General features: G+C 27.4%; 54 protein-coding genes (1 of these 54 running past the window's edge). 44 read left to right on the top strand and 10 right to left on the bottom strand.

Translation table 11 applies throughout. From position 1 onward, the window contains the following. The 15 genes from MBBAR_RS06080 to MBBAR_RS06010 form a co-directional block, all read left to right on the top strand. Nucleotides 1-187, top strand: partial view of a phage portal protein family protein gene (locus tag MBBAR_RS06080; protein ID WP_080460412.1) — the 3' portion only. It extends 1,139 nt beyond the left edge of the window; only the last 187 of its 1,326 coding nucleotides appear in the window; its start codon lies beyond the left edge, outside the window; it ends in the stop codon at nucleotides 185-187. A 13-nt stretch (nucleotides 188-200) separates the two neighbouring features. Continuing rightward, nucleotides 201-1,460, top strand: coding sequence for a minor capsid protein (locus MBBAR_RS06075; RefSeq protein ID WP_080460411.1), 1,260 nt, complete (start codon nucleotides 201-203; stop codon nucleotides 1,458-1,460). A 6-nt stretch (nucleotides 1,461-1,466) separates the two neighbouring features. After that, entirely contained in the window at nucleotides 1,467-1,661 is a 195-nt protein-coding gene (locus tag MBBAR_RS06070) for a hypothetical protein (protein ID WP_080460410.1), read from the top strand. A 317-nt stretch (nucleotides 1,662-1,978) separates the two neighbouring features. Continuing rightward, a complete protein-coding gene (locus MBBAR_RS06065; RefSeq protein WP_080460409.1) occupies nucleotides 1,979-3,025 on the top strand; it encodes a phage protease in 1,047 nt (348 codons plus the stop codon). Between the two features lie 13 nt (nucleotides 3,026-3,038). Further along, complete coding sequence (locus MBBAR_RS06060) at nucleotides 3,039-3,566, top strand: hypothetical protein (RefSeq protein ID WP_080460408.1); 528 nt, start codon at nucleotides 3,039-3,041, stop codon at nucleotides 3,564-3,566. A gap of 13 nt (nucleotides 3,567-3,579) precedes the next feature. Beyond that, nucleotides 3,580-4,458: a hypothetical protein gene (locus MBBAR_RS06055; RefSeq protein WP_080460407.1), complete on the top strand. Its 879-nt coding sequence runs from the start codon at nucleotides 3,580-3,582 to the stop codon at nucleotides 4,456-4,458. Between the two features lie 47 nt (nucleotides 4,459-4,505). Beyond that, entirely contained in the window at nucleotides 4,506-4,817 is a 312-nt protein-coding gene (locus MBBAR_RS06050; RefSeq protein WP_080460406.1) for a hypothetical protein, read from the top strand. Between the two features lie 8 nt (nucleotides 4,818-4,825). Continuing rightward, nucleotides 4,826-5,221: a hypothetical protein gene (locus MBBAR_RS06045; RefSeq protein ID WP_080460405.1), complete on the top strand. Its 396-nt coding sequence runs from the start codon at nucleotides 4,826-4,828 to the stop codon at nucleotides 5,219-5,221. A gap of 23 nt (nucleotides 5,222-5,244) precedes the next feature. Then, the gene (locus tag MBBAR_RS06040; RefSeq protein ID WP_080460404.1) at nucleotides 5,245-5,712 is read left to right on the top strand and encodes a hypothetical protein; all 468 of its coding nucleotides are present in this window, start codon (nucleotides 5,245-5,247) and stop codon (nucleotides 5,710-5,712) included. Nucleotides 5,713-5,730: 18 nt separating this feature from the next. Then, a complete protein-coding gene (locus MBBAR_RS06035) occupies nucleotides 5,731-6,222 on the top strand; it encodes a hypothetical protein (protein ID WP_080460403.1) in 492 nt (163 codons plus the stop codon). Between the two features lie 48 nt (nucleotides 6,223-6,270). After that, nucleotides 6,271-6,639, top strand: coding sequence for a helix-hairpin-helix domain-containing protein (locus MBBAR_RS06030; RefSeq protein WP_080460402.1), 369 nt, complete (start codon nucleotides 6,271-6,273; stop codon nucleotides 6,637-6,639). A 10-nt stretch (nucleotides 6,640-6,649) separates the two neighbouring features. Next, complete coding sequence (locus tag MBBAR_RS06025) at nucleotides 6,650-8,035, top strand: phage tail sheath subtilisin-like domain-containing protein (protein ID WP_080460401.1); 1,386 nt, start codon at nucleotides 6,650-6,652, stop codon at nucleotides 8,033-8,035. Nucleotides 8,036-8,040: 5 nt separating this feature from the next. Continuing rightward, nucleotides 8,041-8,406, top strand: coding sequence for a hypothetical protein (locus MBBAR_RS06020; RefSeq protein WP_080460400.1), 366 nt, complete (start codon nucleotides 8,041-8,043; stop codon nucleotides 8,404-8,406). Nucleotides 8,407-8,510: 104 nt separating this feature from the next. Continuing rightward, complete coding sequence (locus MBBAR_RS06015) at nucleotides 8,511-8,963, top strand: hypothetical protein (protein WP_080460399.1); 453 nt, start codon at nucleotides 8,511-8,513, stop codon at nucleotides 8,961-8,963. Between the two features lie 175 nt (nucleotides 8,964-9,138). Continuing rightward, on the top strand, nucleotides 9,139-12,042 hold the full coding sequence (locus MBBAR_RS06010; protein WP_080460398.1) for a hypothetical protein: 2,904 nt from the start codon (nucleotides 9,139-9,141) through the stop codon (nucleotides 12,040-12,042). 35 nt (nucleotides 12,043-12,077) lie between these two features. Here MBBAR_RS06010 and MBBAR_RS06005 read toward each other — a convergent pair whose 3' ends face one another. Beyond that, entirely contained in the window at nucleotides 12,078-12,737 is a 660-nt protein-coding gene (locus MBBAR_RS06005; protein ID WP_080460397.1) for a hypothetical protein, read from the bottom strand. Nucleotides 12,738-12,746: 9 nt separating this feature from the next. Further along, on the bottom strand, nucleotides 12,747-13,118 hold the full coding sequence (locus tag MBBAR_RS06000; protein ID WP_158082545.1) for a hypothetical protein: 372 nt from the start codon (nucleotides 13,116-13,118) through the stop codon (nucleotides 12,747-12,749). Between the two features lie 153 nt (nucleotides 13,119-13,271). On the opposite strand from MBBAR_RS06000, the gene MBBAR_RS05995 reads away from it, so the two are divergent. From MBBAR_RS05995 to MBBAR_RS05925, 16 genes are all read left to right on the top strand, one after another. Then, a complete protein-coding gene (locus MBBAR_RS05995; protein WP_080460395.1) occupies nucleotides 13,272-14,015 on the top strand; it encodes a peptidoglycan-binding domain-containing protein in 744 nt (247 codons plus the stop codon). Further along, nucleotides 14,012-15,616 (top strand): transglutaminase domain-containing protein, encoded by a 1,605-nt coding sequence (locus tag MBBAR_RS05990; RefSeq protein ID WP_080460394.1) that lies wholly within the window; start codon nucleotides 14,012-14,014, stop codon nucleotides 15,614-15,616. Before MBBAR_RS05995 ends, MBBAR_RS05990 begins: the two co-directional genes overlap by 4 nt. Before the next feature lie 6 nt (nucleotides 15,617-15,622). Beyond that, nucleotides 15,623-15,952 (top strand): hypothetical protein, encoded by a 330-nt coding sequence (locus MBBAR_RS05985; protein WP_080460393.1) that lies wholly within the window; start codon nucleotides 15,623-15,625, stop codon nucleotides 15,950-15,952. Next, nucleotides 15,952-16,338, top strand: a complete 387-nt coding sequence (locus MBBAR_RS05980) for a hypothetical protein (RefSeq protein ID WP_080460392.1) — start codon at nucleotides 15,952-15,954, stop codon at nucleotides 16,336-16,338. The genes MBBAR_RS05985 and MBBAR_RS05980 overlap by 1 nt, the downstream gene beginning before the upstream one ends. Beyond that, nucleotides 16,338-17,498, top strand: coding sequence for a baseplate J/gp47 family protein (locus MBBAR_RS05975; RefSeq protein ID WP_080460391.1), 1,161 nt, complete (start codon nucleotides 16,338-16,340; stop codon nucleotides 17,496-17,498). Before MBBAR_RS05980 ends, MBBAR_RS05975 begins: the two co-directional genes overlap by 1 nt. A gap of 14 nt (nucleotides 17,499-17,512) precedes the next feature. Continuing rightward, nucleotides 17,513-19,027, top strand: coding sequence for a LamG-like jellyroll fold domain-containing protein (locus MBBAR_RS05970; protein ID WP_080460390.1), 1,515 nt, complete (start codon nucleotides 17,513-17,515; stop codon nucleotides 19,025-19,027). Continuing rightward, complete coding sequence (locus tag MBBAR_RS05965; RefSeq protein WP_080460389.1) at nucleotides 19,020-19,223, top strand: hypothetical protein; 204 nt, start codon at nucleotides 19,020-19,022, stop codon at nucleotides 19,221-19,223. The genes MBBAR_RS05970 and MBBAR_RS05965 overlap by 8 nt, the downstream gene beginning before the upstream one ends. Continuing rightward, a complete protein-coding gene (locus tag MBBAR_RS05960; RefSeq protein WP_080460388.1) occupies nucleotides 19,224-20,402 on the top strand; it encodes a hypothetical protein in 1,179 nt (392 codons plus the stop codon). It begins immediately after the preceding gene. After that, complete coding sequence (locus MBBAR_RS05955; RefSeq protein WP_080460387.1) at nucleotides 20,392-20,745, top strand: hypothetical protein; 354 nt, start codon at nucleotides 20,392-20,394, stop codon at nucleotides 20,743-20,745. The genes MBBAR_RS05960 and MBBAR_RS05955 overlap by 11 nt, the downstream gene beginning before the upstream one ends. Before the next feature lie 375 nt (nucleotides 20,746-21,120). Further along, nucleotides 21,121-22,539, top strand: coding sequence for a B12-binding domain-containing radical SAM protein (locus MBBAR_RS05950; protein WP_080460386.1), 1,419 nt, complete (start codon nucleotides 21,121-21,123; stop codon nucleotides 22,537-22,539). Nucleotides 22,540-22,725: 186 nt separating this feature from the next. Beyond that, nucleotides 22,726-22,899: a hypothetical protein gene (locus MBBAR_RS10265; protein ID WP_158082544.1), complete on the top strand. Its 174-nt coding sequence runs from the start codon at nucleotides 22,726-22,728 to the stop codon at nucleotides 22,897-22,899. After that, nucleotides 22,884-23,591, top strand: a complete 708-nt coding sequence (locus MBBAR_RS05945) for a hypothetical protein (RefSeq protein WP_080460385.1) — start codon at nucleotides 22,884-22,886, stop codon at nucleotides 23,589-23,591. Before MBBAR_RS10265 ends, MBBAR_RS05945 begins: the two co-directional genes overlap by 16 nt. A gap of 524 nt (nucleotides 23,592-24,115) precedes the next feature. Beyond that, a complete protein-coding gene (locus MBBAR_RS05940) occupies nucleotides 24,116-24,412 on the top strand; it encodes a hypothetical protein (protein ID WP_080460384.1) in 297 nt (98 codons plus the stop codon). A gap of 15 nt (nucleotides 24,413-24,427) precedes the next feature. After that, nucleotides 24,428-24,829 (top strand): hypothetical protein, encoded by a 402-nt coding sequence (locus MBBAR_RS05935; protein ID WP_080460383.1) that lies wholly within the window; start codon nucleotides 24,428-24,430, stop codon nucleotides 24,827-24,829. Between the two features lie 12 nt (nucleotides 24,830-24,841). Continuing rightward, nucleotides 24,842-25,282 carry a hypothetical protein gene (locus MBBAR_RS05930; RefSeq protein WP_080460382.1) on the top strand — a complete coding sequence of 147 codons (441 nt, stop codon included), beginning with the start codon at nucleotides 24,842-24,844 and terminating at the stop codon, nucleotides 25,280-25,282. Between the two features lie 1,392 nt (nucleotides 25,283-26,674). Then, nucleotides 26,675-27,193, top strand: a complete 519-nt coding sequence (locus MBBAR_RS05925; protein ID WP_080460381.1) for a hypothetical protein — start codon at nucleotides 26,675-26,677, stop codon at nucleotides 27,191-27,193. A gap of 692 nt (nucleotides 27,194-27,885) precedes the next feature. Here MBBAR_RS05925 and MBBAR_RS05920 read toward each other — a convergent pair. The 6 genes from MBBAR_RS05920 to hypD form a co-directional block, all read right to left on the bottom strand. Beyond that, on the bottom strand, nucleotides 27,886-28,116 hold the full coding sequence (locus MBBAR_RS05920) for a hypothetical protein (protein ID WP_080460380.1): 231 nt from the start codon (nucleotides 28,114-28,116) through the stop codon (nucleotides 27,886-27,888). 659 nt (nucleotides 28,117-28,775) lie between these two features. Continuing rightward, the gene (locus tag MBBAR_RS05915) at nucleotides 28,776-29,063 is read right to left on the bottom strand and encodes a hypothetical protein (protein WP_080460379.1); all 288 of its coding nucleotides are present in this window, start codon (nucleotides 29,061-29,063) and stop codon (nucleotides 28,776-28,778) included. Between the two features lie 35 nt (nucleotides 29,064-29,098). After that, nucleotides 29,099-30,238 carry an O-phospho-L-seryl-tRNA:Cys-tRNA synthase gene (gene pscS / locus MBBAR_RS05910; RefSeq protein WP_080460378.1) on the bottom strand — a complete coding sequence of 380 codons (1,140 nt, stop codon included), beginning with the start codon at nucleotides 30,236-30,238 and terminating at the stop codon, nucleotides 29,099-29,101. A gap of 278 nt (nucleotides 30,239-30,516) precedes the next feature. After that, a complete protein-coding gene (locus MBBAR_RS05905; RefSeq protein WP_080460377.1) occupies nucleotides 30,517-31,845 on the bottom strand; it encodes a TldD/PmbA family protein in 1,329 nt (442 codons plus the stop codon). 52 nt (nucleotides 31,846-31,897) lie between these two features. Beyond that, nucleotides 31,898-32,632, bottom strand: coding sequence for a phosphoglycolate phosphatase (locus MBBAR_RS05900; protein ID WP_080460376.1), 735 nt, complete (start codon nucleotides 32,630-32,632; stop codon nucleotides 31,898-31,900). A 41-nt stretch (nucleotides 32,633-32,673) separates the two neighbouring features. Then, the gene (hypD, locus tag MBBAR_RS05895; RefSeq protein WP_080460459.1) at nucleotides 32,674-33,720 is read right to left on the bottom strand and encodes a hydrogenase formation protein HypD; all 1,047 of its coding nucleotides are present in this window, start codon (nucleotides 33,718-33,720) and stop codon (nucleotides 32,674-32,676) included. Between the two features lie 708 nt (nucleotides 33,721-34,428). On the opposite strand from hypD, the gene MBBAR_RS05890 reads away from it, so the two are divergent. The 7 genes from MBBAR_RS05890 (at nucleotide 34,429) to MBBAR_RS10630 (ending at nucleotide 43,545) form a co-directional block, all read left to right on the top strand. Next, entirely contained in the window at nucleotides 34,429-35,385 is a 957-nt protein-coding gene (locus MBBAR_RS05890) for an ATP-binding cassette domain-containing protein (protein ID WP_080460375.1), read from the top strand. Further along, nucleotides 35,386-36,150 (top strand): ABC transporter permease, encoded by a 765-nt coding sequence (locus MBBAR_RS05885; RefSeq protein WP_080460374.1) that lies wholly within the window; start codon nucleotides 35,386-35,388, stop codon nucleotides 36,148-36,150. Nucleotides 36,151-36,223: 73 nt separating this feature from the next. Then, nucleotides 36,224-38,029: a cytidylyltransferase domain-containing protein gene (locus MBBAR_RS05880; RefSeq protein WP_080460373.1), complete on the top strand. Its 1,806-nt coding sequence runs from the start codon at nucleotides 36,224-36,226 to the stop codon at nucleotides 38,027-38,029. Between the two features lie 232 nt (nucleotides 38,030-38,261). After that, a complete protein-coding gene (locus MBBAR_RS05875) occupies nucleotides 38,262-39,314 on the top strand; it encodes an N-acetylneuraminate synthase family protein (protein WP_080460372.1) in 1,053 nt (350 codons plus the stop codon). 351 nt (nucleotides 39,315-39,665) lie between these two features. Then, complete coding sequence (locus MBBAR_RS05870) at nucleotides 39,666-41,147, top strand: sialyltransferase (RefSeq protein WP_080460371.1); 1,482 nt, start codon at nucleotides 39,666-39,668, stop codon at nucleotides 41,145-41,147. Nucleotides 41,148-41,276: 129 nt separating this feature from the next. Further along, nucleotides 41,277-42,725 (top strand): oligosaccharide flippase family protein, encoded by a 1,449-nt coding sequence (locus tag MBBAR_RS05865; protein WP_080460370.1) that lies wholly within the window; start codon nucleotides 41,277-41,279, stop codon nucleotides 42,723-42,725. 694 nt (nucleotides 42,726-43,419) lie between these two features. Then, on the top strand, nucleotides 43,420-43,545 hold the full coding sequence (locus MBBAR_RS10630) for a hypothetical protein (RefSeq protein ID WP_263640836.1): 126 nt from the start codon (nucleotides 43,420-43,422) through the stop codon (nucleotides 43,543-43,545). On the opposite strand, the gene MBBAR_RS05860 is transcribed toward MBBAR_RS10630, so the two are convergent. Continuing rightward, nucleotides 43,542-44,801 carry an ATP-binding protein gene (locus MBBAR_RS05860; RefSeq protein ID WP_158082543.1) on the bottom strand — a complete coding sequence of 420 codons (1,260 nt, stop codon included), beginning with the start codon at nucleotides 44,799-44,801 and terminating at the stop codon, nucleotides 43,542-43,544. The two genes, MBBAR_RS10630 and MBBAR_RS05860, sit on opposite strands and share 4 nt — an antisense overlap. A 377-nt stretch (nucleotides 44,802-45,178) precedes the next feature. Here MBBAR_RS05860 and MBBAR_RS05855 point away from each other — a divergent pair, with 377 nt between their 5' ends. The 5 genes from MBBAR_RS05855 to MBBAR_RS05835 all read left to right on the top strand — a co-directional run bounded on the left by MBBAR_RS05855 (nucleotide 45,179) and on the right by MBBAR_RS05835 (nucleotide 52,565). Continuing rightward, on the top strand, nucleotides 45,179-45,508 hold the full coding sequence (locus MBBAR_RS05855; RefSeq protein WP_143746146.1) for a hypothetical protein: 330 nt from the start codon (nucleotides 45,179-45,181) through the stop codon (nucleotides 45,506-45,508). After that, complete coding sequence (locus MBBAR_RS05850) at nucleotides 45,501-45,872, top strand: DUF2283 domain-containing protein (protein WP_054834784.1); 372 nt, start codon at nucleotides 45,501-45,503, stop codon at nucleotides 45,870-45,872. The genes MBBAR_RS05855 and MBBAR_RS05850 overlap by 8 nt, the downstream gene beginning before the upstream one ends. A gap of 1,023 nt (nucleotides 45,873-46,895) precedes the next feature. Then, on the top strand, nucleotides 46,896-47,057 hold the full coding sequence (locus MBBAR_RS10260; protein ID WP_158082542.1) for a hypothetical protein: 162 nt from the start codon (nucleotides 46,896-46,898) through the stop codon (nucleotides 47,055-47,057). A gap of 379 nt (nucleotides 47,058-47,436) precedes the next feature. Continuing rightward, complete coding sequence (locus tag MBBAR_RS05840) at nucleotides 47,437-48,627, top strand: FRG domain-containing protein (protein ID WP_080460366.1); 1,191 nt, start codon at nucleotides 47,437-47,439, stop codon at nucleotides 48,625-48,627. A 179-nt stretch (nucleotides 48,628-48,806) separates the two neighbouring features. Continuing rightward, nucleotides 48,807-52,565 (top strand): hypothetical protein, encoded by a 3,759-nt coding sequence (locus MBBAR_RS05835; RefSeq protein WP_080460365.1) that lies wholly within the window; start codon nucleotides 48,807-48,809, stop codon nucleotides 52,563-52,565. Between the two features lie 300 nt (nucleotides 52,566-52,865). Here the strand turns inward: MBBAR_RS05835 and MBBAR_RS05830 are convergent, their stop codons facing one another. Then, on the bottom strand, nucleotides 52,866-53,267 hold the full coding sequence (locus MBBAR_RS05830) for a hypothetical protein (protein WP_080460364.1): 402 nt from the start codon (nucleotides 53,265-53,267) through the stop codon (nucleotides 52,866-52,868). 812 nt (nucleotides 53,268-54,079) lie between these two features. Between MBBAR_RS05830 and MBBAR_RS05825 the strand changes: the two genes are divergently transcribed. Continuing rightward, a partial coding sequence (locus MBBAR_RS05825; RefSeq protein WP_143746145.1) for a beta strand repeat-containing protein occupies nucleotides 54,080-57,671 on the top strand: 3,592 nt, incomplete at its 3' end.

The raw sequence follows: 57,671 nt of genomic DNA, 5'->3' as shown, positions 1-57,671 counted from the left end.
TGATTTAAATACTCAATGGTTTAAAGAAATAATAGCTAGTACTATTAAAGAGTTATCTGGAATTACTGTTGATAAAAATAATATCACTCAATCAGATATGGATGATGGTCAAAATAACTTAGATGATATTCCTGGTAAAAAAGATGAACCTTTAAAAGATGGTCTTGGAAGTTTAGCTGAATTATAATGGAGTGTTTGTTTTGTCAAATAGTAATGCTAGAAGACAAGCTAACATTAATGCTAAAAAGTTTGATCAATTAATGAAGGACATTCAAAGAGATGTTACTAGAAGAAGTAAAAACTCTAAAAATTTAGATATTTGGTTGAACAAATTAGGAGCTTATGTTAATACAAATCCTTTTGCTCCTGGAGGTTTTAAACATACTGAAATTATAGGAATATTAGAAAATATAATGAGTAATGCTAAATTTAAAGGATTAGCTCGTGGAGGTACAGCTGAACTCGTTAAAGGAGTTATTAGTGAAAATACGATGCATTATGTTACTCGTATGGGAGATGATATGAAAAATAATCTCCGAAAAATAGCTGTTGATGCTTATAATCAAAATATGAATCCTCACCAGATAGCTAAAAAATTACAAGATGAAGTTCAAGGATTATCTAAAACTCGTGCTAAAGCTATAGCTCGAACAGAGACTATGAGGGCTAATAATCTTAGTAATTATGTTAATGCTAAATTGAATATGGGTGCTAAATCTTATAAAGTTATTAGTGCTAGTGATTGCTGTGAAAGATGTGACCGTATTTATAAGAATGGTAAAGTATGGTTTGATATAGATGATTTAGAATATTTTCCTCCGTTACATCCTAACTGTAGGTGTGTTGTTGTGTTTAGTACTCGAACAGCAGCTGAAAATAACATAGGATTAAATATTGAATATGAGAACGAAATTAAATCTTTTCAAAATAACACTTCTAAATTAAATCATGAAGTAGTAACAATTTTTGATAATAATGGTAAAAAATTATTGGATATGCATAAAGGAAGTGAAAATAGAGTATCAATTCCAAAAAATATATCTGATATTGGTAAAAGCAAAGGTTTTGGATTAAGTATGCATAATCACCCTTCACAAGTTTCAATACCATCACAAGGAGACATTAGAAATTTCATAATTACTAAATCACAATATGGAGTAGTAACTGGCAAAAATAATTATTCTATAACTATAATTAAAAATTATTCTTTAGCAAATAAAAGAATAGATGGTATATTAGCACGTTATAGAATTGGTATGAATAATGTCAAAGATGAATTTGTTAAAAACAATTCAAATATCATAAAAAATATTAAAAAACAATATCCTAATGACCCTATTAAACAAAATAAAGAATTGAGTCATGAATTTAAAAATTATGCTCAAAAGAATCATGATAAAATAGTTAAACAATTAAATAATGAATTAAATAGATATGATATAGATATATTATTAATGTGATTTATTATGAGTGATGAAAGATTAGATGGTGGATATGGATTCATTGGAGATATTTCTTTAACTATTCTTTTAGAAAATATGTCTCCAAAAGAAAGAAAAAAAGCTATAGAAGATTTTCAAAAGGAAAATCCAATAGCTTTTAAAGAATTCTGCAAAGATCATCCAGAACTTATCAAAGAATTAGAAATTAATATTAATTAATTCCTATCAATAATGGTAAGATCATAACTATTATTTTTAAAATTAAATCAATTGAAATATCAAATTCAATTTCTATTATCATAAAATTTCACCTCCTATTATTTTTTTTGAGAATTCTATTCTCATTATATAGTTTAGCTAAACTTTTCATCATTTTCAAAAATTCTTTCTTTTTTATATTAGTTTCGTCGAGTTGTCTCACTTTTTTTGAAAGTATAATAATCATACTGATGTTTAGCTAACAATGTTTTTATAAATTTAATTCTCTCCCTCCTTATTGGGCTTAGCGATAGCTATAAACAAATAAGTGATTAATTATGAAAGGTAGTAAAATATGGGGTGTTGGAAAACATCACCTCTTTGTCGGTGGAAAGCCCACATGGGTCTATGTCTCAGAGGACGCATTAAAAAAAGATTATAATATCCTTAAAGCTAAATTGCCTATTCCGATAGGCATAGACCATTTAGATAAAAAGATACTCCAAGAAAACAAAATCCTCCAGAAATTAGATTTGTTAAATGTAGGAGTAATTGAAGATGTTGAATTAAAAGACACAGGGATTCATATCTTAGAAGCTAAGATAACTAACCCAATAATAAAAGAACTGTATGATGAAAAAAAGCTACCAGATTTTAGTATGGTAGGAAATGTAAGTTTAAGCAAATGTAAAACAGGAAAAGTCGATTATATTGAAGACCATAATGTTATTAATCGTGTTGATTTTGTTGAAAAAGGAGCTTGTACAACTTGCAATGTTGAATATGGTCATAACTTGTTAGAAGCTAAATCTATAATAGGTGATATAATGGTAGAAGAAGGAAATAATGGAAATAATAATACTGATGGCCAAGAAGGGGAAAATCAAGACCCAAGCTTAGCCGATGTTGCTAAATCAATAACTAATTTTAAGAAAGAAGTTACTGATAAATTAGATAATATGGACGAGAGAATAACAGCTATTGAAGGAGGGGATGGTGAAGCAGGTAATGCTGGTGGTGAAAGTTCTGGAGATTCTGAAGAAGGTTCTGAAGGAGAAACAAAAGACCCAAAACTTGAAGCATTAGAAGCAAAAGTTGCAAGTATGGAAGCCAAAGCGGCTGAAAAAGAAGCAACTAGCTTAGTAAATGGCTATATTGAAGAAGGCAAAATACTCCCAAAAGATGTGAAAGATCATGTAGAATTAGCATTATCAGAACCAGAAGGATATCAAAAGATAATGGCAAAAGCACCAGTTGTTGTTGAAATAGACAAAAGACACTCCTCAGCAGAAGCAGGAAATCCTGATAATGATGAATCTGAAGAGTATACTGATAAAGATTTTGCTGAAGATTATGAAGCAGCTTATGGTGAAAAACCAGAATAAATAAGGTGTAAAAATGATAGAAAATGAAGAATTATATTTCAACCCTGGGGAAACTAATATTCCTATGGAATTGAACGAAGGAGACATGGAATATGAATCAGATGAAGAACAAGAGTTCGGAACTGGTGATTCATGGAGGTTTTCAAATAAGATAAAAAAAGATTATAAAGTAATCCTTGATCCTGATGATCCTCGTACTGTTAAAAAAGCACCACCTGGTGCTAAACAAATATTAGGTGTTGTCATTACAAAACCTAAATGGCAGAAAGGACAGAGACCAACTGAAAGCGCAGATAATGGTGCATATACTAGAAGAATAGCTACTGTACAAGTAAGAGCAGATTATGTAACTACTGAAACTCTTGAACCAACAAACGCAGCAATTAGTCCTGGTGACAGTATTATTACTGGAGCTACTACTTTTGATTGTGTTGATAAAGCAACTGCGGAGAACACTACTCGTACCTTATCTAGTGCAGATGCTAATAGTGGTGACAAAGTTGTTGTAGCTTATGGTTTCTATGGTAAATTAGAAGATTAAGGAATTGATATTTATGTCTGTTATAACAATTAGCCCTGAAGCGGCTTTAAATCCAAAATTTATTGAAAAAACAATAATGAAAAAAATGGATCCTTTATTATATTTTAAGGATTTATTTCCAGTTGTAGATTTAAAAGGAGCAACCACATTTAAATTCTATGTTGATGAAGAATCAGCAGAAGATGAACTTCAAGCAGGTAAAATGCAAAGACCTGTAACAGTAACCGAACTTGGAGACTTAAGTAAAGTAAAAATAACTCCTATCAATAAAAAATTAGGAGATACTTACATGTTCGGTTTAAGCATGGAATTCTCCCAGGAAGTCTTAAACAATCAAGAATATAGCGATGAAGTTTTAAGAGCAATTGAAAGATACTCTTATGCAATGGCCCGTAAAATCAACTTAGACCATATTGACACTATGCTTGATTATGCAACAGCTCCAACAATTACTTTAAAAGATGGCCAATGGAAAGACAGTGCTGCTATTGATGATGACATTATCAATATGCAAGAAGCATTAGACCAAGAAGGATATGACTATGAATTAACTGATTTCTACACCCCTAAACAACATTACTATGAAACCAAAAGGTTTTACAATTCCCTTGATGGTAAATTCAACCCAGATGATGTTGAAGGTTCTAGAATGACTAATGTTAAATCTAACCTTAAAAAAGGTGGACTATTAGGAATGGATAAAAAGATTCAACCACTTACAACTTACAAGAATATTAATAAAAAATATAGTGTTGATCCTAAAAATAGTCTTGTTAATGTTAATAGGTATACTCAGGAAAAATGGCCTTATAAAGAAATTGTTGATATTTGGTCCCATATGGGTATAGCTGTTAAACATCCAAGAGCTATTCTCCATCAAACAGGATTATAAAAATTATAATCTTTTATTAAATTATATTTTTTTTTAGGTGATATATTATGGTACTTAAACATAAATTTCACAAATTAGCTCAAGGAAGAAAGATTATTCCTAAAAGATTATGGGATATACTTATAGACTTAGATCAAAGAATAGATGATGATGCCGAAGTTAATAGCTTAGCTACTTCTGTAGCTAGTGGACCAGGTTATACTCAAAACCAATTAAATATTGCTTTTGGTGATGCCAGTTCTGAATTAATCCCTGAAAGTTTTGTTGGAGTTTATACTAATGAAAATGATGGTAAAAAGTATTTAGTGACAGTATCTAATGGTGAATGGAAAGGAATTTTATTTAATGCAATAAGTTAGTGATAATCATGCCATATGGTGATGCAGAAACTGTTAAGCGTAAATTATCTTTGGATGATGGAGTAAGTCCTGATGATGAACTTATTGAGGATGCTTTAAAAACAGCTAATGCTGAAATTGAAGGAAGATTAAAAAATAATCTTCTTAAAATTACTGGTTCAGATAATATTCTTGATGAAGTAGCTAATTACTATGCTTCTGCTGAAGCATTAGTTCCTAAATATGATACTACTGAAGATGAAAATCAAAAAGCTAAGTATTGGAATAGTAGGGCTGATGCATTATTAGATGAATTTATTGAAGGAGCTATTAAAGAGCAGAATAATAATAAACTTGATGATAATCCTTATTCTGTTAGCACTACCAATAATGGTAGTACTTATGGTGAAATACTAAGAGATTAAACTGAGTATTAGGAGTTTTTCTAATGATTGAGATAGAAGCTGATTACACTTCATTATACAACAAGTTGATTCAAAAGAGAGATCAAGCTCCTGATAGATTAGCAATAGTTGTTAATGAATCAGCTATGGCAGGTCATGGTATTGTTGTTAGTAAGGCTCCTATTGATGAAGGTACTTTGAGAGGTTCTCATCGTGTTGAAAGTAGAGGTTTGTTGGAAAGAGTTATTTTTCCAGACCAAGGAGTAGCTCCTCATGCTCTTTTTGTTATTCTTGGAACAAAACCACATATAATTATGGGTAAACCTTATTTATCTTTTAAAGGTAAAAATGGAAGAGTTTTGTTAGGTAGGAAACTTAAAAATGCAACTAAGCCAGGAATTGTTCATCATCCTGGAACTAAACCTAATGATTATATGAAAAAATCAATACCTGATATAAAATCAGAAATAGAATCTAATCTTGAAGAATTTAAAAATTGGCTAATAGAATAAAATTAGGAGATAATTTTTATGGATTCAAATACATTAATAGAACAAATTGATCAAGCTCCTAAAGCATTAACAAAACTAATGGAAGAACTAAAAGTAGATGATAACCCTGCTTTTAAACAAGTACTAAGAGGATTCCCAGAAAGTAGCATAGGGTCATATGGTGGAGACATTGGAGTTTGCTATCTTAAAAAAATAAATTTTGAATCCGATTTAGATGAAACATCACTTCCTGAATCATTAGATATTACATTAGGAATGATTTGTAAAGGAACTAAAACCCTAGTTCATGATAAAATTGTTGAATTAAATTTGCAGGTTCTCCAAAAATTCTTAGAAAAAAGAGAATGGTTTACATTAAATGGAAATGTTGAATCAACTGTTATTCAAGATCATGAGATCTATATTGAACAAACAAAGAAGAGTTTATTAACAACATCTGTTTTTGAATTAAAATGCAATTTAGAATATCTTGAATTAGAAAATAATATGGATGCAAAAGACATATCCTAGGGGGATAATTTAATATCTTTTGATGATTAAAATTTGGAGGTTTATTATATGAAGGAACTTGAATTATTAGATAATGTGGGTGAAGCCACCGCATTAAAATTAAAAGATGCAGGTTATGATACTTTTGATAAAATAGCTAATGCTAAAAATGAAGAATTATCTTCAAAGATAAAAGTCAATGAGGAAATAGCTATTAAGATTATTGAATCTGCTAAAAAGAAATTAAAAGAAAACGATAATGAGGATGATGGAGATCAAAAAGACTTAATTATTCTTGAAAATTTTAAAATAAAAAAAGGGATACCTAACCATATTTACAATGGCTTTAAGGTACACTTGAAAGCAAAAGATGATTCTAAATTTGAATATAAAGAATTAGAATCAAAATATAAAGAATTCTTAAATAAAGAAATTTGAGGAATAAAATATGATAGAATCAAGAAAAATGGATATTACCGCTGAACATAAGCGGGAAGAAATATCAAGTATTCCTGGAATGGCCGGGACAGTTGCTATTATTGGTAATTTTGAAAGAGCTGATCCTTTCACCATAATTGTTGCTAAAAGTCTTCCAGAAGCACATATCAAATTAGGAGATAGTTCTCTTTATTCTGGATCTAGAGGTTTGAAGTATATTTTCAAACCTGATTTAATTAATAATATTTCTGGTTCAAGTAAAATTCTTGCTATACAACCAGGAACAAGAACAAAAGCTACATTAACAATTAATTTCCAAGGACAAGAATTAATCTTAGAAAGTGTTTCTGGTGGAGAATGGGGAAATGATATTAAAACCTCATTAACCGAAGGAACTAGTAGAGATTATCAGTTTATTTTTGACTTGAAAGGGGAAAAGAAAAGATTTGATAATAAAACTCCTCAAGAAATTGCAGATAAAATCAACAGTACTAATCCTTATTTAAATGCTACATTGAAACCTAAAGCTGGTGCAGTATATGCAGAAGTTTTAAATCAAAGTTTAACTGGGGGGACAGAATCAGCTAGTTTAACTATTAATGATTATACTGAAGCATTAGAATTCATTGTTAAAGAAGATATTGATGTTTTAATATTAAGTGATGTAGTTGATGATAGTTTTAAACCAATAATTAGTGAATTTTTGGAAGATAAAAAAGCTAAAAACAACAGATCAATAAGTTTAGATTCAATAACTCCATCAGATACTAATGATTCTAAAATAGGTACTGTTGAAACTGCAAGATCCACTGATAGTTTTTATATCAACCAAAATATTCAAGTCAGTGATGAAGAATTAAGTCAATCTGATTCAATAGCTCGTATTGCAGGGATTATTGCAGGAACTAAAGTTAACCAATCATTATCTAAACAAACCATCACCGATATTCAAAAAGTTGATCCAGTTTTAACTGATAAAGAAGTTGATGAATTAACAGACAAAGGAATAATCTGTTTAGAATTAATCAATAGAGAAAACAATGAATATGGTATTTATTCAGCTGTATCTTCATGTATTGAAACTGATAGTAATGGTAAAAAAGTACCTGAATCAGAATTCCATGCGGTTCGATCTCAAATTTACATAGAAAAACATTTTAACGGATTACTTAAAGAAGCTCAAGGAAGTACAGGCAAAGCATTATCTTTGTTAGGTGTAAATTCAATATTAAATCAAGGAGTGAAAGATATTCTGGATGAAAAGCTATGTATATCTTTAGAGGCTGAAGCTGAAGAAGATCCTGAAAATAGTGATGGATTTAGAATAAAATATAAAGGAGTTCTTAATGGAATTGTTAATAAAATCCATAATGTATACTCATGGACTATGGAGTGATTATCATGGCAGTTAAAGCAAATGTAATGATTAAAGGTAATAGGATACCTCATCTTGTTAAATATGAAAATACTCTTGATGAAAGTAGTGAAAAAACAACAACTTTTGATGGTGATTTACTTGATGAAAATGAAACTGACCGTAAATTTAGTATAAGTGGTGTTAGAACAAAAGAAATGTCTAAAAAAGAATTAATGGATGTTACTGCAAATGTTCCAGGAGGATATCCTGTAACTGTTGAAGATGTTGATACTGGAGACATTACTGATTACACAGGAGTTAGAAGAACCAGTATTAAAGATGGCAAAGAAGGCAGGAAAAGAGCAACAATTGATGTTGAATTTGAAGCAGAAACTGTAAACGTTAGATAAATATAATATAAAAACTTTTTTTGATAGCATTTTTGATTAAGGCCCTTCGGGAGGCAGCGAACGCTATCAACAAATTATCAATTTTATAATAGGAGAATAAAATCATGGCAAAAGAAGAAAAAACTGAAAGAGAAGAACTAATCGACGATTTAATAGATGAAAATGACTTACCAGAAGATATTGAAGTTCCTTTAGATGATATTGAAATTGAAGCACTCATCAACAACTGTGACGAAATCATGCCAAGAAGAGTAGAATACTTCAATCCACAAAAAAATGAAAAAAGAGCAATAATTATTCATATAAAACCAATTTCTCATGGAAAACACACACAATTACAAAATCTTGTTAGAAAAAATAAAAATAAATCCATGGTTGAGGAAGTACTTAAAAGACAATTATTCAACTCCAAAGGAGAGCAATTATCACCAACTCAAATAGAAAAATTACAAGCAGGATTACCTGAGGCCGCATATGAAGAAATAAGATATATTAGTGGATTATTCAGAGATAAAGGTCAGGAATTAATTGTTAAAGAAATAGTAAAAAACGATTAGATCCTCGAGAAGAGGATCATAATAAATTAGCAGGATATTATCCATTCATTATGGATAAAAAACACCCATTTGCACCAACATTAGGACAAATAACTAATTTTCAAAAACTTGTATACTACGCTGCTATTGAAATTCATAACGAAATGCAACCTGGCTCTGAAGAGGATTGATTAATATGGCACATCTAGATGATTTAATAATCAGAATAAAAGCCATACTCGACAGTGGAGGTTTTGATCAAGCAGCAAATAAAGTCAAAGATGTAGGAGATACTGCAAATCGTGCAAGTAATGACCTAGCTAAGATGGGTAATGATGGCCGTTCTTCTTTTATGCAATTACAATATGGAGCTAATACTTCTCTTAGTAGTGTTAATAAAAATTTACAATCGGTTGATACTAATAGTACGGGTCTTTGGAGTAATATCAAACAAGGAGCTAGTAGTGCATGGAGTAGTGTTAAAGAGAGTGCTTCAAGTGCATGGTCAAATATAAAATCAGGAGCTAGTAGTGCAGCTAGTAGTATAGCTAATAATTTTAGTAATATAAAATCTACTGTTGGCAATGCGATGGAAGGCATGCAAGGAGTTGGCGGCCTTGTTGCTGGAGGTTTAGGTGCTGTTGGTCTAGGGGCGGTTTCTGATATAGTGGTTAATACTTCTGCTAAAGCTGAAACTAATAAAATACTCCTTAAAAACATGACACAGACACAAAAAGGCGCTGATACATTATTCAAAACTGTTGATAATGCTACAAACAAAACTCTTGTTAGCATGCAACAAGTTATTCCTGCATTAAATGCTTTTAAAGCTGCAACTGCTGCAAATGAACAACAATTAAATGCCACTGCTCCAGGTGTGGCACAGTTTGGAAGTTTTGTTTATGCGATGACTGGAAGTGCAGCAAAGGCAGAAACGGCTATGTTCGATTTATCGAAAGGAATAAAAGGAGCTTATGCCTCTTTAGACCAATATGGGATAACAGAAGACGCATTAATGCGTACTGGACTCTGGACTGGAAAGACTGACGATGTAGAAGGATATATTGCAGCAGTTAACCAAGTTACTGGGTCTACTGATGAATTAATGGGAACCTTCACAGGATTACAAGCTACTGTTGGAAAAATATTTTCAATAGCCGGAAAACAATTAGGCCAAGATGTATTGCCTGTTCTAAAAAATATTCTTCAAGGGTTCATAGATTTCAATGAAGAAACTGGGGGCAACCTCACAAGAGGAATACTCACATTTGTTGGAGTATTAGGATTATTATTATCTGTAGGAACAGCTGCATCATTTATATGGCCATTAATAACAGCAGGAGCAAGTGTATTTGGAGGCGTTTTAAGCTTAGTAACTGGAGCATTAGGTATGAATACCACAGCAATGACTTTATCAGCAATAGCTAATGGTCAAGCGACAGTTAGTTGGGGAGCATTAACTGCTGCAATGTTAGCTAATCCTGTTTTTTGGATAGCTGCAGTAATATTAGGTGTTGCAGCTGCAATTGTAATTCTTAAAACTCAGACAGATCTTCTTGATAGTGCAAGTGATAAAGCAGGAAAATCAATGCAAACACTGAATAATCGACTTGAAATGTTAAAAGGTCAGGAAAAGGCGGCGAGTAAAAATATTGAACAACTTAAGAACAAATTGGATACTCTTGATAAAAGTAGTGCGGAATATGAAACTGTTTATAAGAATTATCAATCTGAAAAAGATAAGTTAGATAAAATTAAAGCAGATATCGCTGCTATTAATGGTGCTAAGGCCACTATTAGTGTAACTGTTCAGAAAGCAGAAGTTGATTCTTATAATAGGTCTAAAGCTGATCCTAAAAAATTAGAAGCGGCAGGAGTTACTCAATATCAGTCTGGTAATCCTCAGGATCTTGCAAATATTTATAAGCAGTCTGGTCAATTAGCATATTATAATTCTCTTGCTAATAAATCTACAAAAACTTTTAATGGATTAACTGATGCTCAACTTAAAACATTTGATGGAAAAAGATTAGGACAATACTCACAGAAAATGAGCGAAGTTGCTGATATTGAAAGTAAAATAACAAAAGATATACAGGAAAATAAAGAACCATCATGGATGGATCAAATGGCATTATCAAAGGCTAAAAAAGAGCTTGATGAAATGGCAGGAATTAATCCTTGGGATAGCGAAGATATGCGTATTAAAAAAAGAGATGCAATGGCTAATAATGATATGTCATTATTTACTGAAGGAAGTATTGTTAAACAGTTTGAAAATGCTGGAAAATGGATTGAAAATGGTTTTAATACATTAAAACAATTGATGTTAAATAGAGCCGCAGATATGACTAAAGACATTCCTATTATCGGCGACTTCTTTGAAAATCTAAAAGGCAATAAAGGAGATATTGGGGCAGCTATTGTTAAAACCATACAAGATATTGATTGGGCAGGTTTAGGTAGTGATGTTGGAGGTAAACTCATAGAAGGAATTAAAGGTATGATTGAAAGTATGCCTATAATTGGTGATATCATGAGATTGCTTGAAGGAGGATCTTCTTCTCTTTCAACTGGTGGTGAAAATTCTAATACTTCAGGTAATGGTTTTTCTATTCCTCAATTAAATTGGGGCAATTTTATAAGTTTATGGGGGATTGGTGATTGGGCAGGTAAAATTAGTAATTGGTCTGGCTGGGCTAGTAAAATAAACCAATGGGCAGGTTGGGCTAGTAAGATTAATCAGTGGACTAATTGGTCTAGCAAAATAACTAATTGGTCTAATTGGTCTAGTAAGATTACCACATGGTCTAATTGGTCTAGTAAAATAACTGCAGTTAATCTTGCTAATTATGTACTTGGTGCATTTGGTGCTGGTGGAGATGAGATTGGTGCTGGTGGAGATGTTGAGACTAGTTCTGTTTCTTCATCTAGTGTAACTACTAAAAGTGTTGTTAAAAGTAGCAAGAATTCTAAAAAAGTAATTATTGCTCCTGTTATTAAGGATGCTGTTATTACTGAGAAGGTTGATATTGATGAGCTTATTTCTAGGATTACTGGGCAAATTTATGCTGAAGTTGAAGCAAAAGGAATATTATGATAAAAATAAAAAAATCTATAATTAATTCTTTTATTTTATATCATTACTTCCTCAATGATATTAGCATTAGGATTGGCTCCAACACTTCCAGTTGAAACTTTTGCTTTAAAGGGACTATTAAAATTTCCCCCTAGTTTCATAGCATCTGATTGATAGATATAATATACTTTTCCATCATCTGATTGTATGGCTGCAAAATATCCTTCTTCATAAGCAGGTTCTCCAGAGGTTAATGTATGAACATCGACAGGATTAATGGTTATTTCTTCCCCAGAAGAAGATGATTGGGTAGTGTTTTCATCGTATAGGTCATTTAATTCATCTTCAGTAAGTCTTGATATGAGGACATAGATATGGTTGTCTATTTCAATATCATTGTTTAGATATTTAATATATATACTACTTGCACTAACATTTTCAGGGATATTTATTCTTTCACTAAATCGATTATTTTCTACTTTTACAGTTTTATTCAATTTTAAATCACTAGAATAAAGAATAATTTCGTTTAACCCAATTGCATCTCCAGCAATTACTACGGAAGAATTATTTCCAATTCCAATTCTTGATTCATCAAAACTAACAGAGGGAGTATAATCCATGTTATTTATAATTACAAGTGCACTAGTTATGATTATAATTAATAATATTATGGATATTCCTATAATTGCTGTTTTATTGTTTTTCAGTCCCATGCTTTCACCTTAATAATATGGATTTCCTTTGTATACACTTTTGATTTTCCCACTTAACTTTTTAATTTTTTTACCATTATTTCCATAAGCAGTTACAGTATATTTTTTACCTTTAATACTACCTTTAAGGGTTAGTTGTTTAGCAGGATATTGCGGGTAGTATCCATATTTACTCCATGTTTTTCCAGGCCTTTTAATTATAATGTTTTTCTTTCCTTGGATTTTAACACTTAGTTTTTTTACTTTATTAACATCAGCAGCCCTTTTTTTATCAGAACTTCCCTGACCATAAAAACCTATTGTAATTAAAGATTTACCATTGTATTCGGCCACTGTGTTTTTGTCTAATTTGTCTAATTTGAATGCTGTTGCAGAACTCATGGTAAATCCTGCTATTGCTATAAATAGTACCATTAATATTATTATTTTTTTTATTTTCATAATATATTTCACCATACATTTTTTTAACTATTATTTATTATTATTTGTTTTTTATTTATTATTTTCTATTTAATCTCAAAGGAGGTTTATTTTTTGGCTACTTATCTTACAATCAATGGAATTAATCTAAAAGTTATCCCAGATATTGATACTGATTATCAAATGAGAATGGCAGAACTTGATTACATTGGGCAAAATGGTTCATATACGGTAGGATTGGGTAATAAAGGACGTTTACTTGATTTTGATGTGCATGTCCGACCAAAGGATGTTCAAACTATTATTAAACTTAAAGACAATAATAAAGTTGTTAAGGTTGTTAGTAAATCTAAAGCAGCTTATAATGGTAAATATCGGATTAAAAAGTTCACAAGTAAAGAAAAGTTAAAACACTTTATTTTCACTATCCAATTACAAGAACATACTGCTTTTAATAAAACTACTAAAACTTTCACTAATTGGAAAGTAACTAAAAAATCAACTAAAAAGTCTAAAGCTTCTACAACAACTGGATTATACAAAGCATTGTTAAAATGCCCTACCCTAAAATATGGAAGTTCTAATACTAAATGTGTTAAAGTTTTACAGAAGTTATTGCGTTTAAATGGTTATTATATTACTTATAAAGGAGCTAAACTTAAAGTAGATGGTGACTTCAAAAAATATACTCGTTGGGCAGTTAAATTGTTTCAAAAGAAACATAAACTTAAACAAGATGGTATAGTAGGGCCGAAAACTAAGGCTAAATTCAAAAGCAAGGCAGGAGCTACTACTTCTAAAAATCTTGAAATCCTTTATAATAATTATCAAGATCCAAACAAGGTGATTATTTTATGAATATTAAACTTTATATTAATGGCACTTCAATCCCATTTAATAGTCTAGTTCATCATGATAGGATTTATTCTGCAAACACTCTTGAATTCAAAACCATGAAAAGAATGGGATTAATGCACGATGTTAGGCTCGTTGGCGATGTTCCAGAATTTGGAGGGGAATTAACAAAAAGAAAAGAAACAGTTGAAGCTTACAATTATGAATCAATGGATTATACTCGCTTATTACATGGAAAAATTAAGAAAACCTATAATAAAAAAACTGGTGACTATATAATTAAAACTATTTTAAAAGCCCGTAAAATGAGAACGGGAAATATTATTAAAACTAAAAAAAAGCACGGTAAGATTGTTTTTAAAGATGTTAAAGCTATTGACGCCATACAACAAATTGTTAATTTACAATATAATGATACAAGCGATTATGGTACAACCTCATCTAACAGTAATGATATTGTAACTCCTCCTCAAGCTGTCAATGGTACCTGTAATAAATGTGGTTGGACTCCTAAAAAGAAAGTTTCATTTGTTAATAAATGCCCTTTTTGTGCTAAAAAAGGGGAGCTCGGTAGGTTAAAGTGGTCGCCTAAAGGAGCTAATAAACAAGAATGGACTTGTAAAAAATGTAGTGCTGACTTTTGTGCTAAATGTGGCAAAGAAAAAATAAATGGTTCTAAAGTCTATTTAACCAAAGCAGATAATCAAACTAGTTCTACTAGTTCTAAAAAGAAAAGCACTAGTAAAACCCGGATGGAATTTAGTGTCAGTCCTGATGGCATTGGAAGATTAAAAAAAGTACCTAAAGAATCTAAAGGTTATGTTTTCTATCCAGGATCTTATAGTGATTATGATCTTACTTACGATGCAACTGACATTGTTACTATTGTAAAAGTCTATGGTGAAAATGATAAAGGTCTTTATTCTTATCATAATAAGAAAATGATAGCTAAATATGGATATATTAGTGAATTATTATTTGATAGTACTATTAAGACAAAAGCAAGGGCTAAAGCTAAAGCTAAAAAATTGTTTAAAGAAAAGGGGAAAGTAGAATTTGCAGGAACTATTAAAACAGCTATTCTTCCTAAGATGAAAGCAGGAATGAAAGTAGCTTTTAAAAGTCCTTATGGTGGTGCCGATACTTATTATTCTCAAGAAGTTACTACTACTGTTGATAGTGATACTGCTGAGATGAAAATTCAATTATTGGACGGTAAGCCTGCAAAACCTAGTGAGTGGACTTATTCTAAGCCTACTAGTAATTCTAGTTCTACTTCTACAAAAGGTGTTTCTAAAGTAGTTTCTGCTAAAGCTAAAGAATTAAAAACTCCTAAAGCTTGTCGTAAGTGGATAGATGCTAATATTGACTATGAACTTTATTATAATTATAAATATACTCCTGAACAGGTTATGAAGCGTAAATTAGGTAATTGTATGGATCAAGCAAGGTTATTCTGTCATATGGTGAAAGTTCAAGGTTATACTTGTAAAGTTGTCTGTGGGAAATATTGTAATGGAATAAAACATTGTAATGCTGAGTTAAAAATGAATGGCCGTACTATTGTAGTTGATACTGCTTGTAGTAAATTGAACAGGTTGTGATAATATATGATTGATGGAGACTTCAACGATGATTTTAATGAAGAAGCAGAGGGTGATAACGGAACTAAAACACTACTTGATGGTATCAGAACTAGTGTAAATGGTATGTTTAATTACACCGAGCCTCCAATCTTTGCTACTTTCGATAAAATGATTAATAATAGAGAGGCTAAAGTTTTTCCTGATGGTTGGAAAGATGAAGAAGGAAATCATGACTATTGGGAAGATGTATTAGTATTAAAACACACCAAAAATGATTTAACTAAAGGATGTAGGGTATTATTGGCTTTTGTTGATGGTAATATTGATAATCCAATTATAATAGGGGTTTTATAATGGTTGATGTTGATTACGGTTGTGATATTGATTCTTCGTTAGAAGTAGATCCATTAACTGGTGATTTTAAAATTGTTGAAGGTCTTGATAATGCAGCACAAGCCGTTAAAAATCGGCTTGAAACAAAATTAGATGAATTACTAATTTTAGGATATGAAAATTATGGTAATCAAAGCTTTGAAGAGCAGGGAAATACTGATATTGACACAGCAATTGGCCATATTGAAATATACACTAGAGATGCTTCATTAGAAGAACCATTGGTTAAAGATTTGATTAATATTAATATATCTTTTGAAAATAATTCAATTCATGGAGAACTTCTTATAAAACTTACCAATGGAGAGATAATTCCTACTAGTTTTGATATTAATGAAGAGGAGTAATGATTTTAATGGCTGATGAATTTGAAACAATTACAAATCAAGTGATTAGTAAAGAAGATATCAGAGATACAAAAATAAATGCTTTTAAAGATAGGTATGAGGAAGGTAAATGCCCTATAAATGACTTTGAAGAGGGCCGGGTTGCAAGAACAATAGTTGATAGTGATACTGATGATAGTTTTGAAATTAGATATCTTATAGATCATTTTGCAAGAATGGATTTTCCACAATTTGCTGAAGGCGGATTTCTCGATAAATGTGGTGAAAGAGTAAAATGTCCTCGTAAACCACCTATGAATAGTAAAGGTCAGTTAAAATTCTTTTTTCGAGATGGTGAAAGTAAAAATTATGATATTCTTATTCCAATGGCTACTATGATTAGTACTGATGATGATGAAGGTTTTGAAGTAGAAACTATAATAGATGTTATACTACCAGCAGGACAATCTGAAATATTAGTTCTTGCAGAAAGTATTGAAGATGGAAGCGAATATAATATATCTGCTGGGAAATTAACAATACTAAATACTGAGATAGATGATTTAGAAGTTATTAACCCTGAAGCTTTTACTGGTGGTGAAGATGCTGAAGACGATGAACCTTATCGTGAAAGAATATTAAATTCAGGCGAAGGTTTACTTGAAGGCAGTGAACCTTGGTTTAGGGCCATGGCTGAAAGTTATCCAAGAGTCCATGATGCAGCTATTTTTGTTAAAGAGGAAGGCCATTATAATATTGAAATTATTATCAATAGTCTTGAAAAACCAACACCAGACAGTTTAATCGATGATCTAATGAATTTCTTCTATCAAGACAGTATGAAGAAAGTAAGACTTAATCCATTTGTTAAAAAAGCTGAAACAATAACTGTAAATATTTCTTGTGTTTTAGATATTGATTCTAATTTTGACCCTACTAGTGTTATTAATAATGTTAAAAATGATATAATTGCTCATGTTTATGGGGGAACAACAAGCAAAGGAGTTAAACTAAAAGGAAAATATATTGAAGAAGAGTTATTACGTGTTCAGCTCTATTCACTTATAAGTAATGTTGATGGAATTATAAATTACGATCTAAATTTACCTGCTGAAGACGTTAGTGTATCTGCTGATGAAGTAATTGTTTTAGGAAATTTAGAAGTCATAGAAAGAAATTAAAGGTTTGTTTATTTATGAGCGAATATGGTCAACGCAGAATAGCAAAATTTCCAAGCCAAAGCCCAATTCATAATCCAGAAAATACTATGCATCAATTATTAGATGCAATGGGAGAATATGATGACTACTTAGAAGATATATTATTTAAACATGAAGAAAAGAAAGATCTTCGAACCAATTATTCTGATGAAGATGAAACTGAAGAAGATTATATTCTTGGTTTTCACATGTTAAATCTGATAGGAGAATGTTATAAAATCGTGAGATATCCTAATGAAAGTAATAATGATTTTAGAGCTAGAATATTAAGTATAATTGATAATGACGGGGGCATAAGTAGTCTAAAAAATATTATTAGTAAAATTTTAAGAATTGATAAAAATTTAGTGGAAGTTATTGAAAATGAAATGAGCTATTTTACAGTTGGAGATCTTTTAGATTCACGAATTGAATCTGTTAATTCTAAACCTTTAATTTCTAGAATTACTAATGTTGAACAACAATTAGTTGTTAATATTCCTGAAGGTTATGATACTAGTATTTTAGAGAGTTCTTTAAAGAATTGTGTTTTTGCTGATGTTAAAATATTAATTAACCCTAGTCAAACTCCTCCCCCATCAACTCCTGTGATTAGTGTTACTAACATCACTTCTGATAGTGCTGTAGTTACGTTTAGTTCTACTAATGTTACAAGCTATGATGTGTATTTAAATGATTTATTAATAGTTAATACTACAAATACTAGTTATAATTTAACTGATTTATCTGCTTCAACAACTTATATTGTGAAAATTGTAGCTAAGGGTAATGGAATTGCTGAAAATACTAAAACATTCACAACATCTGATCCTATGATGGAATTAGTTTTAGATAGTGCAATATTATATTACAATTGTGCTGAATCAATTATAAATTTCACAAATAACACTTTTCAAAATCTCGTTGGAACTACAAATGGAACATTAAATAATTTCAATTCATCACAATTAAATAATGGAGAATTATCTTTCAATGGAACTAATAATTATATTAACACTGGATTAAAACATAATGTACTCCAAAATGGATTTACTATTGAAGTAGTACTTGATACTATTGATAGAACTGCTACAATAGAAAATAGGGGTTTTATAGGAGACCATTCTCAGCCAAACCCGGGGTTATGCTTTTTCCAATTTGACCATTCAGGAGAATTTTTAAGTGGTATTTGGAGTTCTTCAGCCGATAATCGAATTATATTGTCTCAAGATATCATTCCTATGGATTTTACACATTTTGCAGTTACATATGATGGAAGTATGCTAAAGATATATATAAATGGAACTTTAATTGGGAGTAAAACAGTTAGTAGCTTTACATTATCTAGCACTTATGATATTATGGTGGGTAGAAGTGGGAATAGTGTAAATAATCATTGGAAGAATAAATGTAAATCAATAATAATACATAATAGAGCTTTAACTGAAACTGAAATATTAAACAATAAATTAATATTAATGGATGAATTAATCGAGGTAAATTATGATTGATAAAGAAAGATTAAAAGAAAATGTAATGAGTTATGTTGACGAAAGCCTACATCCTATGTATGATTTTGATCAAATAGTTAATAATGCTTACATTAATGACAAAGGAGAAATCATAGTTAAAGTAGGTACTAATTTTAGACTTCGTTTTGATAGTATAACTTATGAACAATTAGGGGGAGCTGGAGGAGGAATATAAATGCCAATAACAAAGGATTCTAAAAAATTATATATGAAAAATGGGAATTTGCCTGTTAGTTTTATAAATGGTTTGTCCTCATTAATGGAAAATGGATCAACTATTAAAAAAATTAATTTGCCTGTAGATTATGAAGAGGAGGGTTTCCCTAATCATTCGAGAGAAGAGGAAGTTAAAGGATCAATAATAAGCTTTTCAACAAATTCTACAAATAATGAGGATCATTTACATTTTTATAGCGGGCAATATGCAATTTTTAATATTTATCCTAACGTAGAGCCATTTGATAGATTTAGTAATCTTGTAATCGAAACATGGGGAGGTAGTAATTCTGTAACTTTACAAATATTTAATAAAAATAATGAAAAATTATTTGAAAGTACTAAAGCTAGTTCAGGAAACAGTACAGATGGATGGTTTATTGAGTGGGATTTAAATAGTTTAGAACTAGGTCTTGAAGAGTTAATTTTCAAATTAATTTCAAATACTAATAATATGGCCATTTCTAACATCTTTTTTGAGTATGATTTAAAACCTGTTGATGCGAATATGTTTAAATATGCATCTAAAGTGCAGACAGTTACTAAAAAATTATCTGAATTACAAAATGGTGATTTAGTACTAAGTTATTCAGTTATTAATAATCCTGGTGCTATGATAAATGGTAGAATATTTTTTGAAGATATTTATATTAATGTAACTGCTGGAAATGTATCTGTAAAAAAGAGAAGTGATGATAATCTTGTAACATGGATTAGTCAAAATTTTGATTATAGTGACGCAGTTATGCTTGAGCAATTTTTCACTTTTGAAGTCCAAAGACAAACTCCTCAAGATTTGATTGATGTTAAAAAAGAAATTTTTGATAATATTGATAAAATAAAAATAGAAACTTACAACAATGGGTTTCGAATTAAAAAAAATGAGGATTATGTATTTAGTGCTTGTTGGGGTAGTGTAAATATTACAACTACAGGCTCGAATGGACTTACAACCACAACTGTAAATTTTCCATTCACATTTCACAATATTGGAGGGGTATTAACAAATGTAATAGGAGGTTCTCCATTACTGCAGAACTCTAGTAATGGTGGTCTTACTACTTCATCAGTTGATGTGACTCTTCAGAGAACAACTGCTGGTACATCTGGCGTTAGGTGGTATGCGTATGGAAGCTAAAATTAAATTAAGTTATAATATAAGTGATTTTGAAAAAAAAGAGATATTTCTCTGTTTTGAAGCAACTTCTGGAGAACATATAATTGAATTAACAGAAGAAGAACATAATGAGATCGTTCAAGATCCACCAGTACCTCTGAAATTAGATGATGATGGTAAAATTATTGTAGATGAAACTAGATTAAGAATAGCTGAAATATATAAAGATTTAGAACTTTCTAAATGGGTTATTGATGAAGTAAATGAGTATCATGCAAACCAAGAAGAAGTTCCATCAGAATTAATGGATATTTTAGCTCAAAGGAAAACATTAAAAGAAGAATTGATTGAATTAGAAAATTAAAATTTTAAAATTATATTATTTTTTTTATTTTATTTCATATTTTTTAGCCAATGACTAATATTTTTTTAGTTGTTGGCATTTTTAATCGAATTTTTTATAATTTTGAATTTTATGTTTTAAATTTTTAGTTTATTAATAATAAAAAGTTATAAGTAATAGTTTAAACATATTATTTAATTGTATGTCATTAATTTTTATAAAGTTATGATAAAAGCTGTAATAAGATTAATGATTAAAGAATAATTTATTTTAGTATAATTTTATTGATTAAATTAGAATTAATAATGTATTTTAGTATAATTTTGGGGAAATGTGTTGTGTTTTATGAAAATTTTGATGGTGTGAATGTTAATATATTTAAATTATTGAGGAACGATGAATAGTACTGATGTATTGTTAATAAATCCTATAGATAATACTGCTGTTAAAAATGGTTTAGGTCTTAGTATACCTCCTTTGAATTTGATGTATCTTGCTGGTGCACTTGAAAAAGCTTCATTTTCGGTTAAGATATTTGATGATGATTTGTATCAATTAGGGAATGATAAAATTCTTAAAGTTGTTTCAAAGATTGATCCTATGGTTGTAGGTCTAACTGCAACTACTGCAACAATAAATAATGCATTAGAATATGTTAAAAATATTAAAAGAGTTTTACCTAATGTTTTATCAGTTATTGGTGGTCCTCATACTACATTTGTTCCTGAAGAAACTTTAATAGATGAAGAATCATTGGATGTTGTTGTTATAGGGGAAGGTGAGGAAACATTTGTTGATCTTGTTGAAGCTTTTATTAAAACTCAATATAAAAAATTATCTAAAGTTAAAGGAATTGCTTTTCGTGATGAAGATAAAGTTAGAATGAATGGATTTAGACCTTTAATAAAAGATTTAGATAGTATACCATTTCCTGCGAGACATTTAGTTCCTTTTAAGTCTTATGAACTTTCAGGCCAATCTGGAGGGATGATTACAAGTAGGGGTTGTGTTTTTGGTTGTAATTATTGTTCTTCATCTCTTATAATGGGTAAAAAGTTCAGAACTCGTAGTCCAGAAAATGTTGTTGATGAAGTTGAAGAATTAGTTTTTAAATATGGGCTTGAGGATATTGCTTTTTTAGATGATATTTTCATGTTAGATAAAAGAAGGGCTATAAAAATATGTGATGAAATCAAGGAAAGAGGTATTGATTTAAAATTTGTAGCTTCTTCAAGAGTTGATACTGTTAATAAATCATTGTTGGAATCTCTTACAAATTCTGGAATGAAAACATTGTATTATGGTGTTGAATCAGGTTCACAACGAGTTTTAGATCTTATGGGGAAGAATATAACACTTAATCAGACTGAGAAAGCATTTAAGATTGCGAAAGATGTGGGTGTTGATGTTATTGGTTCTTTTATTTTAGGGTATCCTGGAGAAACAGTAGAAGAAATGAATGATACTATTGATTTTTCGATAAAGTTGGATCCTGATTATGCTCAGTATTCTATATTAACTCCATTTCCAGGGACTCCTATTTATTCTCAATTGAAAAAAAGTAATCTTTTAGAGGGGAATAATTGGGATAATTATACTGTTCTTAATTCTGTTTTAAATTATGAAAAATTGGGATTAAGTAGTAAATTAATTGAAAGAAAGTTGATTAAAGCTTATTTAAAGTTTTATGTAAGGCCGTCTTATATTTTTAAACATAAATATATGCTTAAAGTTTTAGCAGATACAGTTATTCGTAGCTTTGTTTTACCTAAATTTAAAAATAAAAATCCACAAGGATGGTATGATACATTATAAATAATAAATAAAACTAAATTAGAGGACAACTCATAATTTTTTTTCTTTTTTATTATTTTTTTTGCCAATGAACCTTAATATGGTTTATTGGCTTTTTTAATCGAAAAAATCCTATTTTTTACATTTTTTTATTAAATTATTGAATAAGCTATTAGCGTTAGCTATCATTATTTTAGGAGGCGGTTTATGAGTTTACAATCACAAATCAGCAAATATCAAACCGAATACAATCGTTTAAAAATAGAAAAATTCTGTAATACTAGTTTTAGTGATTATGAGAGATTAGAATTTGTTCGAAATAAGTTAAAAGTGTTGAGAGAAAAAGAAAGAAGGAGAAAAACAAAATGTCAAAAATTGTAGATATATCAAATAAAGAATTATTAGTCCCTTATCCTACTGTTGTTAAAATGTGGGATGTTAAAAAATACATTGCTGATTTAAAAAAAGATACTTTGATTAAATTGGGTAAAGAATCAGGTGAGGGAATACAGTATCATGTTTTAAAGGATATGGTAGTTCGTATTAAGGAGTATAAAGCTAAGTATGGTAAAGCTCCTTTGAATGTTTGGATAGTTAAACCTAAAACAACAGCTACTGATATTAAACCAAGTGTGGATTGGCAGAAAAACAAGTATATAATAGCTATTCAAAAATTAATAGGAAAATTCAATAATTTCACTGAATTTGTAGAAAAACTAAGAGCTTATGCTAAAACTAAAAAAGGGTTATATAAATACTACTTAAACAGTCGTTTTATTGGAACACAAAAAGAAATATCAGCACTCACCAATGGTTTGATGGGTAATTGTGTAGACTGGTCTCAATTGGGAAGAGCAGTAGCTGTTATAATGGGTTACAAAGCAGATTATATCCAATGGCAATGTACTAATGTTACTCATCTTACAATAAGAATATCTGGCAAAGAGTTTAATAAACCTATTGTTGTTGATTTAGCTGCTATTGTAGATTGGAATAGTCGAAGATATGAGCTTGGAGAACATTGGTGTAGTAATAATATTGTTAGTGTTAATCCTGGTTGGATGGATGAATAATTTTTAAATTTTATTATATTTTTTAACCCCTTGACAACTTTGTGTTGTTGAGGGGATTTTTTTATTTAATATTAATAGTATTAATATTAACTTTTGATTAATTATAATTATTTAATATTTTTAAATGATTATAGTATGTTTTGAAGAATAAAAATATTTGTTTTAATTTCTAATTTTTTTACAGTTGAAATAAGTAATACATTTGAAGTATTTATTACACTTGCAATTTTCAAAAACATAGATATAAATACTTGTAAATTGTATTTTATAATAATTATTATAAAATACACAATATTTAATAATAAAGACTAACTACTTATATTAGTGAAAATATATTATAATATATAAAATTATCTCTATTAGCGATAGCTTTATATAATATATCATAGTAATGTATTGAAAATTACAAAATCATCATATAATTCAAAAAACATAATATGTTATTGAAGGAGTGTTTATTTATAATTATTTCTAAATATTGCATAGTTTTTTTCTAAAGAAATAATTTTTTGAGGATTCTTAAAATGGTAGACGATAAATGGTTAGAAACACAAGTAATTAGAAATGATTTTAATTTAAAAGAAGTTATAAATGAAAATTTTTTAGAAGAATTTGAAAAAGAATTTGAGAATACATCTGCTAAAGTATTTAATGTTGATATTGTCTTAATGGATGAAGAAGATTTAATCGTTGATGTAGTTTCTCTCAATCATAAAAAACCTTCTTTTGAATCTCAAAATAAAGTTGTTGTAGATTCTAATAAGGAACCTTTTTTCATTAACAAAATAAAAAAAGTAATTGATTCTTTTAAAAATAAATAATTTAGAGGTCATTTCATGAAATATATAGATATATTAGACACTAAAAAAAATGATCTTGAGCAGGAAATTTATTTTTTTAAACATAACGGTGAAAATTTTGTTAAGCATACATCTATATATAAAGTTGATACTCCTAAGAATATTTGGATCAATTATGATGACATAATATTAGATGAGTCTAAAGGCGTTTTAGATACAATAAGTAAAAATTTAGGCCTAGGAATAGTTTCATTAAGAAGAGACGTATGTGATATTTATCCTCCAAGTTTTTATATTAAAGCAGATCCTTCTTTAAATGCCAAGGACAGAATAAAATTATATGATATAATAAGTGATAAACTATATGCTATTTTTCAAAAAGAGGATAAATTAGACTATTTAAAGAAATTTTTCTTTAAGCTAGATTTTAAAATTTAATTTTTTGATATTATGACTGATTTTGATCCGTCTCACCTTCAAAATATATCAAATATTTTGTTTGATAATGAAAATTATTTAGAATGTGAAATATCCTGTGAAATGTCTAATCAGTGCATATATAGAAGTATTATTAATAGGTCGTATTATGCGGCATTTTCTTATTTTAAGATTTGGGCAATTCAAAATAAAGGTTATGATGAGGATAATGCATTGAATCATTATCGAAATATAAGTAGAGGAAGGGCTCCTGGAAGACATAAAGTTCTTACTTTGTTTATTGTCGAGAATTTGGATCCTAATTATGAACAAAATATTATAGATTTAGCTAATAAACTAGATAGTATTCGAGAACAAAGAACTGGTGCAGATTACTATTTTGATATAGAATTATCTAAAACTGATGCCGAAGAAGTTTTTAATATTTCTCAAGAGATCATATCGAGTCTATAATTTTTCACAAATTTTTTTCTTATTTCTTAAATATAATATCTTATTTTTTTCATTTGAAGTGTTTAGTCTTGCAGCTGCAAGAAGTGTTTTTTCAAGTGTAAATACTATTTTTTTAATTAATTATAATAAATTATTTTTTTATTTAATATTAGCTATTATTTTTTTCATGGATTTTCAAACAAAAAATAACATATCTTTTATTAGTGAAGGAAAACATAATAGTATATAGGTTTTCAAAGTTTTATATTTCTCAAAAAAAAGACGCCCTATGTGGGAATAAAAAAAATGATATTTTTTTTTAAGCGTTAAACATTCGCAAATCATCAATCTCACATTTTTTTTTCTTTCAAAATATTGATGTTTTTATAACGCAACTGGAACCCCAAAGTTAGGGTAAAAATGGGGAAAAAGTACTCTCTTAACCTCTTCATCTTGGTTTTTATTCTAATTTTAAACATTATTTATATTAAATATCTTTTTTTCATTTGCAATCTTTAGTTTTGTAGTTATAAAAGTATTAGTTTCAAGTTTATTTATTTTTTAAATTTTGTAGTACATTTTAATAGAATTTACTATATATGATAGTAACATATTATATTAATATAGGTTTATTTAAATTGAAAAAGAAAAATTAATAAACAATTATGATCACAATAAATTTTCTAATTATTGTTGTTTAATGTAATTATTATGAATTGAATCAGTATTATTGGGAAAACCTTTGTCATATTTAAAAATTGTAATATTATATATGTGAAATTTATCAAAAAAAGGTGATTTAAAAATGATATTAAAAATTTTAGGGATAATTATGTTATTAATTGCAATAATATTGATTTTAAGGTTATTGGTAAATAAGGGTGGATAAATTAGGAGTATAGTATCAAAGAAACTGATAGGAAAGTTTAAGAATTATAAATACATTTTTTTTATGGGGTTAGTTTTTTATAGTATTTTCAACTAAATTATTACTATAAAGGTAATGAATTTAGGGCTATTCACCCCCTGAATTATTATATAAAAGATATAAAATACTCTCAATATCTATATTTTTATAAATCTCCCTATTAATAAAAAGAGGACTCATTTAATATGTTAATATTGTCTTTATCTTAATTGTGTATTTATGAAATTATGAAAAAATAATTTCTGTATTTTTCCTATTTAAATAATTTGAAAAAAGTTTAGCTAAGTTATCTAATTTTCAATGTATGTGTCTTTCAAATCAGGAAAATTTTCTTGATTAGAGGTCGTATAATTCCTCATTAATTATTATTAATTTTCATATTCTATCAGTTTAACATCTTGTTAAATTTTAATTATAAATCATTATGTTTATATACTTATAAGGTGTAACTTAGTATTATATAATCTCTATGGGAGTGTCTTTTTATGAAAAATAAGTATATAGCTATTTTAATAATATTTCTGATTCTTGTTGTTGCAGGAGTTTTTGGAGGTTTATTTTATTTGTTTAATTCTTCACTTAACTCTTTAGTTAGTATTGATCCTGAGTTTGATTCTCTTGCTAATGGTGTTATGAAAAATGAGACTTTTGGTGATGTTAAAATTTCTGTTCCAGAAAATGTTACTTTTAGGATGTCTAATGATTCTACAAATTCTACTGTTCCAAGGAGTTATGAGTCTGATATTGGGATATATATTTTAGTATATAGTGGATATTTGACTAAGGAAAATATTGATTTTATGATACAAGAGTATGTTAAAACTAATAATTTCACTGAGATTAAATTAGAGGGGCTTTCTGGAAATTCAAAAGCTTATAATAGTCCTTATAATACTAGGGAGATTATTATTGTTAATGATGAAGGGAATAAAGCTGTTTTTTTAACTGTTCCTACAAGTGATGAATTAGCTGTTAAGATGGCTAATAGTGTAGTTTTCATTTGATTAACTTTTTTAATTTTTTTATTATATTGTGCATGGTTTTTCATGTTCAATAAAATCATAATTTAATTATTTTTTAATATATTATTTAATCTATTTTTGGCTTTAAAATATAATTTTAAGACTAAATATTAACTAAAATAGAAAAAATAGTAGAAATAATTTAAAAAATAGGAATAATTATAATAAAAATATAATAAATTATATAATAAAAGCAGTATATAGTAAAATTAGAAAATTAGATTGTATCCTTTATTAAAATTTAGTATGATTAAATTAATTAATAATTTATTTCTGTAATTTATTTTTGTTTAATAATTTTGTTTAATATTTTTTTTATTAATTCTCTCAACTTTAACAAATTTTATATAGTATCCGTTATAAATTATATTTGGTCATTTATTATAATGAACACTCAAAAGTTTTTGCGATTTATCATGAATCCCAATTCAACCGGACAACCTCTTTTTTTATAATAAAATGACCAAAGAAGGGAGAATTAAAAACAAACCTTTAATAGTTTCCCTTCTTAAAAATCACCATTTAATATTGTTTTTCTCATTCTTTTTATAATTCTTTTAACAATTGTTCTAATAATTATTTTAATAGTGTTTTTTAACTATTCTTTTACATGTCATACTATTTTTTAATAGCTTTTGAACTTATTAAAATATTTATAAAAATATTTTATAAGATTAATCTTCTTTTTTAAAATGTAGTTCAGTAGCCTTATTTATAGGGATCCATGTAACTTCATTGTCTCCATACTCAATTTTAAGTAATTCTTCACTTAATTCAATGGTTTTAATAATTTTATCAGGGTCTGGTTTTATTTTAACATCAGTAACAACTGTTTCCATTGGGGTTCCAACAATAAAATGCCTTACATCATTTTTATTAACTACTTCAATTCTTTTTAAAAACATTTTTATACCTCAAGTTGATTCATAATAAGTATTAATATATATGTATTTTATAGTACAAATATATTTTTAATATATTGGTAAATTGAAAGTAAATAAAAAATGGCTTTGTAGAAATCCTTATTTTTTACACTTGAAATTTTTAATTTGTGAAATTAAATTGTTAAAATAATTCTTTAATTTCAAAATAAAAGATTTTTAATCATAATCTTTTTTATAATTATATTGATATTAAAAGGATTTCTACAAAGCCTAAAAAATAATAATAAAACAATATAAAACAATATAAAATAATAATAAAAATAATAATCTATAATATTATATAAAAATCTATGGATATTATATAAATATTACTATAAAAACTATATATTATAGTTATAAAACTTATAGATAATACTGTAATGATTACAGATATTAATATAAAATCTATAACTAATATTATAAAGGTTAGATACCAATATAAAATTTATAGATAATTTTATAAAGAATTTATAAAGAATATAATAAATTATATAATAAGAAACAATATAAAAAAATATAAAGATTAATATAAGAATAAAAAATAATATAAAGGAATATAAAAAATAATATAAGGATAAAAAAGTATAAATGTTGAGTATTAGTAAAAAGTAACTGTAAAAAGATTATAAACTTTAAAAATATTATAAATTATATTTTTCTATAAAACTTTTTTCTAGAGTTTCCCAAATTTCATGGTTATTATATTTAGAATCAAGTATTTCAACAAGATCTTCTATCATACTTGTACTTCCAATATCAACAAAATAATCATGAGCTAATATACTCCAGCTATAGTACTTTTCTTTTTCATCATCAGGATTGTTTAAAAGTGACATTAATTCCATTCTTAAATCATTGAAAAACATCCCTAAACGGATGTTTTTTCTAGCTATTTTTCCAATTTCCAACTTATCTTCTTCAGTTAACATTTTATTACACTTCTCAAAAAATAGTAATATAATTATTATTTGGCGAATTTTTCAACAATTTCTTTAAAAGAATCTGCAATATAATCTCTTTGATTTTTACTCATTCCATAGGTACTACATTTAAACCATTCTGTCTGTCCTCTTTTTATACCTACTATATTCCTTGATTTTAATTCTTCATATAAAAAAAATCCTTTTCTTGGATGTATTTTTGATATTTCATGTAAAATAGGAGTATCAAATCTCACAAGGTCATGATTTGTTGGTTTTATTCCAAGTTGTGTGATTCCTTCAATCTCTTCAAGATTAGCTACAAATGACCTAGATAATTCTACTTCTTCATTCCAATTCTTCACACGGTTTACTACATGTGGAAGAGACGCCATTAAAGTAGCTATTGGTGCACCTCTACTTGTACACCCTAACATTTCAACTTCTTTTTTGGTATGCCTTGGTGAGCGTTTTAATAATGTTTCTGCCCATTCATGCTTCATTCCAAGCACACCTATAGGTCCAGAAGCAGCCATACTTTTATGTCCACTACCAACAACAAAATCAATGTTCCAACCATTAACATCTATTGGAAGTCTTCCCATAGAATATGCACAGTTTAAAAGTGAGGGAACATTTAACTTATTACAAAAATTACCAAAAGATTTTGCATCGGTTAGATTACCATAATCTCCATCAACATGAGTAAGTACTGCTAGCTTTATTTCACCATATTCATCAATAGAGTTTTTAAGAGTTTCTTCATAAACATCCATGTCAACTCTAAATTCAGGATACTCCGAGTTAGGAACCTCAATAATTTCAAGACCTGCTCTTTCAGCAGCTAAATGGGTTGTGTAATGAGCATTACCATCAACTACAATAATATCACCAGGTTCACATATACTATGCATAACTATGAATTTACTTTCACGGGCCCCATGTGTTGTTCTAACATCATCAACCTTTATAAATTTAGATAAATCTTCTAAGAAGCCAGATATTGAAGGTTTAGCTATTTCATCTAATCTTCCACTACAATAATCACAAACACTATAACCGTCTCCAAAATCGTGTAATGCCTCTCTAGCTTCTCTTGGGAGAACGCCTCCTCTTTGAAGAGGATTTAAATTAAGATTTTTTCTTTCTAAATCTCTTGTAATATTATAATCATTACATTCCATCATCTCACCTTCAATACTATTCAGTTAGTCAATTAACAATTAAAGTAAGTAGCTATTAAAACAAGTAACTATTAGAATAGATAATTATTAAAACATATAATCATTAACATAGGATTATTAACATAGATAATTATTAAAACATAATATATTAACATAGGATTATTAACATAGATAATTACTAAAACAGATAATTATTAAAATAAATATCCATTAAAACAAATTATCAAAACAAATAGATATTAAAAAATCTATTAAAACAATTATTTAATAATATTAGACTATCCAACCACTCTTAAATTATTAAATAATATTTTAGGAATTAAAAAAGACCCATACTGTCTCAACTCACTTTTAACTCCATTACAATCAGATAATGCTTGGAAAATATTTCCAGAAATCATTGCCTTTTTCACTGGTTTTGAAATTTCACCATTATCTATCAAAAATGCATTATTAGCTTCAACTGAAAAATCACCAGATATAGGATTAGCTGTATGAGCACCTAAAACATCAGTAGCTAAAAAACCATTCTCAATTTCAGAAATATCAACTTGTTCTTTAAAATCAAATATGATATTTGAAGGGGAAACAGAAGGAGTGCCTGCATAAGATCCTCTAAATCCATTAGCTGTGCTTTTTATATCATCAGCACCGTTTTTATTAGAATTTTCCTTCTTAGCAGTGTAAATATCGTAAATAAAACCTTTTAAAATTCCATCTTCAACTAAACAGGTTTTTTCTGTTTTGACTCCTTCACTGTCTGATATAGATGAGTTTAATCCTCCTTCAAGAGTTCCATCATCATATATAGAAATATTGGTATCAACAATAGGTTTTTCAATCTTATCTTTAAGAATGGATCTACCTCTTTGAACATTATCTGCATTGAAAGCATTTATAAAAGTGCTAAGAAGACCAACTGCCCCACGATAATCTAAAATAACTTTATTATCTTTAGTTTCAACATTAACTCCTCCAATTGAATCTTTTGCAACTTTACATGTTTCATTAGCTAATTTTTCACCATCAAGATCAAAATTACAAGAAGAAATACTATCATAAGCAGTAGATTTTTCACCATTTTTTTCAGCATTAATAGATACAAAAGCTGAAAAATCAGTAAACTTGTTAAATGCTGAAACTCCATTAGAGTTAGTAATTAGATTATTCTCAAGAGATGCTGCAAAACTACCAGAGGTAGGCTCACAATTATTTTCTACACAAGTTTCTAAAATAGATTCTAAAAATTCACTTGCCTCAGTAACATCTAGTTTTTCAAATTTAGAATCATAAATATTCTTAACATTATCTAATTTTGTTTTTTGAGCAAAACAAAAATTTTCATCAGCTTCATTAAGTTTTGAATTTAGATAAGCTTTTTTAGCAACATCTTCTATTTTATTTATATCTGAACTATAGGCAAATCCTAATTTATTCTCAGATATTATTCTAATCCCAATTCCTACATTTATTTCTTCTTTAGCAAAACTAAGATCATTTTTTTGAGCATCTAATTGCAAAACTTTTTCTAATTCTAAATAAATTTCATAATCATCAGAATATTTTGATATTTCTTTTTCTGCTTTTTCTGATATTTCAAATAACATAAAAATCCCTGTTTATACATAAATTACTAAAATATTAAAACTTAATTATAAATTAATTTCCTTTTAAGATGAATTTTTCAATAGCTTCTTTAACACCATCACCATATTCATTTTTACAAACATAGTCTGCTGTTTCTTTTAAAATCTTATCTGCATTTGCTACAGCTACCTTAAGTCCACAAACTTTTAAAAATTCAATGTCATTTTCACTATCACCTATAGCCATTATCTCATTGACGTGGAAACCAGATTTTTTAGCTACAGTTTCTAAAGAAGATCCCTTATTAACATTTATATCAGTTATATGAATTGCAAATTGTGTATCATAAATTTCAACACTAAATTCCTCTGGAGATTCCTTGAGTATATTTTTTAGAATTTCTTCATCAATAGTTCTATAAATTGCGATTTCAGAGAGCCTACTTTCAGAATCATCAACTTTTTTAAGTTCATAATCCTTATATTTATTTTTGACTTCTGAGTTTAAATATTCAAAAGCCTTTGCAGTTTTTTGAAAATTTCCAAGTACTTTTATTTTTTCAATACCTTCAGAATCTATTTCAGAGATTACTCCTCCATTTTCAGCTACTATTCCTCCAGTAGTACCAATTAGAGTTGCAGTTGCAGTTGCATAAAAGAAAATATTTCCTGTAACAATTATTGTAGGGATTCCAATCTTCTCAGCAGCTCTTATAGCTTCAATAGCACTTATACAAATTCTTCTATCGCTATCTGTAATAGTTCCGTCAATATCCACAGCAATAGCTTTTATTTTTTTTGTATTCATTAAATCATTCCAATGTTATTAATAACCATATTATTTTGATATTATAATGTACCATATCTATGGGCTATATTACAAGTACCCTCTTTACTAACCATACAAGCACCAATTGGATTCATAGGATTACATTCAGTTCTAAATAGTTTACAATCCTCTGGTCTTGCAACACCTCTTAAAATTGGCCCACAAATACAACCTGTTGGAGCTTCTTTAACATCCTTAACTTCAATATCAAATTTTTCTCTAGCATTATATTCTGAAAACTCATTTTTAATTTCCATTACAGAATTTGGAATTTTTGGAAAACCTCTCCATTCACGGCTTGTAATATCAAATACTTCACCAATAACTTTTTGAGCAAGTAAATTTCCTTCTTCACGAACTGCTCTATTATACTCATTGTCTATTTTAGCTTCTCCCTTATTTACTTGCCTAAGTATCATATAAACTGCCATTAAAATATCTAATGGATTGAACCCAGCAACAGCTTGTGGAATATTGTATTTAGTAGAAAATTTTTCAAATGGTTTTGTACCTATAATTGTACAAACGTGTCCTGGTTCTATTAATGCATCTAAGTTTGTTTGTCCAGATTCGATTAAAAATTCAAGAGCTGGGGGTATCATTCTATGGGATGATAGTACTGAAAAGTTTTCTGGAGGTTTATTTAATATTTCTGAAGCTGTAGTTGGAGCTGTTGTTTCAAATCCTGCTGCAATAAAAACAACTTCATTATCAATTTTTTGAGCTAATTCAACAGCATTATTTATTCCATAAACAATCCGAACATCTGCACCTTCAGCTTTTGCATCAGCTAATGATCTTTCAGATCCAGGAACTCTTAACATATCTCCAAAAGTAGCTATTGTCACTCCTTTATCAATAAGCTCAAGACTTTCATCGATTTCACGAGAAGGAACACAACAAACAGGACAACCTGGACCTGCAACAACTTCAACTTCCTTTGGAAGAAGAGTTCTAAGTCCATTTTCCATTATTGTGTGTTCATGAGAACCGCAAACATGCATAATTTTAATAGGAGTTTTTAATTTTTCAATTCTTTTTATTAATTCTTTAGAAATATCTTTCATCCCACTCATTATTAACACCTACAAAAGATATAAAAATGATATTTATAGTATATTAAAGTTTATTTATAATATTTAAAGTTTATTTATAGTATTCTTAAATTTTAACATTCTTAAATTTATTTATATTAATCTAAACTTTTTTTGTAATAATCTAAATTTTATTTTGTATAATCAAGCAAAATCTTATTTTTTTTAATAGTATATTGAACTACATTATTAAACATTACTTTTCAGAAAATATAAGTAAAATAATAATATAAGTACTTCAACATATTGTTTTAATATATATTTTTGACATTTCTAACATTTTTAATATTTCTAATACTTTTAATACTTTTAATATTTTTAATATTTTTTAAAAATTAAAATATCTGTACTGATAAAAAAATCATTGACTTCACTTAGAATATAATAATATTTAACTATAATTATAATAAATAGTTAAAACAAAAATAGATTGAATAAAACATGTAATAAATATTCGTTATTAAATTTATTATTAAATTTATTATTAAATATATTATTAAGTTTACTATTAAAATTATTATTAAGCTATTATTAAATTTATTATTAAATTCATTATTAACTTTATTATTAAATTTATATTATATGTTAACTTTTTTGATTAATATTAATTCTTGATTAATATTAATAATAGAATATTATTAATAATACAATATGTCGAATAAAAATTAGGAAGGTGTCTTAATGAGCTATATTATTGAAACAGATAATATAACAAAGGATTTTGGTGACTTTAGAGCTGTTAATTCAATAAATCTGAAAGTTCCAAGAAATAGTGTTTATGGAGTTTTAGGCCCTAATGGTGCAGGTAAAAGTACTTTGATTTCAATGTTGTGTACTATACTTGCTCCAACAAGTGGAACAGCTAAAATAAATGGTTATGATATTGTAAAAGAAGCTAATGATGTTAGAAAATCTATAGGTATTGTTTTTCAAACAAGGGCTCTTGATGATATATTGACTGGAAGGGAACATCTTGAAATGCATGCTGCTCTTTATGGAGTTCCTAATGATGTAAGACAAGATAGAATTGATGAAGTTCTTGAATTAATAGCTCTTGGTAGTAAAGCTGATGAAGAAACCAAAAATTATTCTGGAGGTATGAAAAGAAGGCTTGAAATAGGAAGAGGCCTTGTTCATCATCCTAAATTACTATTTTTAGATGAACCTACATTAGGACTTGATATTCAAACAAGAGAAAGTATTTGGAATTATATAGAGGATCTTAAAAATACTATTGATATTACTATTCTCTTAACTACTCATTATCTTGAAGAAGTAGATAATCTTTGTGATGATCTATCTATTATAGATCAAGGAGAGATAATTAAATCTGGAAATCCAAAAAACCTTAAAGCTGAATTAAAATCAGATACTGTAACTCTTATTTCTCCAGAAATTGATAAATTATGTGATATTATGGAGAATCAGACTTTTGTTAAGGATATAATAAAAAAAGATGATGAGATAAGATTATTAGTTGAAAAAGGAGAAGATTTAATTCCAGAAATTGTTAAAATAGCTAATAATAATAATATTAAGATTACTTCCATTGAACTTAAGCATCCAAGCCTTGAAGAAGTATTTATCAAGTATACAGGACGTAAGATTGGAGATAGTGTAAAAATGAGGGGTGTTTAGATGGGCGAATTTGAGGGAATATATACAATTTGGTTAAGGGAAGCTAAAAGATATGTTCGTTACAAATCCAGAATAATTACAGCTATTTTTACACCACTATTATGGCTACTTGTCTTTGGTGTAGGCCTTGGTAGTGCAATCAAGCTTGGGGGTACAACTGGGGGATATGAGGCATTTATTTATCCAGGAATAATTTCTCAAACTATATTGTTTACTTGTATAATGTCTGGAATTGGAATAATAATAGATAAACAATATGGGTTTTTAAAGGAAATAATGGTTGCTCCACTTTCAAGAACATCTATAATATTGGGAAAAGCATTAGGAATAAGTACTGGTGCAATAATCCAGGCTATGTTACTTTTATTATTATCATTTGTAGTTGGAGTTCCTATGACTCCTTTAATATTTATTGGAGCTACTATAATTAGTATTATAATTTCAATTGGATTTTCAGGGCTTGGATTACTTATAGCATCATTTATGGATAGTATGGAAGGGTTTAATTTAGTGATGAGTTTTGTTATAATGCCTATTTTCCTATTAAGTGGAGCATTATTCCCTGTAACAGATTTACCAAGTTGGTTAAATTTCATTGTTTATTTAGATCCATTAACTTATGGGGTTGATGCACTTAGGGGAGTAATACTTGGAGAATCTGTATTACCAATTGAATTAAGCTTAATTGTAATTTCATTCTTTGCTATATTAATGATACTATTATCAGCAATAGTTTTCACAAAAAAAGAACAGAATTTAATGTAATGATAAAAAATGATAAAAAAGATATAGTAATATGATATAGCTTAATAATGGCAAGTAAGACATAGGTAATAAGATGTATAATGATAAAAAAATTATTGTAATCATTCCTGCAAGAGGAGGTTCTAAGGGAATTCCTCGAAAAAATATCAGGTTATTAGCTAATAAACCTTTGATAGCTTATTCAATTGAAACATCATTAAAATCAAAATATGTAGATAAGGTTGTTGTGACAACTGATGATGATGAGATTAAATTTATTGCTGAAAAATTTGGAGCATCAACCATTAAAAGGTCTGGAAATTTAGCTCTTGATGATATACCTTTAGATCCTGTTATATATGATGCTGTTAAAACTGAAGAAAAGTCTTGTAAAACTATTTTTGATTTTATTATAACTGTGCAACCAACTTCACCACTATTAAAAACTGAAACAATTGATGAAACAATTGAAAAACTTTATGATAATTTTAATGATACTATAATTAGTGTAGTTGATGATAGACATCTTAACTGGGGTTTTGATGATAAAGAAAAAAAATATTATCCTCTTTATGCGGAAAGAGTAAATCGTCAATATCTTCCAAAGACTTTTAAGGAAACTGGTGGAATATTCGCAACAAAAAGGGAATTTTTAAGTGAAAATTCTAGAATGGGGGAAAATATAAACTTGATTGAATTAAGTTCTCATGAGAGTATAGATATTGATAATTATGAAGATTGGTGGGTAGCTGAAAGATTAATTAATAAGAAAAGAATCGTTATAAAAACTGATGCAACTAATGAAATTGGTACTGGGCATATTTATCGAGGATTAGCTATTGCATCAAAGTTACCTAATCATGAAGTTCTTTTCCTTTTAGACGAAGATAAAAAATTAGGAATTGAGATTATTGAAAGCTATAATTATCCTTATTTAACTCATAAATCTACTAAAAATCATATTGATTCTAAATCTGATACTAGCAACTCTAATAATTTTAATTCTAATTCCAATTCTAATATTGATAATAGTATTAATTCCAGCATTGGTATTGATAATAAGGATGATGGACATTATAATGATGATTTGATGGAAAAAATAAAAGAATATGATCCAGATATTGTAATAAATGATATTTTAAATACTAGCTATGAGTATATTTCTTTATTGAAGAAAAATAATTATTTTGTAATCAACTTTGAAGATATAGGTGATGGTGCAAAGGTTGCAGATATTGTTTTTGATGCATTATATGAACATCAAATTCCTTCAAAAAATGTTTATTCTGGTTATAAGTATTATATTTTAAAAGATGAATTTTATTTTCAAAAACAGAAAGAAATTAAAAAACATGATAGTGTTAATGAAATTCTTCTAACTTTTGGTGGAACTGATCCTAATGATCTAACTCGTAAAACTTTAAATGCTATATTAAATAGTAAATATAATGGTAATATTACTATTATATTAGGTCTTGGATATAAAGATAAAAAAGGAATAAAGAATGAATTTAATAAACATTCTAATGTAGAAATATTTGAGAATGTTAAAAATATTAGTGAGTATATGTATAAAGCAGACTTAATTTTTACATCTGCTGGAAGAACAATGTATGAAATAGCTAGTATTGGAGTTCCATGTATTTGTTTATGTCAAAATAATAGAGAATTAACACACACATTTGCTAATGCTAAAAATGGATTTATAAATCTAGGACTTGGAAAAGACATTAATGAAGAGGAAATAATAGATACTATGGAAAATCTTATTAATAATACTAATATAAGAATAGAAATGAATAAAAGAATGTTAAATATTGATTTAAAGCATGGTTTTGAAAATATAATGAGTATTGTTAAAAATAAGTACAAAAAACATATTGATATTATTTCTTATTGATGTTATTCAGAGGGATATTATTCATACGAATGTTGTTTCTTATTGATAATATTTACACTAATATTATTTCTATTTGAAATATCAAATAACTAATTTAATTAATAAACAGTATAAATAAATAAACACTATAAATAATATCAGTATAAATAATAACTCGTATAAATATAATATCAGTATGAATAATAACTAATATAAATAATAATATGATATTATAGATTAAAAGGAGATTTAAATGAATATATTCCAAAAAAAACCATTTTTAATAGCTGAAATCGGTGTAAATTATTATGATATTGCTCAAAAAGAAGATATTTCTAACATGGATGCAGCTAAATTAATGATTAAAGAAGCTAAATTAGCTGGAGCAGACGCTGTTAAGTTTCAAAGTTATAAGGCAGATACCATAGCTTCAAAAAATTCTCCATCTTATTGGGATACTGGTGAAGAACCAACCACTTCTCAATATGAATTATTCAAAAAATTTGATAGCTTTGGAAAAGAGGAATATATAGAGCTTGCAAAATATTGTAATGAACTAGGAATATTATTCTTATCAACCCCTTTTGATTTTGATTCTATCGAATATCTTGATGAAATAATGGATACTTATAAGATATCTTCATCTGACCTTACAAATATTCCTTTCATTAGGGCTATAGCTAAAAAACAGAAACCTGTTATATTATCAACAGGGGCAGCTACGATAGAAGAAGTTAAATTAGCTATCAAAACTATTGAAAATGAGGGAAATAAAAAAATTGGCTTAATGCATTGTGTATTATCCTATCCAACTGAATATGAAGATTCAAATCTTTTAATGATTAAATATCTTAAAGATAATTTCAAAGATTATGATATTGGTTTTTCTGATCATACTCGTCCTGATGATAAAATGCTTGTTCTTACAACTGCATATTTATATGGTGCTAATATAATAGAAAAACATTATACTCTTGATAAAACTTTAAAAGGAAATGATCATTATCATGCAATGAATCCTAAGGATATAAAGAAATTTAAAGAAAATATAGAGTTTATAAAATTGATAAATGGCCGTTATGATAAGATTCCTCTTGAATGTGAAGGAGAGTCTAGAAAACAAGCTAGGCGTTCTATTGTAGCTAATCAGGATATATTAGCTGGTGAAGTTATAAATGAATCTATGTTAACATTTAAACGCCCTGGAACTGGGATATCTCCTATTGAATTAGATAAAGTCCTAGGAAAAAAATCAAAAGTAGATATTAAAGAAGATACTTTATTGAAATATTCTATGCTAAAATAAGAATTTGAATAAGATGATGTGAAAAGGAATCTTTTTAATAGTATCTTTTATAAATAACTAATTTTATATTTATTTGCATCTTTTTAATATTTGGTCATTATATTATTATCACATTATTTTATTATCATTATCCTTATCATCGCTAATCCTTATCATCGCTATCTTTAATATCATTATAATTATTATAGCTATTGTCATTATAATTATTATAGCGTTGATAGTTATTGTCATTATATAATTATTATAGCATTGATAACTATTGTCATTATAATTATTATTATAATTTATTGTTATCCTTAATAAACAAACAAATTTTAAAAATGAATAGATTCAAATAAGGGAAAATCATCCATGTCAAAAATTACACAAGAAAAACAAAAAAAACCAGAAAAGCCAGAAAAGTCAGAAAAGTCTATTAAAGAAGTGTGTGACATTATATTTTCTTTAGAGAAAAAATATGATTTAAATCATATGAAGATTCAAGGAGTTTATGTATGGCAACTAGTTAGGGTCTATGTTTATTATGAAATATCTAGGAAAATTGGGGTTTTTGGTTCACCTCAACAAGGAAAAGTGACAGTTAAAAATAAAATATTTTCATTTCTCCCTTTTATTAAAAATAGCTTGTTTTCAAACCCATTAAATGGTAAATATAATAAAGATGTTATAATCTTTGATCATCCTCGGAAAGTGAAACATAATGGAGATTATAAAGACATATACAGCTATTTTCTAGAAAATTATCTTGATGATTGTGGATATGGCTATGAGTTAATTGAAAGCCCTTATTTAAATAACCATCATGGAAAAAAAGGTAAATTCACTAAATATAATGATAGAATCCTCTTTGGTTCTTATATTCATAAGAAAAAAACCAATTTAAAACTTAAAACTTGTGAAGAAAATAAAATATACAATCTTCAAAGAGAACTTATATCTAATTTTAATATTGAAATTGATCTTTTTAATATATTTAGAGATCATATTTTAGATTTTAAATATCAATATAACAAATATGATAAATTATTTAAAAAAAGAAAACCAAAATATGTTTTTGTTGTTGTTGCTTATGAAAATAAAGCTATGATAGCTGCTGCTCATAATAATGGGGTTGAAGTAGTAGAATTACAACATGGAACTATTAGTGAATATCATTTAGGGTATAATTATCCAAATAAAGAGGATAAAGGTCTAGAATATTTCCCAGATAAAATATTAAGTTTTGGAGATTATTGGAAGGAAGTAGCTAATTACCCAATTAATGAAAAAAATATCATATCTATTGGATTTCCTTATTTAGATGAAACAATAAAATCTCATATTAATAATCAAAAGTGTAAACAAATACTTTTTATTTCTCAAGGAGTTATAGGAAAATACTTATCTGAATTTGCATATGAGTTAGCTCAAAAGTTTGAAAAGATAGAAGATTGTGATCAATATAACTTTATATATAAATTACATCCTGGAGAATATTCAAACTGGGAGACTAATTATAAAAGTTTAATGAAAGCTCAAAAATTAGATAATTTTCAAATTATTGACAATAGTGAAATTTCATTATATGAACTTTTCTCAAAAAGCGAGTATCAAATTGGAGTATTTTCAACAGCTATCTATGAAGGATTATTATTTAATTGTAAGACATTTATATTGGATTTACCTGGTGCTGAATATATGGATAGTTTAGTTGATAAAAATTATGTTAGGAAAGTTAATAATGTTGATGAAATAATTAATTCTATTGATAATTTTAATATAACTGAATATGACAATGATTTTTTCTTTAAAAAGTATAAAAAATCAAGCTTGGATAAATTTTTTAATTTTTAGATATAACTTTTAAATATAATTTCTAAATATATTTATAATATAATTAGAGTTGAATAATATAATTGATAATTTGGGATAAAAATTCTAATTAATAATATATTAATAATTGTAATTGATACTGGTGAGTTAATGAATGAATATAAACGTTTTGTCCAGAGAATTGGGCTTGTTGGAATAACAAACATACTTATATCAATCAGTGGACTGATTTTTATTCCAATAATAACTAAAAACTTTTCAGTATTTGACTATGGAATATGGGCTCAAGTAAACACAACTATTGCTTTAATTCCAAATATAGCTAATTTAGGCCTTCCATATACAATGGTTAGATTTTTATCAGCTGAAAATGATAAATCAAAGATTAAAGAGTCTTTTTATTCTATGTTAGCTGTTGTTTTTGCTTCAAGCCTTATAATTTCATTATTATTTATAATATTTAAAAATCCAATAGCTGACTCTTTATTTGGTGGAAATATTAATATACTCTATTTAGTATCAATTATTTCATTCTTTGCTTGTATGAATCTAATGATCATTAGTTTCTTTAGAACATTCCAGCAAATTAAGAGATACTCACTATTTTTAGTTTTACAAAGCTATATAGGAGTTCTTATAAGTTCTTATCTTGCATTATCTGGATACAATATTGAAACTGTAGTTCTTGGACTTCTTGTAGGGTATTTCGCTGTATTTATTATAATGCTTTTAATGATTGGAGGATACCTTGGTTTAGCTATACCAAAATTTAAAAATCTTAAGGAAGAACTTGAATTTGCTATTCCTACAATTCCAAGTAATGTTTCATCATGGGTTGTTGATTCAAGTGATAAATATGTTATAGGGATTTTCATTGGTTCAGCTGCTGTAGGTTACTATTCACCAAGCTATGCTCTTGGAAGCATACTTTTAATGTTTTTATCTCCATTCGCTCTTCTTCTTCCAGCTGTACTTCCAAAATATTTTGAAGAAGGTAATTTAAAACAAATAAACATTTTTCTTAAATATTCCATGAAATATTTCATGATAATAACAGTTCCTGCAGCTGTAGGGCTTTCAATTCTTTCAAAACCAATATTGTTAATAATCACAACTCCTGAAATAGCTATCAATGGATATTTAATCACACCATTCGTTTGTCTTGGAGCTATATTTATGGGAATGTATGGAATAACCAATAATATATTAATTTTAGAGAAAAAAACAAAGATTCTTGGTAAAATTTGGATTCTTGTAGGCTTTTTAAATCTTTTGTTCAATATAATTGCAGTTCCATTTATTGGAATTATTGGAGCAGCTATTGTAACTTTGTTTTGTTATTTTATTGCATTGTTAATCACTGTATTTTATAGTAGAAAATATTTAGAACTTCCTTATGATTATATTTCCATGATAAAGATAGCTATATCTTCAATTATAATGGGAATAGTTGTAGCTATAATTAATCCTAATGGTATATGGAATGTTTTAATCACAATAATTATTGGTATAGTGGTATATTTATTAGTTTTATTCTTAATAAAAGGAATAAACAAAGAAGAGCTCAATTTTTTTAAAACTATGATTAATGAGAGTTAATTGAAAATAATGTAAGCCTACCTGCCAATGACTTATTTAAAGATCAAAATAAATTTATAAAGGAATCCTTTTAGGGTTCTAGATTTTTATGAAAGAATGAAGAATGTATAATGATTATTTGATATATTTTGAGACATTTTTGCATTGATTTTCTAAAAGTACAAACGGGTTTCGTTTAAAAGTTCATGAATATTTAGTAAAAATCTTGAAAGCTAATTTTAAGTGTTTTCTACAAAGTTGATTTTTAGCCAATTTTTAGCTATGTGAATTTTCTTTATTATTAAAATCATAGCCTTAAATTTCAGAATTTTCAATTAAGAAGACTATACAATTTGTACTTTTATAGAACAAAAATACATAAAACTCTAAACATATGAAATAAGATACCAAACTCCTTCAATTTTTCCCAAAAATCTAGGGCCCTAAATCCTTTATAAATTCTAAAAAGAGATGCAGGTCTGAAAAATGGTATAATCTTGATGCAATCATAATTGTGGGGTATCTTGCAAACTTTTAAAAAGTAAAAGAGTTTAAAATAGGATTACTGATATTATAAAGCAATATATGGTGAAAGGTTTCGTTTTTTGGAAAACTTAATAAAGAAGAAATGAGCTTTAATCCGAACGATTCAACTAATAATAGAATCTTTATAATTAACTAGATGTAGTTATATACTTACAGAGAAAATAAGACAATGTTATTAAATATTGTTAAATTTTATGGCAGCACAATTGATTATGATTGTTTGGATGAAATGAAAAATAACAAATCAGATAAAGAAGACTGCGTTTTGGTTAATAATTCTTTATCAAAGAATTAAATTCCTAATGATGCTAGCGAAATAACATTAATTTTATCTTTTCGAGTGTAACTTATTCCAGTACCTGTAATTATATTTAGTGATTTTGGTGGTTTAACTTTTGTTTTGTCTAATCTTGAAACCATTTTATGAAGGTTTTTAGCAGCTTCTTCGATTTGTCCAGTTCCAAGCTTAATTTCAAAAGCAATCCAATCTCCATTATATTTTTGCACAATAGCATCCACTTCTAAACCATATGAGTCTTGATAATGATAAACTTTAGCATCATTTGCTTGTGCATAAACTCTAAGGTCATGTGTTACTAATGATTCAAATAAAAATCCTGTGAAATTAAGGTCATTGATTAAAGAGTCAAAATCAGCACCAAGTGCTGCCACTGAGAGACAAACATCTGTAAAATGACGTTTTGGTGTTTTACGTAATGATGCTGAGGAACGAATATGAGTATTCCATACAGGTTGTTCCTCAATAATCATCAAACGTTTTAATGCATCGAGATATTCATAAATAGTAGGGCGAGAAAGATCAGCATTTTCTTTTTTTTGAATATTTAATTCTAAAGTTTTAATATCTACTGTTGTTGAGGTGTTTCTGGCAATGGAACGTAGTAAGTTTTGAACTTTTACCGGGTCACGTTTCACATTCGAAACTCTACTTATATCTACTTCACAAAGCAAATCAATATATGCTCTATTCAAGTCAATTGATTGCCTTAATTTTTTACCTAATAATGTTGGAAATCCTCCTATGATTATTTTCTCAATAATAAATTCTAAGTCAGTTGGTTCATCTAAAACATCAATATCTTTTTTAGAATCAGAAAATAAAGTTTGCATACTGATTTTTCCTGATGAAAAACCTAATTCTTGCCATGTCAGTGTTCTCATATCAAGAGTGGTAAATCGTCCTGCTCCAGAATGCATTTTTATACTTTCTTCAGGATTTGCTGAACCAGTCAGAATAAATTGTGCTGACTGCCTCCTATTATCTACTTCGTGGCGAATGTAATTCCAAATTTTTGGTTGTTCTTGCCATTCATCAATTAATCGGGGTGTTTTGCCAATTAAAAGTCTTTTTGGTGAAGTTTCCATAAGTACAGGCACTTGTTCATCTTGATCAACATTTAATATACTTTTTGCAAATTGTTTTGCTGATTCTGTTTTTCCACAGGCTTTAGGGCCTCGTATAAGTACTGCTCCAGAGGCATCTAATTTCCTTTTAAGCTCTTTATCTGATATTCGATTTACATATTGCATAATTTTCATCTTACATATTTTAAGTATTTTATTTTACATATTTAAGGTTATTTATTTTACATATTTCAAGTGTTTTATTTTACATATTTAAGGTTATTTGTTTTACATATTTAAGGTTATTTATTTTACATATTTCAAGTGTTTTATTTTACACATTTAAGATTTTTGGTTTCATTAGTATATTAATATTTCGACTCAGATATCACAAAAAGTATGTTGTTTTTAGTAAATTTTATATTGTTTATTATATTCTTAATCCATACTATTTTCAGTGATTTTTATATTTTTTATTTCTATATGAAAAAGTATAAAAATATAAAGATACTATATATAAATATAAAAATGTATAAGAGTTATAAATAAAATTATGTGAATTGGTGATAGTTATTAAGTATTCTATTAGTGATATGGAATCTATTCTTGAAAAATTAAGAAATAATGAACATGTCATCATAACAGATTCAGAACATTTTCTTGATAACACAAAGAGAAAATATTGTGAATATGATACAGTTTATAACTTGATTAAAAATTATTTACCAGTTTATATGAAACTTTCCAAGAATAATAAATTTCTTGTATTTTATAATCATCCTGAATCTGATAAATATCATGTTAAAGTTGTGATATTTATTAAAAGTCTTGATGAGATTAGATTAGTAACTACTTTTCCAACTGAAAGAAGGAGAGGGAAATTCCATGATTAAAGAACCAATATTAGTAGATTATAAATATGATTCTACTGTTGATGCATTGTCTATAAAAGTTAAAAATTATGAACATGAAAGAAGTGTTGAACTATCTGATGATGTTATTATGGACTTTAACAAAGACAATGAGTTTATTGCGTTAGAAATACTTAATGCATCCTATGTGCTCGATGTTGATGAATCCAGCCTTGAAAACATTCGTGATATTAGTTTATCTGTTAAGGTAACTGATTATGTGATATTTGTTAATGCTATTTTCACTCTTCCAGTTAGTAATCATGAAGAAATCAAAGTAACTAATGCAAGCATTGCTAACGATATTAACATTCCTAAATGGGATGGTAATTTAGTAACAGCATAAAAACCCTTTTTCAATTCAACTTTAATTAAAGTCATTAAAACATATATTTTTTGGCTTTTGTTAATATTATTTATACTTAATTATTTTAAGACATATCAGCTAAAAATTAGTCATATATTAAGACATATTTTTTTCATTTTGAATATTTATGATATATACCTATCGTTTTTTCAACATAACTTTCAACATAGTTAGGTCATAAATTTTAGTAAATTTTATATTGTTTATTATTTTAACATATTTATGAGTTTGTGAATTTTTGTAAGTTCTAAAAATTGTTAAAAATAAAAAAATCATCTGGGAATTTAGTGTTTGTTTTTTCATATTCATGGGGGGTTTAGTGTAATCTGGCATCATCTGGGACTCCAGTTGTCTTTGAAGAAAAAAACGCGTAACTGACAGTATGATGATCAACATCGTATAGTATGATGATCAATTGGGGTACTGAGACATGAGAAATCCCATGATTTTGGTTCAAATCTCTTTGACTTTATTTATTTTATTTTTATCAAATTGTTAGAAAGGTATTTTAATATGATTTTATTTTACTCAATGAATATTGGCCTAATGGATTATATGGCTGATGAAATACTACAATAACATCTCAAATTTATACTAAAATTTTTTTTCATCATTATTCTAATTATTATTAATATCTATTTGATTTTATATAGTAGACTTTATAATGTTATAGTTTTATACATAGTTATTGAGTTTGTACTCTTGTTGATTGGATATAAAAATGCTTATATCGACATTAATAGGGTCAGTGAAACAGCCAATCTATAAAATACAAGTGCAAAGCTACTGATAACCATTTGTGGTAGGCAAGGTAGTCTGCGTAGATAAATACTGTATAAAACATAAAAATGGATTACTCTTAGCATTCTTGATTCATTATTATATCTTAAATATTACTTTTTTCATGATTTGTATTAAAAAGATTCTGTGTGTGATATTTTTTTGTATTTTGTGTATTTGTTAGGTTTTTAATGTATAGTGCTGTTATTTTTTGTGTGATTTTTGTGTTTTTTTTCTAAAGCAATTAAATCAACTTTTGATTTAGAAGATTTTAAAATAAATAATAAATCTTATGGTACAAAGATTGATTCTAAGAAAATTAAGAGATATTATCCTTTTTTATGTAAAAATTCAGCTTTATGGTATTTTTTAGATAGTGATTAGCTTTTTTTAGTGATTTGATTGTATAGAAGAAATATTTGAAGGATTTTTTAATATTTGTTTATAGGAAGATACATGATTAATATAGAAAGTTATAATAATTAAAAATACAGATGAGTGTATAGAATGAATATTAACTTAATGAAGTAAGTAAAGAATTTATTAATTAACAGATTTAGGAAAAGAAGTTTTAAAATATATTGAATAAATGTAATGTTGCATTTAATTAAAAAAACTTAGCAGAAAGAATAAGTTTGAATTATTCAAGTGAATTTTTGATTAAACTGATATTATCATTTAACATAACATGATTTGAGTGATATAATTGCTAAATGTAATGATATTAATATTTATTAATGGATTAATCTAAGAGAGATTTCAAATGGCATATGATGACTATATAAAAACATACAATATTTCAACTACCAGTCAACTTTTTGATATTATACAAGGAAAAGATAATTATCCGGATATAAGAGAAAATTACATTTTCAGAGGCCTCAAAAAGAGTTCTTATAATTTAATACCTAGCTCTTTGAGGCTAAATGATAAATCAAAAAATTTAATTGACGAATTTATTGATAATTCTTTTAATTTTTCTTTTGCTCCTGATGTAGGGCATGCATATGAATTAGGACTAATCGATTTTCCATTTCCATGTAAAAACTGTATTTTTCAGGCAGGTTATGCGTATAAATCTGGATTAATAGATGAAAAAACTTATTCAGATTACATGGGACACGGAATAATGTATATTACCAATTTTAGGGGTTTAAATTCTAATGACAGAAATTCAAAATATCCTTCTTTAAAAGAAATTCATAATATTTGGGAATTTAATTTTGAAAAGGAAATTCATGTCTTATTGAAATTCTTAAGTATTGCGGATAAATCAGGTTTAAAAGTTCCTGATAATATTAGACTTAGAAAACAAATCCACAGAAATTCAGATAATAGTATTAAAAATACAATATACGGCGATTTGTGGCCTCAGCAAGAATATTTTGAGATTATTTCTTTAGCACAACATTATGGGTTACCTACAAGAGCATTAGATTGGACTTATGATTATAAAGTTGCATTATATTTTGCGGCAATAGGATTGTTAGATGATAAGAATAAAGAAGATTGTATTTTATGGGCATTAAATTATAAAATTTTTGAAGATTTTAAATTAGGAATGTTTGAGGATGAAATATTTCCATTGCATTTTTATAGGCCAGAATACAATATAAATCCAAATTTAAATGCTCAAAGAGGTTTATTTACTATTTGGGAGGAGGTATATGGGCAAAAAGTAAATGAGATATCTATAGACAAAAAAATAGTAGACTTTCTTGATAATGGTAAGGTATTTATCCCTCTTATAGATTTCACATCAAATTTTAAGGACTTTATTAAAAAGAGAAATGAAAAAATATTTTATAAATTTATCATATCTAAAGAAATTAAAAGTGAAATATTGCAAGAATTATATAAGGAAGGATATTCAGAAGAAAATCTATTTCCAGGATATTCTGGAGCAGTATTATCAATTAAAAATAAAGCAAAATTAGATAAGAAAATTAAATGAATAAATTTTTCAAGTTTTACTATTTTTAGTTATATTCCTTATTAATACTAACGAAGAAGTAATAATATTTAAAAAATAATAGAATATATAAGATTATAAGTATAAAATAGAAGATTTTTTAATTAGCTAAGAAGATAAAGAATTTTTGAAAATCAAAGAAATGATGAATCAGGTGAAATATGATAATTGATTTAATTGAAAAAGAACTTCAAACAATAGATCAAGCAACATTCCAATCATTAATAAATAGCTTTCTTAGTTATAATAAAAAATATGAGTTTATTTCTGCCCCCGGTGGAGTTTTAGGTAAAAATAAAACGTCGAAAGGAATTCCTGATAGTTTTTTTTATGATTCAGAAAATGATAAATATATCTTTTGTGAAGTTACTACTCAAGATAAATTAAATAATAAAAAAATTTTCATGGATAAACTTAAAGATGACATTGTAGGCTGTTTTGATACAACTAAAACAACTATTGAAAATGAAAAAATATCTGAAGTTATTTTAGCATTTACAAGTAAATTAAGTCCTGATGAACATGATTCATTAATAAAAACATTGAAAAAATATAATCCTAATGCTAAATTAACTTTATATTCTATTCAAAAATTAGCAATTGAATTGCAAACATTTCCTTCTACTAGTGATTATATTCCCAGAATTAACTTATTTCAATGTATATCTACTTTTGATAATTTCGTTGAAAAAAGTAAAAAAGGATTTAGACCAGATTTGAAAAACCCTCTTATAAATTCTAATGGCTTAATTGAAGACATTTCAAATATTCTTTTAAAGAATGATATTATAGCATTGTATGGTAATCAAGGCACTGGTAAAACAAGAGTGTCATTAGAAATTGCAAAAGAATTTTCAATAAAAAATAATTATAAAGTTCTAATTGTTAATGGCTTTCAATATGACTTACAAGATAGTTTTTCAAAACTTATTTCCCAAGGCAATAGTTATCTTATAGTTTTTGACAATTTTGATGGGACTTTTAGGAATTTCGATTTATTAATACAATTTCTAGAGAACATTCCTAATACAAATATTAAGGTTATTTTATCTCTTAAAAGTCAATTTAAAGAAAAAATAAAACTAGATTTAATAGATTATTCACCAGAATTAGTTGAAATTGGGAAGATGGAAAGAGAAGATATTTGGAAAATGATTACTAGTTTATTAAAAGAAAAGAATCTCCATGTTAAAGACTTTGCATTAGATATTGTTCTTAAAATATCAGATGGCAATCCTGCACTTGCTTTAATGGCTATTTTGCCTATAATTGATAATGATGATGAATCTTTTTTAAGAAATCCTATAAAAATTTATGAAAATTATTTTGAGAATTATAAAAAAACTGTTTCTTTTTTAAATGAAAAAGATTCCTTGAAAACACTTGGAATATTATCATTTTTTGGATACTTAGATAAAAACAATGAAAATTTGTTAAATGTTTTAAAAAATGAATTTGATTTTGATTTGATAGATAATTGGAATATTATTGAAAAATTAAACAATCATGAAGTTGTTGAAATATGTGACAATGAAGTTGTTAGGCTTTCAGATTCAATTTTATCAACTTATGTTTTTTATAAAGCTTTTATAGATGAAAAATCCTCAGTAATTGATTATGATAGATGGATAGAATTATTCATTATAGATTATAATGATGAGATTTATAGTAAACTTGTGGATGTTTTGAATGCTTTTAATTTTGATGAAATTAAAGATAGAATAACTTTTCTCATTAATCCAGTTAAAAATAAGTTTGATAACAATTTTATTAAACTATTAAGTTTTTTTAAAGTTTTTAACATTTTTTATGAGGTTGATGTGCTTGATTTTATAAATAAATGGAGTGATAGTTTAGAACCTGAAGAATTTGATGTTGAGGAATTTGAAATTCCATCAATTCGTAATATTTATGAAAATACGGTTCATATTAAATTATTATCAGATTTATATAGGTCTAAGCCAAACATTGCTCATGATGCTTTAAATTTATCTTTTGATTTGATTTTTATACAACCTTCAAAAGCACCTGAGATTATTGAAGTGATTAATGATAAATTTTCTTTTAAAAGAATCGATAAAGAATATGATTTTGAGTTTCAAAATAGGTTCATCGATTTTTTATCTTCAAATAATTTAAATCTTGAAAAAAGAAAATTAGCAGAAAAATTGTTTCTATTTTTCATCCCTCAATTATTTGAATGGAATTTTACAGAAAATGAGATGATTTCAAAGAAAAGAATGCTATTACATAGATTTGAATTGTTTGAAACAGATTCCCTGCTCAAATTAAGAAAAAAAATATTGGAGAGACTATTTGAGTTGCATGATCTATATCCTACTTCTGTGGAAAATGTCTTTGAAGAATATATTAATAAATTTTATGAAGAAAAAAAAGAAGTTTATAATAAGGAACAGAAATTAGTGTATAATTTTTTCAAAAAATTCAATATTAATAAGTATAAACATTCACAGATTATTTATACATATACTAAAAAGCTGAATAAATTCAATATTGCAGAATCAGAAGATTTTGATTCTTTAATAAACTGGAATATGATTAACAAAGCGTTAATTTACTCATCATCTTTGAAAAATTTCAATGACCCTAGAAAAAAAGATTTTGAGATAAAAGAAGATATTTCTAAAGATTTGGTAAATAAAGATAATGTTTATGTTATGAATGTTATAGATTTCATGAATGAAATAGAAATTTCAAAACAGGAAAATTATTGCAATAAAAGTTATATAAGTCCATTATTTGAAGTTTTAGCAGAAAAAGATATTGATATTTTTATTGATGCTTTTAAACATTATCAGAGTAAAAATTATAGGTTTATAAATAATGGAAGTTTTATATCGACAATCATCAATAAAAAATTATTAGATGTTGAAAAATTTTATATTATTATAAATTATCCTGAGTATGAAGAAAAGCAATTTTTGAATGAAATATTTTTTGGAAGTGTTAATGAATCTGACATTAATAAAGATATTTTTTTAAAGTTTGTAAATTTTATTAATTCTTTAGATGGAGGGTTTCATTTTTTTAATCCTGATGACTATTTAAAATTTGATAAATGTTTTTTAAAGTTTAAGAAAGAAGTTCCTTTTGCAGGTAAAACATCTAATATAATACAATACATAACAAAAATCATAATTAATAGGCCAAATGATATAACTTTCAGGTTTAATTATGGATTTTGCCAAAAATATAATTACTTCTTTGAAGATAACTTTGAATTACTAAAAGATTTTTTTTATAAAGTTATAGAAAGAGATCCTAATTGGGATTATGATGGAAAAGAATTAGAATCACTGTGCACAATTAATCCACCATTTTTGAAACAGTATTTAAATGAACTTATTAATTCTGAAAAAATATCAGATCTTCGACGTGGACCTAAATTATCATTTATTTGGAATGGTAAGTTTTCTGAAAAGGATATTGATGAAATTATTAATTTATTAATAAATAAACGGAATTATTTTTCTAGTGTTGAGCATCCAATAACTATTCTTTTTAAAGGAACAACTATTGAGCATGATTATATCAATAATTTCATTAAAGTTAATAATAATTCTAAAAAACATATGCATGCTATTTTTAGTATGATTATTTATACTTTTGATGAGGAATGTTTCATGAAATTTTTAAAGAAATTTTTAATATTAAATAATGATATTGAAATCTTTAAGTGTATTTCATTAATGAAATCAGAAGCGAAATTCATTAGTTCGTTTTCTTCATTGGAAGAAGAAGGGGTTGTTAGTTATCAAAAAGTTTTGAGTATGGTTGAAGATTTGCCGAATATCTCAAATTTTTCAAAGCATATTTCTTATTTAAAAGATTTAATCAATCAAACTAAAAAAAATATTAATCTTCTTAAAAAAGATGAATTTAAAGATGATTTTTTCTAATTCATAAAATTTTGTTTGGTTTTATCAGATGATTTCATAGTATGCATTTTTTTTAAAAGCTTTAGCAATATTAATGATATATATTTAAAATTTTTAGATATTTATTTATCTAACAACAAAAAATCATCAAAATCAATAAACGGACTTGGAGGGTTTTGAACCTTTGATCTTTAGATTATAATTGTTAAGTTTTTTTAAATTTTAGTTTTATATTTTAGTTTGTCTGAATTATATTTTTTTTATAGTATGAAGTTAATTGTTAGAATATTATTAGTGTTTTTTTAGGTTATAGTGTGGTTGTTAGTTGATTATTTTTTTTTGTTTTTGTAGGTGGGTTTTTTTTGAAAGATTTTTGTGTTTTTTTTGTAGCTTGCTGTATGCATCCAGATAAACACCAGATGCGTATGTTCCTGTGATGTTATTGGCTTGGTTTATTGGTATTGTTATCGCTGGATGCAGACAGAGCAACACCATAGTCTGTTCCTGTGATATCGTTAGGCTTTGGTTATATGTGGTATTTTTGCTGCTGTATGCAGACAGAGCAACACCATAGCCTGATGTTCCTGTGAATTGTTGTGTAATCTTGGTTATATGTGGTATTGTTATCGCTGTATGCACCCAGATAAACACCATAGTCTGTTCCTGTGGATTGTTGTATTGTTTTGGTTTATATATGGCGTTGTTGCTGCTGTATGCAGACAAATAAACACCTCGTGATGTTCCTGTGATGTTGTTGAGCTATTTTTTTGGGGTTTTTTCTTTTTTTATTAGTTGTTTTTTATTGTTTGGGTGGTTTGTTGTTCTTTGTTTGGTGTTTTGGTTGTTTTGGTTGTTTTTTGTTTTTTTATTAGTTGTTTTTTGCTTTGTAGATGTTATATTGTTCTTTGTTTTAGTGCTTTGTTTTATTTTTATTCTTTTTTATTATTATTAATCGTTTTTGTTCTTTTGTAGTGCTTTATCTTTGTTTTAGTTTCTTTGAATATTTTTTTATTTTATATATGGTGGTGCTTGATAACAGCTATTTTGTTTTTGAGGATATTGTAATTTTATTTTTTTTATTTTCGTTTTTTATATTCTGTGTGTTTATGTTGTTTAGCTGTTATTTTTCAGATTTTCTTATTATTTTTTTTATTTTATATTGTTTGTTTTTTTATTTTTACTTAATTTTATTGTTTATTTAGCTTTATTATATTATTATAATAGTTTTATATTGTTTTAAAGCTTTTATATTTGTTATATTTTAGTTTATGGTTTTTTATTTATTTTTTTTAGTTGTTATTTTTTTATTTTGTTGTTTATTCTTGTTTTTGCGTTATTCTTGTTTTTGCTTCTTTTTTTCTTTTTTAAACAGCTATTCTACTATTTTCACGGGGGGGGGGGGGTAGCTATTGTTTTTTTATTTTGGTGGGAGTAAGGTTTTTATAGTAGTTTTTTATATTTATTATAAAAAGAACAAAGTGAGTGTTCATTTTTTGAGTTTTTTATGTTAAATATTATTTGAGGTGAGAATTTATATGTTTAAAAATAATAATTTTTTTATTTCATTTTTACTGGTATTAGCTGTTTTATTTTTGTTTAGTTTGTCTAGTGTTAGTGCAGGTACTTATGATTTGAATTCGTCTAATACTACTGGTGATTTTCAAAATATAATTAATAATGATGCTGGGGATGAGTTGATTATTAACTTGGATGATGATGGTAATTATACTCTGGGTCAGATTAATGTGACTCGTAATGCTACTATTCAAGGTAAAAATCGTAATGTTAATATTTCTGGGTCTGGTGTTTTGTTTAATATCACAGCACCTAATGTTAGAATTGTTAATTTAACTATTACTGGTTTTAATACTTCTATAGTAGCTAATAGTAGTGATTTAACAGTTACTGGTAATAATATTATTACAACGAATGTTAGTATTAATATTAGTAGTTCTGGTGGTGATTTAAAGGGCATAGTTATTGAGGATAATGTTATTGTTTCTTATATAAGTAATTCTAATTATGGTGCTGTTTTTGTTAATGTTCCAGATGATAGTTTTGCTCTTGTTGTTGTTTCTTTTGTTAATAATAAGATATATCTTAATGGCACTAGTAATTATCCTAGTGGTGTTCGTGTTAATGCTCGTGGTTCTAGTAGTAATTTGACTTTTACTGGAAACAACATCACAGGAACATATAGCATTTCTCTGTATGGTGTTTATCTGGATGCATACTACAGTAACTACAACAATATAACCTTCACTGACAACAATATCACAGGAACATCATCTGGATCACGGGGTGTTAATCTGGGTGCATACAGCAGCAACAACACCAATATAACCTTCACCAACAACAACATCACAGGAACATATGGTGTTTATTATATAAACGACAACAATAAATACAACAATATAACCTTCACTGACAACAACATCAAAGAATTTTATCTGTATGCACCCAACTGCGACTACAACAATATAACCTTCACTGACAACAACATCACAGGATTTTATCTGGATGCATACAGCGGCAACTACAACAATATAACCTTCACTGACAACAACATCACAGAATTATCTCCTATGGGGGTAAACTACAACAACAACCTCAATATAGCCTTCGCTAACAACAGAATCACAGGAGGAGAGGGTACTAAATTGAATGTATACGGCAGCAACTACATTAATATAACCTTCACTGACAACTTCCTCGTCGGAGGAGCATCATTAAATTATGCTTTTTATCTGAATGCAGGGACTGGCAGTAACTACCTTAATATAATCGTCACTAAGAACAACATTATAGGAGGTGGATCATCAGTAGGTGCTGCTCGTGTGGATGTAACCAACGGCAACTACACCAATTTAACCTTTACTGACAACATCATCACAGGAGGATCATTCGGTCCTGTTCATCTGATTGCATCCGAAACCAGCAACGCAAATATAAACTTCACTGACAACATCATCACAGGATTAATTGCTGTTAGTATTGATGCATACAACACCAACAACTTAAATATAACCTGCACTGACAACAACATCACAGGAACAGACTATGGTGTTAATCTGCTTGCATACAGCAACAACAACTTAAATATATCCTTCGTCAATAACAACATCACTAGTGCTGGTTATGGTGTGTATTCTGATTGTTATACAGATAATCTTAATGGTGTTAGTTTTTTGAATAATACTATTAATTCTACTGGTGGGGATGGTTTTTATTTCTGTTCTTATCATTATGAGTTTCCTGTTAGTAATATTACTGATTTTATTATTCGTGGTAATAATATCATTGCTCATGGTGTTGGTTTGAATTTTGCTGATCTTAAGGTTGGTTCTCGTGTTAATGTTACTGTTGAATATAATAGGATTATTGCTCCTGTGGGTGTGAAGATCACTAATTTTAATGATAATAGTAGTTTTAATTTTAATTGGTGGGGTGTTAATAATATAACTGGTAAAGTTTTGGGTGTTGATACTCTTAATCATTATATTTTGAATATTACTAATACTACTAGTTTGGATGGTGTTCATCCTGGTGGTAATGTTAGTTTTATGTTGTTAGTTTTGAATACTACGCTTAGTAATGATGGTGTTGAATTTTTACCTGATTTTGTTGTTAATGGAACTTTTAATGGTGATAAGTTTAATAGTAGTCGTGATGATGGTTTTGTTTATAATGCAACAGCTACAACTGGCACTCAAACTTTAGCTGCTACTTTAGATAATGTAAATGATAATGTAGTTTTTAATGTCCAATTAGCTACTAATTCTACTATTATTGTTAATCCAGATCCTGTGAGTATTGGTAATAATGTTACTATTTCTGGTCAGTTGGATAATTTTACTGGTATAGCTAGTGTTAATGTTACTATTGATGGGATTACTCAAAGTGTGAGTGTTAATGGTACTGGTGGTTGGAGTTTTAATTACACAACTAACAAAACAGGTAATATAACAGTTATTGTTAGTTTTAGTGGTAATGAGAATTTCACTGCTTTTAGTAATAGTACTAGTTTTGAAGTTTTAAGGAATAGTACTAATTCTAGTATAGTTGTTGTTCCTTCTAGTGTTAATATTGGTGAGAATGTTACTATTTTTGGTCAGTTGGATAATTTTACTGGTATAGCTGGTGTTAATGTTACTGTTGATGGGATTATTCAAAGTGTGAGTGTTAATGTTACTGGTGGTTGGAGTTTTAATTATATAACTAACAAAACAGGTAATATTACTGTTATTGTTAGTTTTAGTGGTAATGAGAATTATACTAGTTTTATTAATAGTACTAGTTTTGAAGTTTTGAGGAATAGTACTAATTCTAGTATAGTTGTTGTTCCTTCTGGTGTTAATATTGGTGAGAATGTTACTATTTTTGGTCAGTTGGATAATTTTACTGGTATAGCTGGTGTTAATGTAACTGTTGATGGGATTACTCAAAGTGTGAGTGTTAATGGTACTGGTGGGTGGAATTTAACCTATTTAACTAATCGTACAGGAATTATTGCTGTGGCTGTTAGTTATAATGGTGATTTTGATGGTAATTATATAAGTTTCACTAATACCACAAGCTTTAATGTGCTGAAGAATAATACTAATTCTAGTATTGTTGTTTCTGGTGATTTTAAAGTGGGTGGAAATCTTACTATTGGTGGTGTTTTGGCTGATGATGATGGTAATTTTATTGGTAATGTTTCTGTTGCTGTTTTTATTGGTGGTGAAGTTTTTAATGTGACTACTGATCGTGTTGGTGCTTGGAGCTTTGTTTATATTCCTGTTCATTATGGTGAGTTTTTTGTTTTGGTTAATTGGGCCGGTGATGATAATTTCACTGGTTTTGTTAATAGCTCTAGTTTTAATGTTACTAAGTTAGCTAGTAATTCTAGTATTGTTATTCCAGGTAATGTTAAAGTTAATGAGACTATTGTGATTAGTGGTGTTGTTTTTGATAAGAATAAAGGTTCTTTAGGTAATATTCAAATTACTGTTACTGTTGATGGTAAGAATTATCATTTAACTACTGATTCTAGTGGTTTTTGGAGTTTGAAATATAAACCAACTCATACAGGCAAGACTAGTGTTAAAGTGGTTTTTAATGGAAACAGTGATTATTTTTGGTTTT

This window comes from Methanobrevibacter arboriphilus JCM 13429 = DSM 1125 (assembly GCF_002072215.1).
Taxonomy (GTDB): domain Archaea; phylum Methanobacteriota; class Methanobacteria; order Methanobacteriales; family Methanobacteriaceae; genus Methanobinarius; species Methanobinarius arboriphilicus.
This window is presented reverse-complemented; position numbering and strand designations above follow the sequence as displayed.

What these genes read in the sequence shown, in the direction of transcription:
- MBBAR_RS06070 (WP_080460410.1), top strand. Translation starts at nt 1,467, where the DNA reads ATGAGTGATGAAAGATTAGATGGTGGATATGGATTCATTGGAGATATT.
- MBBAR_RS06065 (WP_080460409.1), top strand. Translation starts at nt 1,979, where the DNA reads ATGAAAGGTAGTAAAATATGGGGTGTTGGAAAACATCACCTCTTTGTC.
- MBBAR_RS06060 (WP_080460408.1), top strand. Translation starts at nt 3,039, where the DNA reads ATGATAGAAAATGAAGAATTATATTTCAACCCTGGGGAAACTAATATT.
- MBBAR_RS06055 (WP_080460407.1), top strand. Translation starts at nt 3,580, where the DNA reads ATGTCTGTTATAACAATTAGCCCTGAAGCGGCTTTAAATCCAAAATTT.
- MBBAR_RS06050 (WP_080460406.1), top strand. Translation starts at nt 4,506, where the DNA reads ATGGTACTTAAACATAAATTTCACAAATTAGCTCAAGGAAGAAAGATT.
- MBBAR_RS06045 (WP_080460405.1), top strand. Translation starts at nt 4,826, where the DNA reads ATGCCATATGGTGATGCAGAAACTGTTAAGCGTAAATTATCTTTGGAT.
- MBBAR_RS06040 (WP_080460404.1), top strand. Translation starts at nt 5,245, where the DNA reads ATGATTGAGATAGAAGCTGATTACACTTCATTATACAACAAGTTGATT.
- MBBAR_RS06035 (WP_080460403.1), top strand. Translation starts at nt 5,731, where the DNA reads ATGGATTCAAATACATTAATAGAACAAATTGATCAAGCTCCTAAAGCA.
- MBBAR_RS06030 (WP_080460402.1), top strand. Translation starts at nt 6,271, where the DNA reads ATGAAGGAACTTGAATTATTAGATAATGTGGGTGAAGCCACCGCATTA.
- MBBAR_RS06025 (WP_080460401.1), top strand. Translation starts at nt 6,650, where the DNA reads ATGATAGAATCAAGAAAAATGGATATTACCGCTGAACATAAGCGGGAA.
- MBBAR_RS06020 (WP_080460400.1), top strand. Translation starts at nt 8,041, where the DNA reads ATGGCAGTTAAAGCAAATGTAATGATTAAAGGTAATAGGATACCTCAT.
- MBBAR_RS06015 (WP_080460399.1), top strand. Translation starts at nt 8,511, where the DNA reads ATGGCAAAAGAAGAAAAAACTGAAAGAGAAGAACTAATCGACGATTTA.
- MBBAR_RS06010 (WP_080460398.1), top strand. Translation starts at nt 9,139, where the DNA reads ATGGCACATCTAGATGATTTAATAATCAGAATAAAAGCCATACTCGAC.
- MBBAR_RS06005 (WP_080460397.1), bottom strand. Translation starts at nt 12,737, where the DNA reads ATGGGACTGAAAAACAATAAAACAGCAATTATAGGAATATCCATAATA.
- MBBAR_RS06000 (WP_158082545.1), bottom strand. Translation starts at nt 13,118, where the DNA reads ATGAGTTCTGCAACAGCATTCAAATTAGACAAATTAGACAAAAACACA.
- MBBAR_RS05990 (WP_080460394.1), top strand. Translation starts at nt 14,012, where the DNA reads ATGAATATTAAACTTTATATTAATGGCACTTCAATCCCATTTAATAGT.
- MBBAR_RS05985 (WP_080460393.1), top strand. Translation starts at nt 15,623, where the DNA reads ATGATTGATGGAGACTTCAACGATGATTTTAATGAAGAAGCAGAGGGT.
- MBBAR_RS05980 (WP_080460392.1), top strand. Translation starts at nt 15,952, where the DNA reads ATGGTTGATGTTGATTACGGTTGTGATATTGATTCTTCGTTAGAAGTA.
- MBBAR_RS05975 (WP_080460391.1), top strand. Translation starts at nt 16,338, where the DNA reads ATGATTTTAATGGCTGATGAATTTGAAACAATTACAAATCAAGTGATT.
- MBBAR_RS05970 (WP_080460390.1), top strand. Translation starts at nt 17,513, where the DNA reads ATGAGCGAATATGGTCAACGCAGAATAGCAAAATTTCCAAGCCAAAGC.
- MBBAR_RS05965 (WP_080460389.1), top strand. Translation starts at nt 19,020, where the DNA reads ATGATTGATAAAGAAAGATTAAAAGAAAATGTAATGAGTTATGTTGAC.
- MBBAR_RS05960 (WP_080460388.1), top strand. Translation starts at nt 19,224, where the DNA reads ATGCCAATAACAAAGGATTCTAAAAAATTATATATGAAAAATGGGAAT.
- MBBAR_RS05955 (WP_080460387.1), top strand. Translation starts at nt 20,392, where the DNA reads ATGGAAGCTAAAATTAAATTAAGTTATAATATAAGTGATTTTGAAAAA.
- MBBAR_RS05950 (WP_080460386.1), top strand. Translation starts at nt 21,121, where the DNA reads ATGAATAGTACTGATGTATTGTTAATAAATCCTATAGATAATACTGCT.
- MBBAR_RS10265 (WP_158082544.1), top strand. Translation starts at nt 22,726, where the DNA reads ATGAGTTTACAATCACAAATCAGCAAATATCAAACCGAATACAATCGT.
- MBBAR_RS05945 (WP_080460385.1), top strand. Translation starts at nt 22,884, where the DNA reads ATGTCAAAAATTGTAGATATATCAAATAAAGAATTATTAGTCCCTTAT.
- MBBAR_RS05940 (WP_080460384.1), top strand. Translation starts at nt 24,116, where the DNA reads ATGGTAGACGATAAATGGTTAGAAACACAAGTAATTAGAAATGATTTT.
- MBBAR_RS05935 (WP_080460383.1), top strand. Translation starts at nt 24,428, where the DNA reads ATGAAATATATAGATATATTAGACACTAAAAAAAATGATCTTGAGCAG.
- MBBAR_RS05930 (WP_080460382.1), top strand. Translation starts at nt 24,842, where the DNA reads ATGACTGATTTTGATCCGTCTCACCTTCAAAATATATCAAATATTTTG.
- MBBAR_RS05925 (WP_080460381.1), top strand. Translation starts at nt 26,675, where the DNA reads ATGAAAAATAAGTATATAGCTATTTTAATAATATTTCTGATTCTTGTT.
- MBBAR_RS05920 (WP_080460380.1), bottom strand. Translation starts at nt 28,116, where the DNA reads ATGTTTTTAAAAAGAATTGAAGTAGTTAATAAAAATGATGTAAGGCAT.
- MBBAR_RS05915 (WP_080460379.1), bottom strand. Translation starts at nt 29,063, where the DNA reads ATGTTAACTGAAGAAGATAAGTTGGAAATTGGAAAAATAGCTAGAAAA.
- pscS (WP_080460378.1), bottom strand. Translation starts at nt 30,238, where the DNA reads ATGGAATGTAATGATTATAATATTACAAGAGATTTAGAAAGAAAAAAT.
- MBBAR_RS05905 (WP_080460377.1), bottom strand. Translation starts at nt 31,845, where the DNA reads ATGTTATTTGAAATATCAGAAAAAGCAGAAAAAGAAATATCAAAATAT.
- MBBAR_RS05900 (WP_080460376.1), bottom strand. Translation starts at nt 32,632, where the DNA reads ATGAATACAAAAAAAATAAAAGCTATTGCTGTGGATATTGACGGAACT.
- hypD (WP_080460459.1), bottom strand. Translation starts at nt 33,720, where the DNA reads ATGAAAGATATTTCTAAAGAATTAATAAAAAGAATTGAAAAATTAAAA.
- MBBAR_RS05890 (WP_080460375.1), top strand. Translation starts at nt 34,429, where the DNA reads ATGAGCTATATTATTGAAACAGATAATATAACAAAGGATTTTGGTGAC.
- MBBAR_RS05885 (WP_080460374.1), top strand. Translation starts at nt 35,386, where the DNA reads ATGGGCGAATTTGAGGGAATATATACAATTTGGTTAAGGGAAGCTAAA.
- MBBAR_RS05880 (WP_080460373.1), top strand. Translation starts at nt 36,224, where the DNA reads ATGTATAATGATAAAAAAATTATTGTAATCATTCCTGCAAGAGGAGGT.
- MBBAR_RS05875 (WP_080460372.1), top strand. Translation starts at nt 38,262, where the DNA reads ATGAATATATTCCAAAAAAAACCATTTTTAATAGCTGAAATCGGTGTA.
- MBBAR_RS05870 (WP_080460371.1), top strand. Translation starts at nt 39,666, where the DNA reads ATGTCAAAAATTACACAAGAAAAACAAAAAAAACCAGAAAAGCCAGAA.
- MBBAR_RS05865 (WP_080460370.1), top strand. Translation starts at nt 41,277, where the DNA reads ATGAATGAATATAAACGTTTTGTCCAGAGAATTGGGCTTGTTGGAATA.
- MBBAR_RS10630 (WP_263640836.1), top strand. Translation starts at nt 43,420, where the DNA reads ATGTTATTAAATATTGTTAAATTTTATGGCAGCACAATTGATTATGAT.
- MBBAR_RS05860 (WP_158082543.1), bottom strand. Translation starts at nt 44,801, where the DNA reads ATGCAATATGTAAATCGAATATCAGATAAAGAGCTTAAAAGGAAATTA.
- MBBAR_RS05850 (WP_054834784.1), top strand. Translation starts at nt 45,501, where the DNA reads ATGATTAAAGAACCAATATTAGTAGATTATAAATATGATTCTACTGTT.
- MBBAR_RS05840 (WP_080460366.1), top strand. Translation starts at nt 47,437, where the DNA reads ATGGCATATGATGACTATATAAAAACATACAATATTTCAACTACCAGT.
- MBBAR_RS05835 (WP_080460365.1), top strand. Translation starts at nt 48,807, where the DNA reads ATGATAATTGATTTAATTGAAAAAGAACTTCAAACAATAGATCAAGCA.